Raw genomic sequence first — 57,671 nt, forward strand, 5'->3', positions numbered from 1 at the left:
ATCAGCTTCACGGGGATCCTTGGCGAACGCCAGGATGAAATTCTCGACCTGTTGGTGCGCCAGCAGAAAGCCGTGCTGATCGACCCTGTCGAACGCCAGACCGAATTGCGGGACTGAGGATGACCTTTATGAACCCACAGATGATCAAACTTTTGGGCCTCTCCGCCCTGGCTGCCGGCATTCTCGCCGCTGCAAGCGGCGCGCGCGCCGATGAAATCAAGGCGCCGAGCTTCACCGCCGAACCGTGCTGCAACCTGTGCCCGGCGGCCCATGATGCGAAGAACTACACCACGCGCTACCAGCAGAACTTCACCACGCTGGTGCAGGCCCAGGGCGACTGGCTGTTCCGGACCCAGGAAGACCTGCGCACCGAGTTCAACACCACCCCCGCCGGCTACAAGCGCATGCAACAGTTGCACGATGCGTTCAAGGCAAAAGGCGTCGAGCTGGTGATCGTCTACCAGCCGACCCGGGGCCTGGTGAACCGCAACAAGCTCAACCCACAGGAAAAGGCCGCCTTCGACTACGAGAAAGCCCTGACCAACTACAAATCCATGCTCGGCCGCTTCGCCCAGATGGGTTATGTGGTGCCGGACCTGTCGCCGCTGACCAACGAAAACCTGCCCGAGACGCTGCCGGCCCACGATTTCTATTTCCGTGGCGACCAGCACTGGACGCCGTATGGCGCCCAGCGCACCGCCAAGATCGTCGCCGAGAAGGTCAAGCAGATCCCGGCCTTCGCCGACATTCCCAAGCGTGAGTTCGAGACCAAGAAGTCCGGCCGCATGGGCAAGACCGGCACCCTGCACAACATGGCAGGGCAGCTGTGCGGCACCAGCTATGCGATCCAGTACATGGACCAGTTCACCACCGAACCCAAGGGCGAGGCTGGCGACGGCGACCTGTTCAGCGATTCCGGCAACCCGCAGATCACCCTCGTGGGCACCAGTCACAGCGGCAAGAACTACAACTTTGCCGGTTTCCTGGAAGAAGCCATCGGCGCCGACATCCTCAACGTCGCCTTCCCTGGCGGCGGTCTGGAAGGCGCGATGATCCAGTACCTGGGCAGCGAAGAGTTCCAGAAGAGCCCGCCGAAAATCCTCATCTGGGAATTCTCGCCGCTGTATCGCCTGGACCAGGAAACCATCTACCGCCAGATGATGGCGCTGCTGGACAACAACGGTTGCGAAGGCAAGCCGGCCCTCATGAGCAGCAAGACCGCGCTCAAGCCAGGCAAGAACGAATTGATGGTCAATACCAAGAACATGGATCTGCGTAACAGCAGCCACCAGGTCGACATCCGCTTCGCCGACACCTCGGTGAAAACCTTGCAAGCCACCCTCTGGTACATGAATGGGCGCCACGAGGATATCAAGATCGAAAAACCGGATACCTCCGACACCGACGGACGTTTCGCCTTCCAATTGCGCACCGACGAGGACTGGGCTTCGCAGAACCTGCTAGCCGTTGAAGTCCAGGGCCCTGAAGCCGGTAAAGAGCCACTGCAAATCGAAGCGAAAATCTGCAAACGCAACGCATCTCCGCAAGCCGGGCAACAAACGGCTCAAATCGGACAATGAGGTCTCGTCTCATGACCAGTACCACGCGCACCCGAACGTTGAAAACGCTGCTGGCGCCCTCCCTGCTGACCCTGGCGCTGTTCGCCGGGGCCACGCAGGCCGCGGCCCCGCTGCGCCCGCCACAGGGTTACTTCGCACCGATCGAAAAGGTCAAGGCCGGCGAAGCGGCCAAAGGTTGCGACGCCACGCCGACGCCCTATACCGGTTCCCTGCAATTTCGCAGCAAGTACGAGGGCTCCGACAAGGCCCGCGCGACGTTGAACGTGCAATCGGAAAAAGCCTTCCGCGACAGCACCGCCGACATCACCAAGATCGAGCGGGGCGTCAGCAAGCAAGTCATGCAGTTCATGCGTGACGGCCGCCCCGAGCAGTTGGAATGCACGCTGAACTGGCTGACCGCCTGGGCCCAGGCCGATGCGCTGATGTCCAAGGACTTCAACCACACCGGCAAGTCCATGCGCAAATGGGCGCTGGGCAGCATGGCTTCGGCCTATGTGCGCCTGAAGTTCTCCGAGTCGCGCCCACTGGCCAACCACCAGGAGCAGGCGCAACTGATCGAAGGCTGGTTCAGCCGGATGGCCGATCAGGTGGTCAGCGACTGGGACAACCTGCCGTTGGACAAGACCAACAACCATTCCTACTGGGCCGCCTGGTCGGTGATGGCCACCTCCGTGGCAACCAACCGTCGCGACCTGTTCGACTGGGCTGTCAAGGAATACAAGGTCGGCGTCAACCAGGTCGATGCCGACGGTTTCCTGCCCAACGAACTCAAGCGCAAGCAACGGGCCCTGTCCTACCACAACTATGCCCTGCCGCCGTTGGCAATGATCGCCAGCTTCGCCCAGGTCAACGGTGTGGACCTGCGCCAGGAAAACAACGGCGCCCTCAAGCGACTGGGTGACCGGGTGCTGGCCGGGGTGAAAGACCCGGACATCTTCGAAGAGAAGAACGGCGACGAGCAGGACATGAAAGACCTGAAGGTCGATTCGAAATTCGCCTGGCTCGAACCGTTCTGCAGCCTCTACACCTGCTCCGAGGATGTGTTGGAGCGCAAGCATGAAATGCAACCGTTCAAGACCTTCCGCCTCGGCGGGGACTTGACCCGGGTGTACGACCCGGCCAACGAGAAAGGCAAAGGTTCGTAGGCCAACACGATCCCCTTGTGGGAGCGGGCTTGCTCGCGAATGCGGTCTGACATCCAACAGTGATGCCGACTGATCTACCGCTTTCGCGAGCAAGCTCGCTCCCACAGGGAATGTGGTCTGTTTCGAATGTAATCAACCTCCCGGTTTCATGGGGGGTTTGGGGGGGCTCTGGCCCTTGACTGTTGATTCAACATGGAGAGATCGGGATGGTATTTTCATCCAACGTGTTCCTGTTCCTGTTCTTGCCGATCTTTCTCGGCTTGTACTACTTGAGCGGGCAACGCTATCGCAACCTGCTGCTGCTGATCGCCAGCTACGTGTTCTATGCCTGGTGGCGGGTGGACTTCCTCGCCCTGTTCGCCGGCGTGACCCTGTGGAACTACTGGATCGGCCTGAAGGTCGGCGCCGCCGGTGTGCGCACCAAACCGGCCCAGCGCTGGCTGTTGCTCGGCGTGGGCGTGGACTTGGCCATCCTGGGCTATTTCAAGTACGCCAACTTCGGCGTGGACAGCCTCAACGCCATCATCACCGGCTTCGGTCTCAACCCGTTCATCCTGACCCACGTGTTGTTGCCGATCGGGATCTCGTTCTACATCTTCGAGTCCATCAGCTACATCATCGACGTCTATCGCGGTGACACGCCGGCGACCCGCAACCTGATCGACTTCGCAGCGTTCGTGGCGATTTTCCCGCACCTGATCGCCGGCCCCGTGTTGCGTTTCCGCGACCTGGCCGACCAGTTCAACAACCGCACCCACACGCTGGACAAGTTCTCCGAAGGCTGCACCCGCTTCATGCAGGGCTTCATCAAGAAAGTGTTCATCGCCGACACCCTGGCGGTGGTGGCCGACCATTGCTTCGCCTTGCAGAACCCGACCACGGGCGATGCCTGGCTCGGCGCCCTGGCCTACACCGCGCAGCTGTACTTCGACTTCTCCGGCTACAGCGACATGGCCATCGGCCTGGGCCTGATGATGGGTTTCCGTTTCATGGAAAACTTCAAGCAGCCCTACATCAGCCAGTCGATCACCGAGTTCTGGCGCCGCTGGCACATCAGCCTGTCGACCTGGCTGCGTGACTACCTCTACATCACCCTGGGCGGTAACCGCAAAGGCACGCTGATGACCTATCGCAACCTGTTCCTGACCATGCTCCTCGGTGGTCTGTGGCACGGCGCGAACATCACCTACGTGATCTGGGGTGCCTGGCACGGCATGTGGCTGGCCATCGAAAAAGCGGTGGGCATCAACACCACGCCACGCAGCATCAACCCGATCCGCTGGGCGCTGACTTTCCTGCTGGTGGTGATGGGCTGGGTGATCTTCCGGGCCGAGAACCTGCACGTGGCCGGTCGCATGTACGGCGCCATGTTCAGCTTCGGCGACTGGTCGCTGTCGGAACTGACTCGCGCCAACCTCACCGGCCTGCAGATCGCCACGCTGGTGGTGGCCTACGTGACCCTCGCCTTCTTCGGCCTGCGGGACTTCTACACCAACCGTCCGCCGGTCAAGGCCAAGCCTGAGGTCAACACCGAGGCCAACGGCCCGGCCACCGCGCAGCCGGGGATGATCAAGGCGGTACCGGGTGACAACCCGGCGGCGATCCATGAACCGGGCTACACCGTGGGTGTCGAAGCCCAGGTGCAACCGGCCTACTGGACCGTGGACTGGTCGCGCTACGTGATGCGCGCCCTCGTGCTGCTGCTGTTCATCGCTTCGATTCTCAAACTCTCGGCGCAAAGCTTCTCGCCGTTCCTTTACTTCCAGTTCTGAGGGATCTGAATATGACCCGCTCATTACGCATCTTCTACGTCGTGCTGTTCATGCTGATCCTGACAGCCCTGGGTATTTGGTCGATGCGCAGCTTCTTCGGCTTCAGCACCAACCCCGACGCGACTGTGCTCAACGGGCGCTGGGCCAAGGCCGTGGAAACGCACTACGACGACGAGTTCCCGATCAAGCGCCTGGGCACCAACATCTGGGCCGCGCTGGACTACAAGCTGTTCAACGAAGGCCGCAAAGGCGTGGTCCTGGGCCGCGACCAGTGGCTGTACAGCGACGAAGAGTTCAACCCGATCGTCAACGAAGAGCTGAACCTGCAAGGCAACTACGCGCTAGTCGAAGGCGTGCGCCAGAAGCTCAAGGAACAAGGCATCACCCTGGTCATGGCGATCGTGCCGGCCAAGGCGCGGCTGTACCCCGAGCACCTGGGCGAAGTGAAGCCATCGAGCATCCACGCCAACCTCTACCAGGATTTCCATGCTCGCGTCGCGGCGGACAATATCCTTGCGCCTGACCTGCTCGGCCCGCTGCAACAGGCCAAGCAAAACGGCCAGCAAGTGTTCCTGCGCACCGACACCCACTGGACCCCGGAAGGCGCCCAGGTCGCTGCCGAGAACCTGGCCAAGGCCATTGCCGAGCGCACGCCGCTCAACGGCGAGCCGCAGCGCTTCGTCACCGAGCCTGCAGAAAAAATCACCCACAAGGGCGACCTGCGCCAGTTCCTGCCGCTGGACCCGCTGTTCGAAAACCTGATGCCAGCCCAGGAGCCGCTGGTCAAGCGCAACACCCGCGAAGCCGACGACCAGCCGGCCGGCGACGACGCGCTGTTCGCCGATGCCCAGGTGCCCGTGGCCCTGATCGGCACCAGCTACAGCGCCAACCCTAACTGGAACTTCGTCGGTGCACTCAAGCAAGCCCTGCACAGCGATGTCGTGAACTACGCCGAAGACGGCCACGGCCCGATTCTGCCAATGCTCAGTTATCTCAAGAGCGATGCCTTCAAGAACAGCCCGCCACAGGTGCTGATCTGGGAGTTCCCTGAACGTTACCTGCCTGTAAACAACGAAATCGGCGACGCCGACCCACAGTGGGTCGCAGAGCTCAAGCAAGCCGGCGCTCGCCAACAGAACGTAGCCGCCAACACCCCATCCGAGACGCCCGACCGGGCGCAAAACTGAAAGAGAGGTCCACCATGACTTTCAACACTACTCCTCGCCGTCTCGCTGCTCGCTCCTTCAAGGCCGTTGCCCTCGTCGCCAGCATGAGCGCCCTCTCGTTGTCCGCCTTTGCCGGTGACTCGGCCCTGTACGGCCCGGTCGCGCCAAAAGGCTCGAGCTTCGTGCGGGTCTATAACGCCGCCAACGCCGAAGTCAGCGCCACCGTCGGCAGCACCAACATCAGCGACGTAGCCCCCCTGGCCAGCAGCGACTTCAGCTTCATGCCCGGTGGCGACTACAGCGCCAAGGTCGGCAGCCAGACCGTGCCGGTGAAACTGGCCTCCGATCACTATTACACCCTGGTCAACAACGCCACTGGCCAGCCGCAACTGATCGAAGAACCGCCATTCAAGAACAAGCAGAAGTCCCTGGTCCGCGTACAGAACCTCAGCGACAAGGCACTGACCCTCAAGACCGCCGACGGCAAGACCGAAGTGGTGCCGAACGTGGCTGCCAAGGGCCGTGGCGAACGCGAGATCAACCCGGTGAAAGTGTCCCTGGCCCTGTTCGAAGGCGACAAGAAAGTCGGCGACCTCAAGCCTGTGGCCCTGGAGCGCGGCGAAGCCGCCGTGCTGTACGTCACCGGTTCGGGCAGCAGCCTGTCGCCAGTGTGGGTGAAACGCCCGGTGTCGACCCGCTGATGAGATTTCCTGACTGACGCTGTGCCCTGTGGGAGCGAGCTTGCTCGCGATAGCTATCTGACATTCAACATGGATGTCGATTGATACACCGCCATCGCGAGCAAGCTCGCTCCCACACTGGACACAGCTGTCATTCGGGTACGGAACAACAACAAGAGAGTGAAACGACAGAACGCAGTAGCTCTAACAACCATTTCGCTTCAAGGAGTAACAAACATGATTCCGGTGATCTTGTCAGGTGGTAGTGGCTCACGTCTTTGGCCGCTTTCGCGCAAGCAATTCCCTAAACAGTTCCTGGCCCTGACCGGTGAACACACCCTGTTCCAGCAGACCCTCGAGCGCCTGGTGTTCGAAGGCATGGACACGCCGATCGTGGTCTGCAACAAAGACCACCGTTTCATCGTCAACGAACAGTTGGCCAACCGTAAGCTCGAAGCCCAGCGCATCCTGATGGAACCGTTCGGGCGCAACACCGCACCGGCCGTGGCGCTGACGGCCATGATGCTGGTCAACGAAGGCCGCGACGAGTTGATGCTGGTGCTGCCGGCCGACCACGTGCTGGAAGACCAGAAAGCCCTGCAACGCGCCCTGGCCCTGGCCACCGTGGCCGCCGAGCGTGGCGAGATGGTGCTGTTCGGCGTACCGGCCACCAAACCGGAAACCGGCTATGGCTACATCAAGTCGACCAACGATGCGCTGCTGCCCGAAGGCGTGAGCCGCGTCTCGCACTTCGTCGAAAAACCCGACGTCAAGCGTGCCACCGAGTTCGTCGAGGCCGGCGGTTACTTCTGGAACAGCGGCATGTTCCTGTTCCGCGCCAGCCGCTTCCTCGAAGAGCTGAAAAAGCACGATCCGGACATCTACGACACCTGCCTGCTGACCCTGGAGCGCAGTGAGCAGACGGCCGACACCATTACCCTCGACGAAGCCACCTTCGCCTGCTGCCCGGACAACTCCATCGACTACGCGGTGATGGAAAAGACCCAGCGCGCCTGTGTGGTCCCACTGTCGGCCGGTTGGAGCGATGTCGGCTGCTGGTCGTCGCTGTGGGAAGTCAATGCCAAGGACGCCAACGGCAACGTCACCAAGGGCGACGTGGTCGTCCAGGACAGTCGCAACTGCATGATCCACGGCAACGGCAAGCTGGTGTCGGTGATCGGCCTGGACAACATCGTGGTGGTCGAAACCAAGGACGCCATGATGATCGCCCACAAGGACAAGGTCCAAGGCGTCAAGCAGATGGTCAACACCCTCAACGCACAGGGCCGCACCGAGACCCAGAACCACTGCGAGGTCTATCGTCCGTGGGGTTCCTATGACTCGGTGGACATGGGCGGTCGTTTCCAGGTCAAGCACATCTCGGTCAAGCCGGGCGCGTGCCTGTCGCTGCAGATGCACCACCACCGCGCCGAACACTGGATCGTGGTCAGCGGCACCGCCGAAGTGACCTGCGACGAGAACGTGTTCCTGCTCTGCGAAAACCAGTCGACCTACATCCCGATCGCGTCGGTCCACCGTCTGCGCAACCCGGGCAAGATCCCGCTGGAAATCATCGAAGTGCAGTCCGGCAGCTACCTGGGCGAAGATGACATCGAACGTTTCGAAGACATCTACGGTCGCTCCACCCCGATCGAACGCGGCGTCTCGGTGAAAACCATCGCCCAGTAATGATCGACAACGATCAGTAAAGATCAGCGTTACGAGAAGCCCCCGTCCAGCCCACTGCGTCCCCTATCCGCAGTGGGTTGGGTGGGGGCTTTTTTTTTGTCGGGTGATCGCCTGGCATCATTGCTTCAACATTGCCCGCGCCCTTCGGTAGGATGTGCCTACGGTAACGGAGGCTTCCACCATGCTTATCGGCGTTTTGCTGGTCATCACCTGGCTCATCCTGCTGTTGCGCTACCCGGCCAAGGCCTTGCCGGTCTCCCTGGCGGCCTTCATCGGGCTGGGACTGGTCGCCGCGTGGGTGCTCTGGCAGGAAAACCGCGAGACCCGGCAACTGGAGCGCCTGGAACTGCGCATCCGCTATGCCCCCGAACAATGCCCTGTCGACCGGCCGCTGTCGCTGACCCTGAAAAACAACAACGACGTGCCGCTGATCGAGCTGCGCTGGCGGGTCGCGGCCTATGCGCCCGGGGACACCATCAACCTGGCCGACAGCCCCTACAACGCTCCGCGCTACCGTGGCCCCGGCGAACTGCAAGCCGGCGCCGACTGGCAAGACTGCCTGCCGCTGCCGCCTTTGCGCCCGGGTTATCGTCCGCAGACCCTGGAGTTTCGCGCCGAGCGATTGCACGGTAGCTTTTCCAACTGATTGCCCTCCCCCAACTTTTTGCACAAGGACCGCGCCATGCCTGTTGCGTTGATTACCGGATGTTCCAGCGGCATTGGCCGCGCCCTCGCCGACGCCTTCAAGGCCGCGGGTTATCAGGTCTGGGCCACGGCGCGCAAGGCTGAAGACGTGGCGACACTCGCCACCGCCGGGTTCACCGCCGTGCAACTGGACGTCAACGATGGCCAGGCCCTGGAACAACTGGGTGAGCGGATCAACCAGCAATGTGGCGGCCTGGATGTGCTGGTCAACAATGCCGGCTACGGCGCCATGGGCCCGCTGCTGGACGGCGGCGTGCCGGCCATGCAGCGTCAGTTCGAAACCAACGTGTTCGCCATCGTCGGGGTCACCCGGGCGCTGTTCCCGGTGCTGCGCCGGGCCAGGGGGCTGGTGGTGAACATCGGCAGCGTTTCCGGGGTGCTGGTCACGCCGTTCGCTGGCGCTTATTGCGCTTCGAAGGCGGCGGTGCATGCCTTGAGCGATGCCTTGCGCATGGAGCTGGCACCCTTCGACATCCGCGTGATGGAGGTCCAGCCCGGCGCGATTGCCTCCAGCTTCGCCAAGAATGCCGGTCATGAAGCCGAACAATTGATCAGCGAACAATCGCCCTGGTGGCCCCTGCGCGATGGCATCCGCGCCCGGGCCAAGGCCTCCCAGGACAACCCGACCCCCACCCACGAATTCGCCGCGGCGCTGCTCAAGGCGGTTCAACAACCCAAGCCACCCCGCTTGCTGCGTCTGGGCAACGGCAGCCGGGCGCTGCCGTTGATGGCGGGTTTGTTGCCCAAAGGGTTGCTGGAGAAGGGGTTGATGAAGCGGTTCGGGTTGGGAAAAACGCTGTAATCAACGCAGGCTTTTTTGCTGTTGTGGTCAATTCCTGTGGGAGCGAGCTTGCTCGCGATGACGGCGTATCTGCCACCCTCTATGCGGCTGAACCACCGCTATCGCGAGCAAGCTCGCTCCCACAGGAGACTTGTGGTGTACACCAAATCTCGCCATCACCCCGGAAAAAATGTGGGAGCGAGCTTGCTCGCGATGACGGCGTGTCTGCCACCCTCGATGCGGCTGAACCACCGCTATCGCGAGCAAGCTCGCTCCCACAGGAGACTTGTGGTGTACACCAAATCTCGCCATCACCCCGGAAAAAATGTGGGAGCGAGCTTGCTCGCGATGACGGCGTGTCTGCCACCCTCGATGCGGCTGAACCACCGCTATCGCGAGCAAGCTCGCTCCCACAGGAGACTTGTGGTGTACACCAAATCTCGCCATCACCCCGGAAAAAATGTGGGAGCGAGCTTGCTCGCGATGACGGCGTGTCTGCCACCCTCGATGCGGCTGAACCACCGCTATCGCGAGCAAGCTCGCTCCCACAGGGATTTGTGGTGTAGATCAAATCTCACCATCCCCCACAAATGATGCGATGCCTCAGCGCTTGGCGTGGGGCTCCACCACCACCGTGCAGGTCATCCCCGCCGCCAGCAGCACGCCGTCCGGCACTTCATCCAGATGAATGCGCACCGGCACTCGCTGGGCCAGGCGAACCCAGTTGAACGTGGGGTTCACATCGGCGATCAGTTCGCGGCTTTCGGGGTTGTCGCGGTCGTAGATGCCTCGGGAAATACTTTCCACATGGCCCTTGAGCGTCTCACCGCTCATCAACTGCAACTGCGCCGAATCGCCGACCCGCACCTTGGGCAACTTGGTCTCTTCGAAGAAGCCGTAGACCCAGAACGAATGCATGTCCACCACGGCCATTTTCGCCTCGCCGATGCGCGCATAGTCGCCGCGGTGCACGTTGAGGTTGGTGACGTAGCCATCCACCGCCGCGCGAACGTCGGTGCGCGACAGGTTCAGCTCCGCGGCTTCCAACTGGGCCTGGGCCTGCTGGTAGTCGGCCAGGGCCGAGTCGGCGATGTTGCTGGCGTCGTCGCGGTTTTCCCGGGAGATCACCAGGCTGTCCAAGTCGGCACGTCGATGGGCGTTGACCTTGCGCATCTCCCAGGTGGCCTTGCGCGACGCCACCAGGGAGCGCGCCTGCTTCACGGCGATGCGGTAATGCTCGGGGTCGATGCGCATCAACAAGTCGCCCTTTTTCACCAACTGGTTGTCGCGCACCGACACCTCGACCACCTCGCCGCTGACATCGGCGGCCACATTGATGATGTCGGCCCGCACCCGGCCATCGCGGGTCCAGGGCGTGTTCATGTAATGGACCCACAGCGTACGGCCGATCCACAACGCCAGGGCCAGTACCAACAGCGTCGCCAGCAGGCTGAAAAACTTTTTCATCGCATCGATCTCAACGGTAGACCGTCAGCGCCAGCGCGCCGAACAGACAGGTAAACAGACTCAGGCGCAACAACGCCGGGTGCCAGAAGAAACGGTACAGGTCCAACCCCGACAGGAAGCGGTCCAAGGCCCAGGCCAGGCCGGCGGCGATGAAGAACATCAGGGTCATGGTGGGCATGTACACGCCATGGAAGGCGATCTCACGGGGCATGTTCAGGTTCCTGGGGAAGCGATGTGGCATGCGCCATGGCATAGCCGGCCAATGGCGATTGCGGGTCCAGCAGCGAAGTGCGGATGAAATGCAGGTAGCTCTTCACCCGGCGCAGGGCCGAGGTGTCGAAATGCGGGGCGAAAGGTTCGTCGGTGGCCTGCACGCGGCCGATGGCATGATCCACCGCCACCAACGCACGCTCCAGATTGCTCTGGCCCGGCTGGCGGAACAGTCGCACCAGCGCCCGCCCCATCACCCGAATCGCCTGGCGCCATGGCTGGCTTTCGGCATACGCCGGGTGAACCGGCAAGATGGCCTGCTCCTTGCGCAACTCAATGATCGCGTGGCCGACTTCCAGCACCACGAACATCCAGCGCAGCAAGTCCCGTTGCACTTGGGGTTGCCCCGCCGCCAGACCGTAGGCCTGGTGCAGCAGGTCGCGGGTGCGGCTTTCAAAACTCGAAGCCAGCCCCTTCAGACGACCGCTAATGGCGAACACCACTTGCTCGCGCAGGTCCTGCTCCAATCGACGCCACAACCAGCGGCTGTTGGGCGGCAGGATGATCGCCCCGGCAGCGGCGCACACCAACATGCCGAGGATCATCGCGATGTAGTCGTTGATGAAGGCGTAAGGGTTGTAGACCGTCAGGTTGTCCGGCACTGAGCCGGTGCAAAAGAAAATCAGCAGCCCCAGCCCGACCCCGGCGTATTGCGGCCTGGAACTGAGGAACGAACCGAACATGATGACGGGAGCGAGCATCACGCAGAGCAACGGAAAACCATCGATCAGCGGGAAAATGAAAAACATCTCGACGAAGCCGACCAGCGCCCCGAACAACGTACCGCAGGCCATCTGGAAAGCCATGCGCTTGGGGTTCGGGGTGGCGGCCGAGAGACCCACGGTGGCCGCGGCGATCATGGTCATGGTCGCGCCGCTCGGCCAGGCCGTGGCGACCCAATAGCTGCCCAGGACCAGCAGGATGAAAGCGGCGCGAAACCCCGATGCCGTGGCGGCCAGCCAGTTGGTCTGGGGCACGAACGGTTCGTCCCAGCGCTCGCGCTCGTGGCGATGCTCGGCCAGGGAGGCATGGGTCAGGGCGTAGCCGTGCAAGTCGTCGACAAAGCGATAAAGCAGCTCATAAGCGGTATGAAAGTCCAACTGCTCGCCATCGCTTGGCGCGGTGTCCTGGAACGCTGCCCGCAAGCGCCGTACCTGGGCCGGCAGGTCAGTCTTGTAGTCTGCCAGCGCCGCCGCCAACCGCGCTGCGTCGGCGTCGGTCAAGGCCCGTGCGCTGAAGCCGTCCAGCAGCTCGGCCAAGTTTTGCAAACCAGGCTTGATGGCGTTCACCACATGATCCGCCGCCCCGCCGCGCAAGCGTTCGAGCAATTGGTGCAAGGCATTGAAACGGGTGGTGACACCCATGAATTCGCTGTTCAAGCGACTGAGCCGGCCATTGCGCCGACGCATGTGCGGGTCTTCGAACACCGTCACGCTGCGCAGGCTCTCCAGCCCGACGGCTTCGGCGATGAAGCGCACGTTACCGGCCTCGAAGGCCTCCCGCTTGCTGCGTCCGCGCAAGCCGTCGGTGACAAACAGGGCGAACACGCCAAAGCGCTGGTACAAGGCGTTGCGCATGGCGGCGCTGGCGGTTTGCGGCAGGATCGCGGCACTGACCAGGGTCGAGCAGAGAATTCCCAGGGAAATCTCCAGCACCCGCCAGACCGCCGCCATGAACGCCCCTTCGGGGTGGGCCAACGCTGGCAAGCCGATCATCGCCGCGGTGTAGCCAGCCAGCACGAAACCATAGGCACGGAAGTTACGATACCGCGCCGCCCCTGCCGAACAGATGCCGACCCAAATCGCCAGGCAACCAAGGAACAGCTCGGTGTTCTGGGCGAACAGGGCGATCAGCGCCACCATCACCGCAGAACCCGCCAGGGTGCCGAGGAAACGGTAGAAGCTCTTGGCGAACACCTGCCCGCTCTGGGGCTGCATGACGATGAACACAGTAATCATGGCCGTGCGCGGTTGTGGCAATTCCAGGCGCATCGCCAGCCACAAGGTCAGGAACGCGGCAAACAGGACCTTGAAGATATAGACCCAGGTCACCCCGTCGCAGCGGGCCCAGTCGAAGAAACCACGGCGCCATTCGAGGCGATACAGCCGGCGTGCGGGGGCAAGTAAGGACATCACGACAGGCCTACTCAGCATTGTGGTTCAGGTCGGGGCTGTCGCTGCCGGCCTCCAGCCCACCGCCCAACGCCGTCACCAGATCGGCATGGGCCGTCAGGCGAGCCGCCTCCACCTGTTGTTGCACCTGTTGCTGCTTGAACAACAGGCTTTGGGCGTTGAGCACATTGAGGTAGTCCGTCAGGCCGCGCCGGAACGCCACCTTTGCGATGTCGTAGGTACGCTGGGCCGCGGCCACCGATTCGGCGGCGAAGGCCTGCTGCTTGTCCATGGATTCGCGACGGATCAACTGATCGGAAATGCTCTTGAGCGCGTTCACCAGTGTCTGGTTGTAGTGCGCCAGGGCGATGTCATACCCGGCGGCCGCCTCGCCCAACTGCGAACGCAGGCGCCCGCCGTCGAAGATCGGCAACGTGATCGCCGGCCCGACGTTGTAGGTGAGTTTCTTGCCGGTCAAAAACTCCAGCGCCCCGCCACCGGTGGCCATGTAGCCGAGGCTCCCCACCAGGTCGACGTTGGGATAGAAGCCGGCCCGCGCCACATCGATGCCCCGGGCCTGGGCCGCCACTTGCCAACGCCCGGCCACCACATCCGGACGCTGGCCAAGCAGTTCGGCGGGCAAGGCCGACGGCAGCTTCAAGGGCGCGCCGAGGACCAGGGTCGGACGTTGCAACTGCGCACCCGCTCCCGGTCCCTTGCCCGCCAAGGCCGCCAATTGATTGCGGCTCAAGGCGATGGCCTCGTCCAGGGCATCGAGTTGGCGATGGGTCTCGGGCAGTGGCGCCTGGGCCTGGCTGACTTCGAAATGGGTGCCGATGCCACCGTCCAGGCGCTTCTGCGCCAGGTCGAGAATCTGCTCTTGTTGGCGCAGGGTCGCAGCGACGATATCGCGCTGGGCGTAGTGCAACGAAAACTGGATGTAGGCGCGCACGATGTTGTTCTGCAATTCCAGTTGCGCCTGCCGTGCCTCGGCGACGCTGACGTGGGCCAGGTCAACCGCCCGTTCGCTGGCATTGCGCTCACGGCCCCACAGGTCCAGGGCATAACTCAAGCCCAGGGCAGCATTGTTGTCCCAGGTCGTGGTGTCGGCCAACTCGCCCGGGCCGTAGAACTGATCGGTGGGCCAGTTATGGCGCTTGAGGGTCGACTCGCCATTGATCTGCAACGACTCGGCGGCCTCGGCAATACCGGCCATGGCCTTGGCCTGGCGTACTCGCGCCGCGGCCATGGCCAGGCTCGGGCTGCCTTGCACGGCCAGGTCGATCCAGCGATCCAGTTGCCGATCGCCATAGGCTTGCCACCACTGGCGGGTGGGCCAGCGGGCGTCGCGGGCGGCCTCGCGGATGGCGGCATCGGTCGCCAGTTGATTGGCCGGCAACACCTGGCCTTGCGGTGCAATACCACCTGTGCCAATGCAACCGCTGATGGTTAATGTCAGAACCCAAACACTGAGAGTCTTCAGCTCTCTGCTGATGCGACGCGGCACTTGCGCAAAATTCCTGAGGGAGGGGCATGACGACGAGGATGGCTGCCTGTTGACGCAAACTTGTGGGAGCGAGCTTGCTCGCGATGGCGTCCGGACATTCACCTCAAATGTTGAATGCAATGACCTCATCGCGAGCAAGCTCGCTCCCACAGGTGCCCACCAAGGCCCGCTCCTGCTTTGGCGGCAATTCTAGGCACCCCGCCGAACGGCGATAAGCCGACCTTTCTGCGAATCTTTGTTACCGTTAACGCGATAATCCATTAGTCGGGTCCCGCATCTCTGTAACTTCATGTCACAATTTGCCACCTCCCAAGAGAGCCCTCCATGGACACCTTGCAAAACATGCGCGCGTTCAGCTGTGTGGCCGAAGCCGGCAGTTTCACCGCCGCCGCCGTGCAACTGGATACCACCACAGCCAACGTCTCGCGTGCGGTTTCCAACCTGGAAGCCCATCTGCAAACCCGCCTGCTCAACCGCACCACGCGGCGCATTGCACTCACCGAGGCGGGTAAACGCTACTTGCTGCGTTGCGAGCAGATCCTGGCTTACGTCGAAGAAGCGGAAGCCGAGGCCAGCGACGCCCACGCGCGACCGGCCGGGCAGTTGAAGGTCCACACCATGACCGGCATCGGCCAGCATTTCGTGATCGACGCCATCGCCCGCTACCGCAAGACGCATCCGGACGTGACCTTCGACCTGACCCTGGCCAACCGGGTGCCGGACATCCTCGATGAGGGCTACGACGTCTCCATCGTGCTCGCCAGCGAACTGCCGGATTCGGGCTTCGTCTCCCAGCGCCTGGGGATCACCTACAGCATTGTCTGCGCCTCGCCCGCCTACGTGAAAGCCAGCGGCTGCCCGCAAAAACCCAGCGACCTGCTCAACCACGCCTGCCTGCGCCTGGTCAGCCCGGTCATCCCGCTGGAAAAATGGGTGTTCGACGGCCCGGAAGGCCAAGAGATGGTCACCATCAACAGTTCACCGTTCCTGGTGAACTCCGCCGATGCGATGAAAACCGCGATCACCAGCGGCATGGGCGTGGGGGTATTGCCGGTGTACGCGGCCATCGAAGGCTTGCGCAACGGCACGCTGGTGCGGGTCATGCCCAACTACCGCTCCCAGGAACTGAACCTCTACGCCATCTACCCGTCGCGCCAATACCTGGATGCGAAGATCAAGACCTGGGTCGAGTACCTGCGCGGCTCGTTGCCGGAAATCCTCGCGGCGCACCAGGCTGAGCTGACGGCTTACGAATTGAGTGGCAGCCTGGCAGGCGCACGGGTCACGAGCTGAAGTCGCCCCCGTGCTCGAAGGAGCAATTCAGCGCTTGCCCATGGAACGCCGCGTGCCGGGAGGCGCAGCGCCCGGGGTCTTGGTATGGCCATTCTTCGCGCCGTTCTTGTACCACGGCTGTTGCCCGGCGCCCTTGGCCGCCGCCAGTTCACCAGGTTTGAACGGGAATTTGAAAGCCGGGATCGCCGCTTTGATGTCCTCGCTGCTGGAAACATCGCTGACGGGCAAATCGGCCTGTTCGCCGCCGGGGAGATCGTCCGCGGGCGAAGGTGTCGGGGAAGTCATGTAAGGCTCCGGGTCATGCATGCAAGTCGGGCCCGAAGGGCGAGCCGCGAAAGGCGGCAGTATACCTGCCCGATATCACTGCGCGCTGGCAGTTTCATCCGGCATATGCATTCATCCGACAACAAGCCGGGACAAAACTGACAAGCCTGTCAGTTAGGCGTCACCTTCCTGACCGGCTCGCAACGCTATATAAGAAAGCTCCAACTCTTGCGTCTCGAACCGGCCCTTCATATCCATGCGCATCCAGAAGAAAACTGTCCTGATTGTCGTGCTGCTGATCGCCCTGGCGGCCCTCGCCCTCTGGTTTGTGCTCAAGCCCGTGACCGCCAGGCCCGGCGCTCCCGCCGCCGTTCCGGTACGGGCCGTCAGCGTGATGCAAAAGGATGTACCGCGCTTCGCCAGCGGCATCGGCACGGTGCTGTCGCTGCACAGCGTGGTGATCCGCCCGCAGATCGACGGCATCCTCACCCAACTGCTGGTCAAGGAGGGGCAACTGGTCAAGAAGGGTGACCTGCTGGCGACCATCGACGACCGCTCGATCCGCGCCAGCCTCGACCAGGCCCGGGCCCAGCTCGGCGAAAGCCAGGCACAACTGGCGGTGGCCCAGGTCAATCTCAAGCGCTACAAATTGCTGAGCGTCGATGACGGCGTCTCGAAGCAGACCTACGACCAGCAACAGGCGCTGGTCAACCAGCTCAAGGCGACCGCCCAGGGCAACCAGGCGGCCATTGACTCGGCACAGGTGCAACTGTCCTATACCCAGATCCGCTCCCCGGTGAGCGGTCGCGTCGGCATTCGCAACGTGGACGAAGGCAACTTCCTGCGCACCAGCGACGCCGAAGGCCTGTTCACGGTGACCCAGATCGACCCCATCGCCGTGGAGTTCTCCCTGCCCCAGCAAATGCTGCCCACCTTGCAACGGTTGATCGCCGCCCCCGAGCAAGCCTTGGTCAAGGCCTATATCGGCGCCGATGGCGCCACCGGGGAGCTGCTCGGCGAGGGGCGCCTGAGCCTCATCGACAACCAGATCAACGCCAACACCGGAACCCTGCGGGCCAAGGCTGAATTCAACAACGCCGCGCAACGGCTGTGGCCGGGGCAACTGGTGACACTGAAAATCCAGACCGCCATCGACAAGGACGCCCTGGTGGTACCGCCTACTGTGGTCCAGCGCGGCCTGGAGCAACACTTCGTGTACCGCATAAAGGGCGACAAGGTCGAGAGCGTGCCGGTGGTGATGGTTTACCAGGACAGCGACCTGCACATCATCAAGGGGGTGAATGCCGGCGACCAACTGGTGAGCGACGGCCAGTCGCGGCTCAAGCCGGGCAGCCACATCCAGGTGCTCAGCGATCCACCCGCCCTGGCCAAGACCGCGGAGCCGCAGCCATGAAGGGGCGCGGTTCGGTTTCGGCGTGGTGCATCGACCACCCTATCGCCACGGTACTGCTGACCTTTGCCCTGGTGCTGCTGGGGGTGATCGCGTTTCCTCGCCTGCCCGTCGCGCCGTTGCCGGAGGCGGAATTCCCGACCATCCAGGTCAACGCCCAGTTGCCCGGGGCCAGCCCCGAAACCATGGCGTCGTCGGTGGCGACGCCGCTGGAAGTGCAATTCAGTGCCATTCCCGGCATTACCCAGATGACCTCCAGCAGCGCCCTGGGCTCGACCAACCTGATCCTGCAATTCAGCCTCGATAAAAGCATCGACACCGCCGCCCAGGAAGTGCAGGCGGCGATCAACACCGCCGCCGGCAAACTGCCCAACGACATGCCGAACCTGCCGACCTGGCGCAAGGTCAACCCCGCCGACAGTCCGGTGCTGATCCTCAGCATCAGTTCCACGCTGATGCCCGGCACCGAACTGAGCGACTACGTCGAAACCCTGCTCTCCCGTCAGATCAGCCAGATCGATGGCGTAGGACAAATCTACATCACCGGCCAGCAGCGTCCGGCGATCCGCGTTCAGGCCTCGGCCGACCGGCTCGCCGCCATCGGCCTGACCCTGGCGGACATTCGCCTGGCGCTCCAACAGGCCAGCCTCAACCTGGCCAAGGGCGCCTTGTACGGTGAATCGAGCATTTCCACCCTGTCCACCAACGACCAGTTGTTCAAGCCTGCGGAGTACGGAGAGCTGATCGTGTCCTACCGGGACGGGGCACCGGTTCACCTCAAGGACATCGCCAAGGTGGTCAACGGCTCGGAAAACGCCTACGTCCAGGCCTGGTCCGACAACGAGCCCGGGGTCAACCTGGTGATTTTCCGGCAACCGGGGGCCAATATCGTCGAGACCGTCGACCGCATCCAGGCGGCCCTGCCCACCCTGCAAGCCATGTTGCCCGCGGCGGTGCAGGTCAAGGTGCTGATCGACCGCACCCAGACCATCCGCGCCTCGCTGCACGAAGTGGAAATCACCTTGCTGATCGCGGTGCTGCTGGTGGTGGCGGTGATGGCGTTGTTCCTGCGCCAGCTCTCGGCGACCCTGATCGTCTCGGCGGTGCTGGGGGTGTCGCTGACCGCCAGTTTCGCCCTGATGTACGTGATGGGTTTCAGCCTGAACAACCTGACCCTGGTGGCGATCGTCATCTCGGTAGGGTTCGTGGTGGACGATGCGATTGTGGTGGTGGAGAACATCCACCGGCACCTGGAGGCCGGCGATGGCATGCGCGAGACGGCGATCAAGGGGGCCGGCGAAATCGGCTTTACCGTGGTCTCCATCAGTTTCTCGCTGATCGCCGCGTTCATTCCGCTGCTGTTCATGGGCGGCGTGGTCGGGCGCCTGTTCAAGGAGTTTGCCCTGACCGCCACCTCGACCATCCTGATCTCGGTGGTGGTGTCCCTCACGTTGGCGCCGACCCTGGCCGCGCTGTTCATGCGCGCCCCGGTGCATCACGCCCATGGCAAGGCGGGGTTCGGCGAACGCCTGCTGGGCGGGTATGAGCGGGGCCTGCGCAAGGCCCTGGCCCATCAGAAGCTGATGATCGGCGTGTTCGGCCTCACCCTGGCGATGGCGGTGGTGGGCTATGTGTTCATTCCCAAGGGTTTCTTCCCGGTGCAGGACACCGGCCTGGTGCTGGGCACCAGCGAAGCCGCCGCCGATGTGTCGTTCCCGGACATGGTGGCCAAGCACAAGGCTCTGGCCGACATCGTCGCCGCCGACCCCGCGGTGCAGACCTTCTCCCACTCCGTCGGCGTCTCGGGCAACAACCAGACCATCGCCAACGGCCGTTTCTGGATCGCCCTCAAGCCCCGGGGCGAACGTGACGTATCGGCCAGCGGCTTCATCGACCGGATCCGCCCGCAACTGCTGAAAATCCCCGGCGTGGTGCTGTACCTCAGGGCCGGGCAGGACATCAACCTCAGCTCCGGCCCCAGCCGCGCCCAGTATCAATACGTGCTCAAGAGCAACGACGGGCCGAGCCTCAACGCCTGGACGCAAAAACTCACCGACAAGCTGCGCGGCAACCCGGCGTTCCGTGACATTTCCAACGACCTGCAACTGGGCGGCAGCATCACCCACATCAACATCGACCGCAGCGCGGCGGCGCGCTTCGGCCTCACCGCCACCGATGTCGACCAGGCCCTGTACGACGCCTTCGGCCAGCGGCAGATCAATGAATTCCAGACCGAGACCAACCAGTACAACGTGATCCTGGAGCTCGATACCGCGCAGCGGGGCAAGGCCGAAAGCCTGGCGTATTTCTACCTGCGTTCGCCCCTGAGTGGGGAAATGGTGCCGCTCTCGGCCCTGGCCCGCTTCGATGCGCCGAGCAACGGCCCGCTGTCGATTGCCCACGACGGCATGTTCCCGGCCGCCAACCTGTCGTTCAACCTGGCGCCCGGCGTGGCCCTGGGAGACGCGGTGCGCCTGCTCGACCAGGCGAAGAACGAAATCGGCATGCCGGCCGCCATCACCGGCAATTTCCAGGGCGCGGCCCAGGCCTTCCAAAGCTCGCTGGCGAGCCAGCCGTGGCTGATCCTCGCCGCGCTGGTGGCCGTGTACATCATTCTCGGCGTGCTCTACGAGAGCTTCGTGCACCCGCTGACGATCATCTCCACCCTGCCCTCGGCCGGCCTCGGCGCGCTGATCATGCTCTGGCTGCTGGGCCAGGACTTTTCGATCATGGCGCTGATCGGGCTGGTGCTGCTGATCGGGATCGTCAAGAAGAACGGCATCCTGATGATCGACTTCGCCCTCGACGCCCAGCGCAACAAAGGGCTGGCCCCCCAGGAGGCGATTTTCCAGGCGTGCCTGACACGCTTCCGCCCGATCATGATGACCACCCTGGCGGCCCTGCTCGGTGCACTGCCGCTGATGCTCGGCTATGGCCCCGGCGCGGAACTGCGCCAGCCCCTGGGCATCGCGGTGGTGGGCGGCCTGTTGGTGAGCCAGGCGCTGACGCTGTTCACGACACCGGTCATATACTTGTGGCTCGAGCGAGTGTTCCATCGGCCCGCACATCAGCCAGGGTCGGCGCCGACGGCGGCGCTGGCGAGCACAGACCACTGAGGCGGGGCCATGCGCGTTCTGATCATTGAAGACGAAGAAAAAACCGCGGACTACCTGCACCGCGGCCTGACCGAACAGGGCTACACCGTGGACGTGGCGCCAGACGGTATCGAAGGGCTGCACCTGGCCCTGGAAACCGACTATGCGGTGATCGTGCTCGACGTGATGCTGCCGGGCCTGGACGGCTTCGGCGTACTGCGGGCCCTGCGCGCCCGCAAGCAGACACCGGTGATCATGCTCACCGCCCGGGAACGGGTCGAAGACCGCATCAAGGGCTTGCGCGACGGGGCCGATGACTACCTGGGCAAGCCCTTCTCCTTCCTCGAACTGGTGGCGCGCCTGCAAGCCCTGACCCGCCGCAGCGGCGGCCATGAACCGGTGCAGGTGAGCATCGCCGACCTGTGGATCGACCTGATCAGCCGCAAGGCCACCCGCGCCGGCCAGCGCCTGGACCTGACCGCCAAGGAGTTCTCCCTGCTCAGCGTCCTGGCTCGCCGCCAGGGCGAAATCCTCTCGAAAACCGCCATTGCCGAAATGGTCTGGGACATCAACTTCGACAGTGACGCCAACGTGGTGGAAGTGGCGATCAAACGCTTGCGGGCCAAGCTCGACGGGCCGTTCGAACAGAAGTTGCTGCACACCATTCGCGGCATGGGTTATGTGCTGGAGAGTCGCAGCGATGAGCGTCCCTGAGAGCATCGCCCTGCGCTTGAGCGCCATGTTCACGCTGGTGGCGGCTCTGGTGTTCCTGTTGATCGGGGGCGCTTTGTACCAACAGGTCGGCAGGGGCCTGGGCCTGTTGCCCGAAGCCGAGCTCGATGCCCGCTACAGCGTCCTGGAGTCCACCGTCGGCCGCTACGGCACGCCTGAACACTGGGTGAAGATCAACAACAAGCTGCGATTGCTCGGTGAAGAAGACAAGCGCATCCATTTCTGGATCGTCAGCGACGATCCGCGCTTTGAATACGGCGATCCCGATGCGCAGATCCGCACCTTTGCCCAAGGCCCGCTGGGTAAGCGCGACCTGACGTTGCCCCATCGGCACTACCCGATGAAAGTGCTGGTGAGCCAATTCCCGGCCAAGGACCAACGCCCGCCGCTGCGCTTCATGATCGGCATCGACACCGAGACCTTCTACCAGACCCAGCATCGCCTGTTGGTGGCGCTGGTGAGCCTGGCGATTGTCGGCGTAGTCCTGGCCTCGTTGCTGGGCTACTGGGTCGCACGCATCGGTCTCAAACCGCTGATCAAGCTGTCCGAGGAAGCCCGGCGCCTGGCCCCCCCCGCCTGTCCGGGCGCTTGCAACTGTCGCCCTTGCCGCCGGAGCTGAGCCAGTTCGTCAGTTCCTTCAACGCCACCCTGGACCGGGTCGAACAGGCTTACTCGCGGCTGGAGTCGTTCAATGCCGACGTCGCCCATGAATTACGCTCGCCCCTGACCAACCTGATCGGCCAGACCCAGGTGGCACTGACCCGTGGCCGCTCGGCTGAACATTACTTCGAAGTGTTGCAATCGAATCTCGAGGAGCTGGAGCGGCTGCGCTCGATCATCAACGACATGCTATTCCTGGCCAGCGCCGACCAGGGCAGCAAGGCCACCAAGTTGACCAGCGCCTCCCTGGCCGGCGAAGTGGCGACCACCCTCGATTACCTGGATTTCATTCTGGAAGATGCCCAGGTCCAGGTCCGGGTCAGCGGCGACGCCCAGGCCAACATCGAGATCGCTCACCTGCGGCGGGCGCTGATCAACCTGCTGAGCAACGCCGTACAGCACACCGCGCCCGGGCAAGTGATCGACGTGCGCATCGAAGCCCTTGGTGACGAGATCACCCTCGCCGTCACCAACCCCGGCGAACCGATTGCCGGCGAGCATCTGCCACGCCTGTTCGAACGCTTCTATCGCGTCGATGCCTCGCGCAGCAACAGTGGTGCCAACCATGGGTTGGGGCTGGCCATCGTCAAGGCCATTGCACTGATGCATGGTGGCGATGTGTTTGTGCACAGCGACCAGGGTGCCAACACGTTCGGGATCCGCTTGCCAGCCTGACGCCCCTCCTCCCATAAGTTTGTACGCCTCTTCAGGTCTTTCCAGGCCAATGAATGCTGGGCGAAAGCCAACTGTAGCAAAATCGGAATACCGTCCGAACGCGCCCCCAGCTTTCATTAATTACCGGGTAATCGCGCAAACACTGATTGCCCGCTCTCATTGATCCAAGCACAATCAGCAAAAGGCCAGCATCTGGTTCATTGCCGGTTTGCAATCCTTTGGGACGGATCCCAGCCACATGACAATGCAGACATCGGAACCATGAGCGCGCGCAGTGCGACACCCGGCAACACCCCGCTTTCGAGACGTTCGGAACGGGTATTCGTACTGGCCAGCTCGCTGGTTGTCATTGCCATCCTGAGCATCGTGACGTTTCTGTTGATCCGCGAACATGCCGCCGCACAGCAGGCGGCAACACGTGCGGCGACCAATATCGTGCAATTGATTGACGCCGATGTGCTGCGTAACGTGGAGCTCTACGATCTGTCGCTGCAAGGTCTGGTCGCCGCCGCCAAACGCGACGACCTGAAAGACGTTTCGCCGGCGATTCGCCATCTGGCGCTGTTCGACCGCGCCACCGCCGCCCCCTACAAAGGCGACATCCTGCTGCTCGACAAGCGTGGCGATGTAATCGCCGACTCCGCCTCGGTCGAACCGCGCAAAGGCAATTACGCCGACCGGGAATATTTCCAGTCCCATGTCCAGGACCCGAGCCTGGGCATGATGATCAGTCGCCCGTTCCGTTCCAGGAGTGCCACCCACGATTGGCGCATCAGTTTCAGCTATCGACTGAGCGACGAGCGGGGTGAGTTCATGGGCGTGGCCGAGGCCGCGATGCGCCTGAACTACTTCAGCCAGCTGTTCAAAAGCCTGAACGTCGGCCACGGGACGGTCAACCTGGTCAGCCGCGATGGGATTCTGCTGGCCCAGGAACCGCCCCTGGCCGACGACATGATCGGCAAGGACTTCAGCAACCGACCGAACTTCGTACGCATCCTGCGTGAAGGTAACGGCAGTTTTACCGGCATCTCCAGTGTTGATCAGACACAGCGGCTGTACACCTTTTCCCAGGTGGGCAACCTGCCGTTGATCGTCGTGGTAGCGCTCTCCTACCAAGAGGTCTTCGCCTCATGGCAACGCACGGCGTTGTTGGTCAGCGGCGCCACCGGCGCGCTGTGCATCGGTTTGCTCTGGCTCACCTGGCTGCTGCGCCGCGAATTGCGCCGCCGTTACAGAGCTGAACGGGAATTGGCCCAACTGGCGTCCGTCGACGCCCTCACAGGCCTGGCCAACCGACGAACACTGGACGAGACATTGCAACAGGAATGGCTGCGCGCCCAACGTTCGGGCCAACCGTTGTCTGTGCTGATGATCGATGCCGATCATTTCAAGGCGTTCAACGATCGCCATGGTCATCAGCAGGGTGACGAGGCCCTGCGCACCTTGGCGCAATTGATCGGCCAGCATGTCCGACGCCCCGCCGACCTGGTGGCGCGCTATGGCGGTGAGGAGTTCTCGGTGGTGCTGCCGGAGACCACCACCGCTGGCGCCTTCACCATGGCCCAGAATATTCGTGACGCGGTGGAACAACTGCCACCGGTGTCCGAGGGGGAAGCGCCCATGACGGTCAGTATCGGCATCGCCACTTGGACTCAGGGACCGTACAGCAAACTCGAACAACTCTTGTTCGCCGCGGACAAGGCGCTGTACCAGGCCAAGGCCAGCGGGCGCAACCGTGTGGTCTGCGCGATGTAACACCGCAACATCCAAAGGCTATGGACACGGCTCTCCGTGGCGAGGGAGCTTGCTCCCGCTGGGCTGCGCAGCAGCCCCAAACGGCCCTGACTAATGAGTTTGAAACACCGCGGCGCCAGATTTCAGGGCCGCTGCGCGCCCCAGCGGGAGCAAGCTCCCTCGCCACAAGTTTCCCCTTCGCCCCCGACGAAAACCCGCCCATAAAAAAAGGCCACCCGAAGGCAGCCCTTAAAAACTAGAGAGGTTTTTTGCTTACACCGCCGCGACAGGGCGCATGTAAGAGATTGGTGCGGTACTGGCGTCTTCGAACGTCACGACTTCCCAAGCATCTTTCTGCTCAATCAACTTGCGCAGCAACTGGTTGTTCAGTGCGTGGCCGGACTTGAAGCCCTTGAACTCACCAATCAGGCTATTGCCCAGCAGGTAGAGGTCGCCGATTGCATCGAGGATTTTGTGCTTGACGAATTCGTCTTCATAACGAAGACCGTCTTCGTTCAATACACCATCGGAATCGACCACGATCGCGTTTTCAACACTGCCGCCGAGTGCGAGGTTGTGCTTGCGCAGGTACTCGATATCACTCATGAAACCAAAGGTACGGGCGCGGCTGACTTCTTTTACGAACGAAGTACTGGAAAAATCCACGCTTGCACTCTGGGTGCGGTCACGGAAAACCGGATGATCGAAATCGATCTCGAAGCTCACCTTGAAACCTTCGAAAGGGACGAAAGTGGCGCGCTTGTCGCCGTCTTCCACTGTCACTTCCCGCAGGATGCGGATGAACTTCTTGGCTGCGTCCTGCTCTTCCAGGCCAGCCGATTGAATCAGGAATACGAAGGGTCCGGCACTGCCATCCATGATCGGGACTTCGGACGCGGAGAGCTCGACGTAGGCGTTATCGATGCCCAGGCCAGCCATGGCCGAGAGCAAATGCTCCACCGTATCCACTTTGGTGTCACCGTTGACCAGTGTGGTCGACATAGTGGTTTCACCAACGTTTTCCGCGCGAGCAGGAATCTGCACCACAGGGTCGAGGTCGGCACGACAAAACACAATGCCGGTATCGATAGGCGCGGGCTTGAGGGTCAGGTAGACCTTCTCGCCGGAGTGCAAGCCGACACCTGTGGCACGGATAATATTCTTCAGGGTGCGTTGTTTAATCATGGCATGGGCCGCTTCAGCGCAAATTGCGAACTGGTATCAACAAAGGCTGGCGATGATAGCAGACCAGACCTTTGCTGAACACCAATCACCCGTATCCCCCTGATACATTTCATCAATCGGCCTGACGACGCAGGAAAGCCGGGATGTCCAGGTAATCCAGATCGTCTTGCGGATTCATCTTCGCGGCAGTCGCAGTACCGGCCTGGGCCTGGTTGCGCATGACGGTCGGACGGTCCAGGTCACGGTAGTTCACCGCAGGCGCTTCCTGGCGCGAAGCCACTTGTTGTTGCGGTTGCGAAGCCATGGAGGTGTGAACGGTGTTGTCGATGACCTTCACAGGCTTCTCGATTTTCGCGCCCAGACCGGTGGCAACCACGGTAACGTGCAACTCGTCGCGCATGTCCGGATCGATAACGGTACCGACCTTGACCATCGCGTGCTCGGAAGCGAAGGCTTCGATGATGCTACCCACGTCGGAGTACTCACCCAGGGACAGGTCAGGACCGGCGGTGATGTTCACCAGGATGCCGCGTGCACCTTGCAGGTTCACGTCTTCGAGCAACGGGTTGCGGATGGCCGCTTCGGTGGCCTCGCGTGCACGGTTCGGACCGCTGGCGCAGCCAGTGCCCATCATTGCCATGCCCATTTCGCTCATGACAGTCCGTACGTCGGCAAAGTCGACGTTGATCATGCCTGGACGCTTGATGATGTCGGAGATACCGCGAACGGCACCGGCCAGTACGTCGTCAGCCTTGGCGAAAGCCGACAGCAGGCTTGCGTCTTTACCCAGGATGGTCAGCAGCTTCTCGTTGGGAATGGTGATCAACGAGTCGACGCTTTCAGACAGCAGACGGATACCTTCGTCGGCGATCTGCATACGCTTGCGGCCTTCGAAAGGGAACGGACGGGTCACCACCGCAACGGTGAGGATCCCCATTTCCTTGGCCACTTCGGCGATGATTGGCGCCGCACCCGTACCGGTGCCGCCGCCCATGCCGGTGGTGATGAACACCATGTTGGTGCCTTGCAGGACTTCAGCGATGCGCTCACGGTCTTCGAGAGCGGCCTGACGACCGACCTCAGGGTTGGCGCCGGCACCCAGGCCTTTGGTCACGCCAGTGCCCAGTTGCAGGATGGTCCGCGCGCCGATGGATTTCAGCGCCTGGGCATCAGTGTTGGCGCAGATGAATTCAACGCCTTCAATGTTGCTCTTGACCATGTGGTTGACAGCGTTGCCGCCGCCACCGCCGACACCGATTACTTTGATAACCGGGCTAGCGGGGATGTTGTCTACGAGTTCGAACATTTTCCCTCTCCTTTCATTCTCTAGTTTTTTCGCCTACTGCGTTTGCTGCGTCTTCCAGCGCCAAGCCTGAAACCTGCCGCGTGAAGCTTTGAAACTGTTTAGAAGTTGCCTTTGACCCAAGCCTGGAGCCGCTCGAACAGCGGTGCCTTCGGCTCGTCGCTGCTGTAGCTGTCGCGGCTGCCGATCCCTGAAAACGAGATCCCGTCGGACTGTTTCTGCAGGCCGTACATCAACAGGCCCACGCCGGTGGAATAGATCGGGTTGCGGACCACGTCATCCAGGCCCTTGACGCCATGGGGCACGCCCAGGCGCACCGGCATGTGGAAAATCTCTTCGGCCAGCTCCACCGCACCTTCCATCTTCGACGTACCGCCGGTCAGCACGATGCCGGCCGGGATCAGGTCTTCGTAGCCGCTGCGACGCAGTTCGGCCTGGATCAGCGTGAACAGCTCGTCGTAGCGCGGCTCGACCACTTCGGCCAGGGCCTGGCGCGACAATTCGCGCGGTGGACGGTCGCCGACGCTCGGCACCTTGATGGTTTCACCGGCACCGGCCAGCTTCGCCAGGGCGCAGGCGTAACGGATCTTGATTTCCTCGGCGTACTGGGTCGGGGTGCGCAACGCCATGGCGATGTCGTTGGTCACCTGGTCGCCGGCAATCGGGATCACGGCCGTGTGGCGGATCGCGCCTTCGGTGAAGATCGCGATGTCGGTGGTGCCGCCGCCGATGTCCACCAGGCACACGCCCAGCTCTTTCTCGTCGTCGGTCAGCACCGAGTAGGCCGAGGCCAGTTGCTCGAGGATGATGTCGTCGATTTCCAGGCCGCAGCGACGCACGCATTTCTCGATGTTCTGCGCGGCGTTCACCGCACAGGTCACCACGTGGACCTTGGCTTCCAGGCGCACGCCGGACATGCCCAGGGGCTCACGCACGCCTTCCTGGTTATCGATCACGTAATCCTGCGGCAGGGTGTGCAGCACACGCTGGTCGGCCGGGATCGCCACGGCCTGGGCCGCGTCGAGTACGCGCTCAAGGTCCGCGGAGCTGACTTCGCGATCACGAATCGCCACGATGCCGTGGGAGTTCAGGCTGCGGATGTGATTGCCCGCCACGCCGACGAACGCCGAGTGGATCCGGCAACCGGCCATCAGCTGCGCCTCTTCGATGGCGCGCTGGATCGATTGCACGGTGGACTCGATATTCACCACCACGCCTTTTTTCAAGCCGCGGGACGGGTGTGTACCGATCCCGACGATGACCAGCGTGCCGTCGTCCGCGACTTCGCCTACCAGCGCCACCACCTTGGAAGTGCCGATATCGAGACCGACGATCATTTTCCCGCTTTGCACGTTTGCCATGGGTCCTGCCTCTTCTTAATTCTTCGCGACGGCGGGTTCGGCCGTCGTCGGCGCTACAGGTTCCCGCCAGCCAACGGCCAGGCCGTTGGCGTAGCGCAGATCGATGCGCGCAATGTTCGTAATCTGTTCTTTGAGCGTCTTGTCATAGATGGCGATGAAGCGGCGCATCTTTTCCACCAGGTTGCCGCGCCCGAGCAACAGCTCGATGCCCGGCCCCGAGCTGCCCGCGCCAGTGGTCAGGAACCAACTGCCGCGCTCACGCAATTCCAGGCGCGCGATGGAGAAGCCCAACGGCCGCAACATCTGGCTCAACACCTGGTATTGCTGCATCACTTGCTGCTGGGCCCGCTGTGGACCGAACAGTTGTGGCAAATGTTCATAGTTGGCCAGTTCTCGCGGCGTAAACGCCTGGCCCTGGTTGTTCAGCAACGACTCGTCGCCCCAGCGGGCCACCGGCAGTTGCTCTTCCAGGCGAATCGACACCTGGTCGGGCCACACCCGCCGGACTTCGGCGTGAGCGATCCAGGGCATCTGCTCCAGCTCCGTGCGCATGCCCGCCAGGTCGATGGTGAAGAAACTCGACGCGACGAACGGGGCGATCCGCTGCTGCACTGCCTGCTGGCTGATGTAGCTCAGGTCGCCCTGGACGTTGATCCGGGCGATCGGCCGGTCGGCATAAGGCAGCAACCGTTGCGCGCCTTCATAGGTACCGAACCCCAACGCCACCAGCAGCACCGGCCAGAACAGGCTCTTGAGAAAACCAAAGTTGGCTTTCGGCAAGCGCGCCGACATCGGCTCTTTGGCCACCATTCGGCTGGCACCCCGCGGCACCGGCTTGCGACCGGGTGCGGATGGCTGATGACGAAGCGATGCGCCTTGCATGGCTTAACCTCTTGGCTCTTGAGGGCCGACACTGGCCGCCAGGATCGACAACACCAGTTGCTGGAAATCCAGACCGGCGGCACGGGCCGCCATCGGTACCAGGCTGTGATCGGTCATGCCGGGCGCGGTGTTGACTTCCAGGAACCAGAACTGCCCATCGGCGTCCTGCATCACGTCTGCCCGGCCCCAACCGGCGATACCCAGCGCCTCACAGGCCTTGGCCGTGAGGTCCATCAGTTCTTTTTCCTTGGCAGCGTCCAGCCCGCAGGGAATGCGGTACTGGGTATCGTTGGCGATGTACTTGGCGTCGTAGTCGTAGAACGTGTGGGGCGTGCCCAGCGCAATCGGAGGCAACACCTGGTCACGCAGGGTGGCGATGGTGAACTCGGGACCGGTGATCCATTGTTCGACCAACACTTGCGAATCGTAGGAACTGGCGTCCTTCCATGCCGCGGTCAACTCAGGCAGCGAATTCACTTTCGCCATGCCGATACTTGAACCTTCATGGGCCGGTTTGACGATCAAAGGGAAGCCCAGTTCCGTGGCCGCCGAAATACAATCGGCCTCGGACGCCAGCACGGCGTGACGCGGCGTCGGAATGCCAAGGCTGTGCCAGACCTGCTTGGTGCGCAGTTTATCCATCGCCAGGGCGGATGCCAGGATGCCGCTGCCGGTGTAGGGGATCCCCAGGCATTCGAGCAGGCCTTGCATGCTGCCGTCTTCGCCGCCGCGACCATGGAGGATGATGAACGCGCGATCGATCTTTTCGCTCAGCAGGCGCTGCAGGAAATCGTCGCCCACATCGATGCCGAAGGCGTCGACGCCGGCACTTTGCAAGGCTTGCAACACGGCGTTGCCGGACTTGAGGGACACCTCGCGCTCGGCGCTCTTGCCACCGAACAGCACGGCCACGCGGCCGAAGGCTTGCGGATCGAGGGTCGAGACCAGGTTGGCGTAGGCAGCAGTCATTTCAGTTTCCCCTCGCTGGAGGCCACGATTGCTCCGGCGAATAACGGACTTTTCAACAGTTTCGGGGCCAGGCCACCGATGTCACCGGCCCCCTGGCACAGCAGGATGTCGCCGGCGCGCAGCAACGGCTTGACCAGCGGCGCGAGGTCTACGCCACGTTCGATGTAGATCGGGTCCAACTGGCCGCGTTGACGAATGCTGTGGCACAGCTGGCGGCTGTCGGCCCCGGGGATCGGCTCTTCACCGGCCGGGTAGACTTCCATCAACAGCAGCACGTTGGCGTCGGCCAGCACCTGGACGAAATCGTCATACAGGTCGCGGGTGCGGCTATAGCGGTGCGGCTGGTAGACCATCACCAGGCGCCGCTCCGGCCAGCCACCGCGCACGGCCTTGATCACCGCCGCGACTTCGGTCGGGTGGTGGCCATAGTCGTCCACCAGCATCACGTTGCCGCCGTCCACCGGCAGTTCGCCGTAGACCTGGAAACGTCGGCCCACGCCCTGGAACCCGGACAGGCCCTGGACGATGGCTTCATCGCTGACGCCTTCGTCGGTGGCGATGCAGATGGTGGCCAAGGAATTGAGCACGTTGTGGTTGCCGGGCATGTTCACCGACACGTCCAACGGCTCGCGATCAGGGCGCAAGACGGTGAAGAACGTCTGCATGCCTTGCTGGCGCACATTGATGGCGCGCACGTCGGCGTCTTCGCCAAAGCCGTAGGTCACGGTCGGACGCTTGATCAGCGGCAGGATTTCACGCACCACCGGGTCGTCCAGGCACACCACGGCCAGACCGTAGAACGGCAGGTTGTGGAGGAACTCGACGAAGGTTTTCTTCAGTTTGTTGAAGTCACCGTCGTAGGTCGCCATGTGGTCGGCGTCGATGTTGGTCACCACGGCCACCAGCGGTTGCAGGTGCAGGAAGCTCGCATCGCTCTCGTCGGCTTCGGCGATCAGGTAGCGGCTGGTGCCCAGCTGGGCATTGGTGCCCGCGGCATTCAGACGACCACCGATCACGAACGTCGGGTCCAGGCCACCGGCCGCGAACACCGAGGCGATCAGGCTGGTGGTGGTGGTTTTGCCGTGGGTACCGGCGACGGCGATGCCATGGCGATAGCGCATCAGCTCGGCGAGCATCTCAGCCCGTGGCACCACCGGAATGCGGCGTTCCAGGGCGGTGGCGACTTCCGGGTTGGAGGTGTTCACGGCGCTGGAAACCACCAGCACGTCAGCATCGGCGGCGTTCTCGGCACGGTGACCGATAAAGATCTGCGCACCGAAGGACTCCAGGCGCTCGGTGACCGGGGAAGCTTTCAGGTCGGAACCCGAGACCTGGTAACCCAGGTTCAGCAATACCTCGGCGATCCCGCACATGCCCACGCCGCCGATACCGACGAAGTGGATACGGCGGATACGGCGCATTTCCGGTTGCGGCATGGCTTTGCGATTCTCAACCATGGGCCACCTCCAGGCAGGTATCGACCACTTGGGCCGTGGCATCGGGTTTGGCCAGGCGGCGGGCGGCGCGGGCCATGTCTTCAAGTCGTTGCGGCTGCATCAAAACCTCTGTCAGGCGGGCGGCGAGATCCGCGGCGCCAGTCGTTCTTTGCGGCATCAGGAAGGCAGCGCCTTCACGGGCCAAATAATCGGCGTTACGGGTCTGGTGATCGTCGATGGCGTGGGGCAAAGGCACCAGCATCGAGGGCAGACCGGCGGCAGCCAGTTCACTGATGGTCAGCGCGCCTGCGCGGCAGACCACCAGGTCGGCCCAGCCATAGGCTTGGGCCATGTCTTTGATGAAAGGCTGCACTTGCGCCTCGACGCCGGCGGCGCGGTAGCGCTCGGCGGTCACTTCATCGTGATGTTTGCCAGCCTGATGGAACACTTCCGGCCGCAGGTCGGGAGCGACCAGCGACAAGGCTTCGGGCAGCAATTTGTTCAACGGTTCTGCCCCCAGGCTTCCACCCAGGATCAGCAAACGCGCCTTGCGTCCAGCCAGGGCCGGGCGCGGTGTCTCCAGGAACAGCTCGGTACGCACCGGATTACCGGTGGTGCGGCGGCTGCCCGACAGGGTAAAGGTGTCGGGAAAGGCTTCACAGACCCGGGCGGCCAACGGCACCAGTAACCGATTGGCGGTACCGGCCACGGCGTTCTGCTCGTGGACGATCACCGGCACGCCGGCCAGTTTTGCCGCAACGCCGCCAGGGCCGGTCACATAACCACCGAACCCGACCACGCACACCGGGCGCAACCGACGAATGATCGCTCGCGCCTGCCAGATCGACTTGAGCAGCATCAGCGGCGCCTTGAGCAACGACAACTTGCCCTTGCCCCGCAGGCCGCTGGCGTCGATCCGGTGCAGTTCGAGGCCGGCGCCAGGCACCAGTTCGTTCTCGATCCCCCGCGGCGTACCCAGCCAGTGCACGGTGTAGCCCCGCGCCTGGAACTCCCGGGCACAGGCCAGCGCCGGGAACACGTGCCCGCCGGTACCGCCCGCCATGATCAGCACGTTAGCGCCCATGAGTCGGCTCCTCGGCGAAGTCGCTCTCCTGGAATTCCATCTCTTCGCTGCCCAGGTGGGTTCGGCTCTCCCATTCGATACGCAGCAACAGACCGAGACAGGCACAGCAGATCACCAGGGAACTGCCGCCATAACTGAGGAACGGCAGCGTCAGACCTTTGGTCGGCAAGAGGCCGACGTTCACGCCGATGTTGATCAGGAACTGGCCGATCCACAGGAACGACAAGCCATACGCCACGTAAGCGGCGAAAAACTGCTTGGCCTTTTCGGCCCACAAGCCGATGTACATGCCGCGCACACAGACGAACACGAACAGGGCGACGGTGCACAGGGAGCCGACGACGCCCAGCTCTTCGGCCAGTACCGAGAATACGAAGTCGGTGTGGGCTTCCGGCAGGTAGAACTGCTTCTGCACGCTGTTGCCCAAGCCCACGCCCAACCATTCGCCGCGACCGAAGGCAATCAGGGCCTGGGTCAATTGATAGCCGGAACCGAACTGGTCGGCCCACGGGTCGGTAAAGGTGATCAGGCGCGCCATCCGGTACGGTTGCGCCTGAACCAGCACGGTCACGGCCGCCACCGCCAACGCCACCATCAGGATGAAGCGAAACAGCCCGACCCCACCGAGGAACAGCATCGCCGCGGCGGCGCCCATCATCACCACCGTGGCGCCGAAGTCCGGCTCCATCAGCAGCAGGCCCGCCATGGGCAGCAAGACGATGAACGGCTTGAAGAAGCCCATCCAGCTCTCGCGCACTTCTTTCTGGCGACGCACCAGATAACCGGCCAGGAAAATCACCACGAAGACCTTGGCGATCTCCGAGGGCTGCACGTTGAAGAAGCTGAAGCCGATCCAGCGCATCGAACCGTTGACCTCGCGGCCGATCCCCGGCACCAGCACCATCACCAACAGGCCGAAGGCACCGAGCAGCATCAACCAGCCCAGGCGTTGCCAGGTGGCGATTGGCACCATCATGGTGACGATGCACGCGCCCAGGCCGATCACCAGGTAAACCAGGTGGCGGATCATGTGGTAAAGGGTGTTGCCCGACTGCACGGCGGCCACTTCCGACGACGCGGAGGTGATCATCACCAGGCCCAGGCCCAGCAAGGCCAGGCAACCGGCGAGCATCGGGAAATCCAGGTCGATGCCACGTCCGGTGATCAACGGCGACGGGTACGGCTTGATGATGTTCATCAGGCTCATGCCAAGTCCTCCGCGGCCCGGGCGAACAACTGCCCGCGCTCTTCATAGTTCTTGAACATGTCGAAACTGGCGCAGGCCGGTGACAACAGCACCGCATCGCCCGGCTGCGCGAGAGCGCGGCATTGCTGCACCGCCTCGTCCAGCGAACCGACGCGAACCAGCGGCACGGCATCGCCGAGGGCCTGGGCAATCAATTCGCGGTCGCGGCCCATCAGCACCACGGCACGGCAGTTGGCTGCCACGGGGTCGCGCAGGTCCTTGAAGTCGGCGCCCTTGCCGTCGCCGCCGGCGATCAGCACGAGCTTGCCTGCGATGTCCGCCCCCAGCCCTTCGATGGCCGCCAGCGCGGCACCGACGTTGGTGGCCTTGGAGTCGTTGTACCAGGCCACGCCATCGAGGTCGCGCACCCACTGGCAGCGGTGTTCGAGACCGGCAAACGTGCGCAGGGCCGATAGCATGGCGTCGAACGGCAGGCCGACCGCATGCCCCAGGGCCAACGCGGCCAGGGCATTGGCCTGGTTGTGGGCGCCACGAATCTTCAGTTCGCGCACCGGCATCAGGTTCTGGAATTCGAAGGCCAGGTATTTCTCGCCATTCTCTTCGCGCAAGCCGAAGCCTTTGAAATCCGGAACCCCCAGGCCGAAGGACCAGCACGGCATGCCCTCGCCCAGCAACGGACGGGTCAAGGCGTCCTGGCGGTTGAACACCACCTGCCGGGCCCCGCGGAAGATCCGGTGCTTGGCCAGGTGATAGGCCGGCAGGCCGCTGTAGCGGTCCATGTGGTCTTCGCTGACGTTGAGCACGGTGGCCACTTCGGCGCCCAGGTGGTCGGTGGTTTCCAGCTGGAAGCTCGACAGCTCCATCACGTACAGCTCGACGTCGTCGCTGAGCAGGTCCAGGGCCGGGGTACCGAGGTTGCCGCCCACGGCGACGCGCTTGCCGGCCGCCGCGGCCATCTCGCCCACCAGGGTGGTGACGGTGCTCTTGGCGTTCGAACCGCTGATGGCAACGATCGGCGCCTTGGCGTTACGCGCGAACAGCTCGATGTCGCCGGACAGTTTCACGCCACGGGCAGCGGCCGCCTGCAGGGCCGGAGTCGCCAGGGCCAGGCCGGGGCTCACGTAGAGCTCATCGGCGCGGCACAGGAACTCGACGTCCAGCTCGCCACAACGCACGTCCACCTGGGGATAGTCACGGCGCAGCGTGGCCAGCTCAGGCGGATTTTCCCGCGTGTCGGCCACGGCAAACGACACGCCCCGGTTCGCCAGGAAGCGAACCAGGGACATGCCGCTCTTGCCGAGGCCGACAACGATGCGGAAGTGGTCAGAAGCGATCAGGGACACTCGTTCTACCTCAGCTTCAGGGTGGCAAGGCCGATCAGCACCAGAATCACGGTGATGATCCAGAAACGGACGATCACACGCGGCTCGGGCCAGCCCTTGAGTTCAAAGTGGTGGTGAATCGGCGCCATGCGGAATACGCGGCGGCCGGTCAATTTAAAGGAAGCAACCTGAATGACGACTGACAGGGTCTCCATCACGAACACGCCGCCCATGATGAACAGGACGATTTCCTGGCGAACGATCACCGCGATGGTGCCCAGGGCCGCGCCCAGCGCCAGCGCGCCGACATCGCCCATGAAGACTTGCGCCGGGTAGGTGTTGAACCACAAAAAGCCCAGGCCGGCACCGATCAGTGCACCGCAGAACACGATCAGCTCGCCTGCCCCCGGCACATAAGGGATCAGCAGGTATTCGGCGAATTTCACGTTACCCGACAGGTAGCAGAAGATCCCCAGCGCGCCGCCGACCATGACCGTCGGCATGATCGCCAGGCCGTCAAGGCCGTCGGTGAGGTTGACCGCGTTACTCGACCCGACGATGACCAGGTAGGTCAGCACGATGAAACCGGCGCCCAGCGGAATGCTGTAGTCCTTGAGCATCGGCAGGATCAGGGTGGTTTCCACCGGCGAGGCGGCGGTCATGTAAAGGAAGATCGCCGCGCCGAGGCCGAACACCGACTGCCAGAAATATTTCCAGCGGCTCGGCAGCCCCCGGGAGTTCTTCTCGATCACCTTGCGGTAATCGTCGACCCAGCCGATGGCACCGAAAAGCAAAGTCACCAACAGCACGACCCAGACGTAACGGTTCGCCAGGTCGGCCCAGAGCAAGGTGCTGATGCCGATGGACGACAGGATCAACGCGCCACCCATGGTCGGGGTGCCGGATTTGGACAGGTGCGATTGCGGACCGTCGTTACGGACCGACTGGCCGATCTGCAGGTTCTGCAGGGTGCGGATCATCCACGGGCCCAGGAACAGCGACAACGACAACGCGGTCAGCACACCCAGGATCCCGCGCAGGGTCAGGTACTGGAAGACCGCGAAGCCTTTGTGGAACTGTTGCAGGTACTCCGCTAGCAGCAGCAGCATTAATGTTTCTCCGTGGAGGCGCCGCACAGTGCCGCGACGATGTTTTCCATCGCTGCGCTGCGTGAGCCCTTGATCAATAAGGTGGTGTTCGGGTCCTGCTCGGCGCCCAGGGCCTGGATCAGTTCGGCTTGAGTGGTGAAATGCCGCGCGTGTTCGCCAAACGCGGCGACCGCATGGGCCATCATCGGACCGACCGCATACAGCGCATCGACCTTGCCGCGCGCATAGGCACCAACGTCGTGATGGCCCTGTTGCGCCCACTCGCCCAGTTCACCGATATCACCCAACACCAGCACGGTGCGGCCGGAGAAACCGGCGAGGATGTCCACGGCCGCGCACATGGACGACGGGTTGGCGTTGTAGGTGTCGTCGATGACGCGCATGCCATTGCTGGCCAGTTGCGCGACGGAGCGCCCCTTGACCGGCTGCACGGCGTTCAGCCCGGCGACGATGCCCGGCAGCGACACACCCAGGGCATGGGCGGCAGCCGCCGCGGCCAGGGCGTTGGCAACGTTATGGGTACCCAGCAGGTTCAACTGGACCCGCTCGGCGCCGTCGGGGCTGTGCAGGTTGAAGGCCGGGCAACCACGGGCATCACGGTCCAGGTCGCTGGCGTAGAAATTCGCGGCGAGGTTGCTCAGGGCAAAGGTCAGCACCTTGCGCTCGCCCGCCCGGGTCTTCCAGATTTCGAAAGCCTTGTCGTCGAGATTCAGCACGGCGACGCCATCGGCATCCAGCCCTTCGATGATCTCGCCCTTGGCCTCGACGATTTTTTCCGGGCCGCCGAACTCGCCGACGTGGGCGGTACCGGCGTTGTTGAGCACCGCCACGTGAGGTTTGGTCATCGCCACGGTGTAGGCAATCTCGCCGAGCCGCGAAGCCCCCAGCTCGATGACGGCGGCGCTGTGTTCCGGCGCCAGCTCCAGCAAGGTCAGCGGCACGCCGAGGTCGTTGTTCAGGTTGCCACGGGTCGCCAGCACCGGACCGCGGGTGCGCAGGATGCTGGCAAGCATTTCCTTGACCGTGGTCTTGCCGCTGGAGCCGGTGATGGCGGCGACCGGGTTGCCATACGCCGCACGGTTCAGTGCACCGAGCTGGCCCAGGGCCTGGCGAGTGTCGTTGACGAGCAATTGCGGCAACGTGCTGTTGCTCACTTCCCGCTCGACCAGGGCTGCGACCGCACCTTTGCCCGCGACCTCGTTCAAGTAATCGTGGCCATCGAAACGCGGCCCGGCCAGGGCGACGAACAATTGCCCCGGTGCGATCGCCCGGCTGTCGATGCTGACGCCGTCGAAGCTGGCGTCCGCGGCGATGAGGCGCGCATTCAGGGCGTTGGTCAGTTCGCTGAGTTTCAGGGCCTTAAGCATGAGCCACCTCCCACGCGGTCAGGGCGTGATCGGCTTCCACCAGATCGGAGAACGCATGGCGTTCGCCGTTGATTTCCTGATAGTCCTCGTGGCCCTTGCCTGCCAGGACGATGACATCGTCCGCCGAGGCGCTGGCGATCAACTGGGCGATGGCCTGGCCGCGACCAGCGACGAAGTTGACCTTATCCACAGCGGTAAAACCGGCGCGGATGTCGTCGAAAATTCGCAGTGGGTCTTCGCTGCGCGGGTTGTCGTCGGTGACCAGCACACCGTCTGCCAGCCGCTCCACGACTTCGGCCATCAATGGCCGCTTGCCGCGATCACGATCGCCACCGCAGCCGAACAGGCACAGCAACTTGCCCTTGGCGTGAGGACGCAGGGCCGTGAGGACTTTTTCCAACGCGTCAGGGGTATGGGCGTAATCGACCACCACCAACGGTTGGGCCCCACCGCCAAGGCGCTGCATGCGCCCGGCTGGCCCTTCGAGCTTTGGCAGCACCTTGAGAATTTCGTCCAGCGCATAGTCCAGGCCGAGCAAGGCGCCAATGGCCGCCAATACGTTGCTCAGATTGAAGCGGCCGAGCAAGGTGCTGCGCAAATGGTGCTCGCCCTGGGGCGTGACCAGCGTGGCGCGCACGCCTTCATCATTGAACTGCGCCTGACGTATATAAAGGTAGGCGCTGGTATCTTCCAGGCTATAGGTGATCAACCGGGACTCGCGCTTGTCGGCGGCCAGTTGCCGACCGAACTCGTCGTCGAGGTTGATGACCCGGCATTTCAAGTCATTCCAGGCAAACAGCTTGGCCTTGGCTTCGCCGTAGGCCTGCATGGTACCGTGGTAATCTAGGTGGTCCCGGGACAGGTTGGTCAACACCGCCACATCGAATGCCAGCGCCGTCACTCGGCCCTGGTCCAGGCCATGGGACGAGACTTCCATCGCAACGGCCTTGGCACCGGCCTTCTTCAGGTCCGCCAGGGTCGCTTGCACGGCAATCGGGTTCGGCGTGGTGTGCAGGCCGCTTTCCAGCGCACCATGAAAACCGTTGCCCAAGGTGCCGACAATCCCGCAATGCTGGCCGAGCAGGTCCAACGCCTGGGCCACCAGTTGGGTCACGCTGGTCTTGCCGTTGGTACCCGTCACGCCCACCAGGTTCAGGTGACGGCTCGGGTCGCCATAAAAACGCCCGGCGATGTCCGACAGCTGCGCCGCCAGGCCCTTGACCGGAATCAATGGCACGTCAGTGATGGGCAGCACGGTGGCGCCTTGCACTTCATAAGCCACGGCAGCCGCGCCACGCTTCAAGGCGTCGGCGATATGGTCACGGCCATCGACACGGGCGCCCGGCACCGCCAGGAACAAGTCCCCGGCACGTACATTGCGGCTGTCCAGGGCCAATTCACGAATCAGCAGATCGTGACCGGCGTGGGCAAAAATCTTGTTCAGGCTCAGGGACATCAGCCACGCCCTCCTTCGGCTTTCAAGGGAACGACCGGTGCGGTATTGGCCTGCTGGGTCGGCGGCAGGTTATCCGGGGTAATGTTCATCAGGCGCAGGGTGCCGGACATCACTTTGCTGAACACCGGCGCCGAGACCAGGCCACCGAAATAACCCGCCTTGCTCGGTTCGTCGATGACCACGACGATGGCGTAGCGCGGGTCGCTCATCGGGCCGAATCCGGCAAACAGCGAACGGTAGGAATTCTCGGCGTAGCCTTTGGTGCCCACGGAAGTTTTACGGGCCGTACCCGATTTACCTGCCACGTGGTACGCCGGCACCTGGGCGCGATAGACACCACGCGGCGCCTCGATCACCTGCTGCAGCATGCCCTGCATGGTCTTGGCGACGTTTTCCGGGATCACCTGGGTGGTCTGCGGCGCCTTGTCGGTCTTGATCAGGGTCAGCGTTGCCATGCGCCCGTTGTTCGCCAGGGCGGAAAACGCATGGACCAACTGGATCGCAGTCACGGAAACACCGTAGCCGTAGGACAACGTGGCGGTTTCAGCCTTGCGCCAGTCACGGTAGTTCGGCAGGTTGCCGACACGCTCGCCCGGGAAGCCCAGGCCGGTGTCCTGGCCGAGGCCGATTTTCTGGGCCAGGCGATAGATCGTTTCGCCGCCGATATCGAAGGCGATCTTGCTCATGCCGACGTTACTGGAGTTGATCAGGATGCCGGTCAGGTCGAGCACCGGACCTTCGGTCTTGGACACGTCGCGGATGGTGTACTTGCCGATCTGCAGGGTGCCCGGGTACACCTCGACGGTATCGCTCGGCTTCCAGCGCCCGGTTTCCAGGGCGGCGGCCATGGACACGGCCTTCATGGTCGAACCCGGCTCGAACACGTCGATCATCGCGCGGTTGCGCATCATCGCCGGCTGCAGGTTGCGACGGTTGTTCGGGTTGTAGGTCGGCTGGTTGACCATCGCCAGGATCTCGCCGGTCTTCACGTCCATGATCACCAGGCTGCCAGCCTTGGCACCGTTCTCGACGATGGCATTGCGCAGCTCGCGGTTGGCAAGATATTGCAGGCGCAGGTCAATGGACAACGCCAAGGGCTTGCCGGCCTTGGCGTTTTTGGTGACTTGGACATCCTTGATCAGCCGGCCGCGCCGGTCCTTGATGACCTGTCGCTTGCCGGCGACCCCGGCGAGCCATTCGTCATAGGCCAGTTCGACACCTTCCCGGCCCCGGTCATCGATGTCGGTAAACCCGACCATGTGGGCCGTGACTTCACCGGCCGGGTAGAAACGCCGGAACTCTTCGATGCCGTAGACACCGGGTACTTTCAAGTCGAGCACGCTCTGGCCCTGCTCGGGCGTCAAGCCGCGCACCAGGTAAATGAATTCCTTGTTGGCCTGGGCTTCGAGGCGCTCGGCCAGGGCCTTGGGGTCCTGCCCGAGGGCGGCGGCCAAGGCCGGCCATTTTTCCTTGGCCAACTGCATTTCCTTGGCGCTGGCCCACAAGGTGGTCACCGGGGTACTCACGGCCAGGGGTTCGCCATTGCGGTCGGTGATCAGGCCACGGTGAGCCGGGATCGGAATATGCCGCACACTGCGGGCATCGCCCTGCCCCTTGAGGAAGTCACGGTCGACGACCTGCAGGTCGATGATGCGCCACGAAATCGCCGCCACCATGATCCCGAGCAAGCCCAGGACCAGACGAAACCGCCACGGGAACAGCGCCCCTTCGAGTTTCATCATGGCGCCACCATCTGCACTTCGGCGGCGCCGGGAATGCGCATTTTCAACTGTTCGGTGGCCAGGACTTCGATACGGCTGTGGGCGGTCCAGGTGCTCTGCTCCAGGATCAACCGCCCCCACTCGGCCTGCGCCTTGTCGCGCACGCTGAGTTCGTTATAAAGGGTATTGAGCAACTGCCGGTTCCAGTGCGCGCTATAGGACACGGCGATGGCCGACACGAGCACGCCGATAAACAGCAGCAGCATGAAAAAGCTGCCGCCGGGCAGGGGCTTGGCGAAGAGCTTGCTCACCGCAACTTCTCCGCGACGCGCATGACGGCGCTACGGGCACGTGGGTTGGCCTTGAGTTCGGCTTCGGAAGCGAACTGCGCTTTGCCATGGATCTTGATTTTCGGCACGAAGGCTTCGAAACGTACCGGCAGATTGCGCGGCAGGTTATCGGCTTCACCCTTGGTGAGCTTGCGCATGAACAGCTTGACGATGCGGTCTTCCAGGGAATGGAAGCTGATCACCACCAGACGACCGCCGATTTCCAGTGCCTCGAGTGCCGCTTCGAGACCCACCTGCAGATCGCCCAGTTCGTTATTGACGTGGATGCGCAGGCCCTGGAAAGCCCGGGTCGCCGGGTTCTTGCCCTTTTCCCAGGCCGGGTTGGCCACTTTCAACACCTCGGCCAGGTCGCCGGTGCGCTCGAAAGGCTTGATGTCGCGGCGCTCGACCACGGCGCGGGCCATGCGGCCGGAGAAACGCTCTTCACCGTATTCCTTGAAGACACGGGCGATTTCTTCCACCGGGGCGGTGTTGACGAATTCGGCGGCGCTGATCCCGCGGGACGGGTCCATGCGCATGTCCAGCGGGCCGTCATTGAGGAAACTGAAGCCGCGCTCCGGGTCGTCCAGTTGTGGCGACGACACGCCCAGGTCGAGCAGCACGCCACTGACCTTGCCGGCCAGGCCACGCTCGGCGACTTCCGCGCCCAGCTCGGCAAAGCTGCGCTGCACAACGACAAAGCGGCCGTCTTCGGCCGCCAGCGCTTGCCCGGTGGCAATCGCTTGAGGATCCTTGTCGAACCCCAGCAACCGGCCGTCCGGCCCGAGCTGGCTGAGAATCAACCGGCTGTGCCCGCCACGCCCGAACGTGCCGTCCAGATAGCAACCATCAGGACGTACGGCGAGAGCCTCGACGGCTTCGTCAAGCAGTACGGTGATGTGGTTAAAGCCGCTATCAATAGTCACAGGATCAAATCACGCAGTTCGTCAGGCATGGCGCCCGGTTGTTGAATAGCAGCGAGGTCAGCGGCAGAAACCGCATTCCAGGCATCTTCGTCCCACAGTTGGAACTTGTTCAGTTGGCCCACCAGCATCGCGCGCTTGTCCAGCTTGGCGTACTCGCGCAGGCGCGGCGGCACCAGGAAACGACCACTGCCATCGAGCTCGAGGTCGACGGCATTACCGATCAGCAAGCGTTGCAGACGGCGGTTTTCTTCACGCAGCGAAGGCAGTGCGCGCAGTTTGGTTTCGATGATTTCCCACTCATCCAGAGGGTAAACACACAAACATGGGTCAACGGCGTCGATCGTGACGATTAACTGCCCCGAACTTCGCGAAACGAGCTCGTCACGATACCGGCTGGGCATGGCAAGCCGGCCTTTTGCATCGAGACTGATAGCGTTAGCTCCGCGAAACACGTCAGCGTTTCTCCACTTTTTGGCGTTTTACCTTCAAAAAAACCCACTTCATGCCACTTTCCGCCACTTGCGCACACTATAGGAATGCGCCCACCGCACCGTCAAGGCGCGTAATGAAGGAAAAGCCTTATAGATCGGAGATTTAGGAGCGTTTCAGGAGGGGTAACAAGAATCTGACGTAGGAAAATTCGCCCCAACCTGAAGCAGCACAGGGGACTGCGCGCACAAGTTAAAGTGATTTGTTAAGAGTAAGATTTTTTTGGTCTTAGGAACTGCGTCTGCCAGTGATTCCGGCAGGAAGGGAAAAGGTGGAGAGTCGATCTGTAAGCCGGGTTCTGTCTTGAACAGTCATTCGTCTACGATGGCCATCACTGGACATCTTTAGCAACCTACCCGGTCCCAGCGCGGGCCACGCCTTGGGACCCTATTTGGTCTTGCTCCAAGTGGGGTTTACCTAGCCACGAACTGTTGCCAGCCGTGCGGTGCGCTCTTACCGCACCTTTTCACCCTTACCGGCGCCGAAACGCTTAGGCGGTTATTTTCTGTGGCACTTTCCGTAGGCTCACGCCTCCCAGGCATTACCTGGCACTTCGCCCTATGGAGCCCGGACTTTCCTCCCCCCCCTAATTCTCATAGAGGGCAGCGACTGTCCGATCGACTCTCCGCCGCGAAGGTTAACGGTAGAGCGCTTGAAGAACAAGCGCTAAAAGCCCCGGGCCAGCACCTTGTCCCGGTTTCACTGGTCTTTCTGTTTTTCCAGTGCGACCTGATACAGCACATTCTTGCGCTCGCCAGTGATCTGCGCCGCAAGGGCCGCGGCGCGCTTGAGGGGCATTTCCTCGAGCAGCAGGTTCAGGACGCGCATCGCCTCGCCGCTGACGGCATCCTCGCTTTGCGGCGGCGTCCAGCCTGCCACCAGCACGACGCACTCGCCGCGTTGCTGGTTGCTGTCGTTTTCCACAAAGGCGCGCAACTCGGTCAACGGCAGCCCCTTGAGGGTTTCAAAGGTCTTGGTCAACTCCCGGGCCAGCAGTGCCTGGCGTTCGGCACCGAACACCAGCTCCATGTCCTGCAGGCACTCCAGAATGCGGTGCGGCGCCTCATAGAAGATCAGCGTGCGCGGCTCTTCCTTTATAGCTTCCAGGCGCGCCCGCCGCCCCACCGCCTTGGCCGGCAGGAAACCTTCGAAGATGAAACGGTCCGACGGCAGGCCTGCCGCCGACAGCGCCGCGATCAACGCGCAAGCCCCCGGCACCGGCACCACACTGATGCCCGCTGCCCGGGCCTGGCGCACCAGATGATAGCCGGGGTCGGAAATCAACGGCGTACCCGCATCGGAAATCAGCGCGATATTATCGCCAGCCAGCAGCCGGGTAATGAAACGACTGCCTTCGTCCCGCTCATTGTGCTCATGACAGGCCGCCAACGGTGTGGAGATGCCGAAATGTTGCAGCAGGCGCTGGGAGTGACGCGTATCTTCAGCCGCGATCAGCGCGACCTCCTGCAGGATTTTCAGCGCCCGGGCACTGATATCGTCCAGGTTGCCGATGGGCGTCGCCACCACATAAAGCGAGCCGGCAGCGGAATTCAAAGCACCTGGAGCAGTCAAAACGCGCACCTCATGATCGTAAAAACCGCCATTGTAGCGTGTGACGGCCGTCTCAGCTGTTCACCACAGAGGCAATACCCTGTCTTTTGTGGCGCGCCGCACTCTTTGAAATACCTAAATTGATCGATTCACGCCAGTAACATCGCGCCCCGGCCAGTGCTTGGGTACAATTCGACGCTAATTTGATCTCGTATCAGGAACACTTACATGATCGCTTGCCTGCGGCTGCTCTCCGCCCTCTGCCTCGCTGCCCTCCTGGCGGCCTGCGCCAGCTCGCCCTCGTCCAGCCTTGGCGAACTTCCACGGACCCCGGATGCCAGTATCGAGCAGTTGCTCGAACAGGCCACCCAAAGCAAAACCCCGGAAAAAGCCGCCCTGCTACGCCTGAGTGCCGCAGACCTGGCCTACCGCCAGGGCAATGCCGGCCAGTCCGCACAGATCCTGCAACAAGTGCCGATGGAGCAACTCAAGCCCGGCCAGCAGATTTTCGCCAGCACGCTGTCGGCGGAACTGGCGATGACCCGCAACCAGCCCAAGGCCGCGCTGACCGCCCTGAGCCACCCAAGCCTGCAACACCTGAGCGAAATGCCAGTGGAGCAGCAGGTCCGCACCGGGACCGTCCGCGCCCGCGCCCTCGAAGCCGACGGCCAGACCCTGGCCGCCGCCAAGGAGCGCATCTTCATCGCGCCCTTGCTGAAGGACGACGCCGCGGCGAAAAACCACGAAGCCATCTGGTCGCTGATCGCCTCACTGCCCACCGACCAGTTGCAGCCCGCCTCCAACGACGACCTCGGCGGCTGGCTGAGCCTGGCCCAGGCCGTCAAGACCGCCGGCACCCTGGAACAGCAGCAGGCGGCCATCGACCACTGGCGCGAACAGAACCCGAAACATCCCGCGGCCCTGCAACTGCCGACGCCCCTGGTCAAGCTCAAGGAACTGGCCAGCCAGCCACTGAGCAAGATCGCCCTGCTGCTGCCACAAAGTGGCCAGCTGGCAGCGGTTGCCAAGGCCTTGCGCGAGGGTTTCATGGCCGCGCACTACCAGGCCCAGCAGGCCGGGCAAACGCCACCAAGCATCCAGTTCTATGACAGCGCCAGCCTGACCTCCATGGACGAATTCTATCGCAAGGCCCAGGCCGACGGCGTGCAACTGGTCATCGGCCCGCTGGAAAAACCCCTGGTCAAGCAGATCAGCACCCGCCCGCAATTGCCAATCACTACCCTGGCGCTGAACTACAGCGAAGGTGAACAAGGGCCACCACAACTGTTCCAGTTCGGCCTGGCACCCGAGGATGAAGCTCGCGAAGTGTCCCGTCGCGCCCGCGCCGATGGCCTGCACCGCGCCGCCGCCATGGTACCGAAGGGCGAATGGGGCGATCGTGTACTGAAAGCCTTCAGCCAGGACTGGCAGGCCAACGGCGGCACCATCGTCGCGATCGAACGGGTCGACCAGCCGGTCCAACTGGCCCAGCAGATCGCCGACATGTTCCAGTTGCGCCAGAGCGAAGGTCGCGCCAAGAGCCTGCAAAGCACCGTGGGCACCACGGTCGCGGCCCAGCCGTCCCGTCGCCAGGACATCGAATTCATCTTCCTGGCCTCGACACCGCAGCAGGCCCAGCAGATCAAGCCAACCCTGAACTTCCAATACGCCGGCGACGTGCCGGTCTACGCGACGTCTTCGGTGTTCAGCGCCAGCGGCGACCAGAACCAGTACAACGACATGAGCGGCATCCGCTTCTGCGAAACTCCGTGGCTGCTCGACGCCAATGACCCGCTGCGCAAGCAGGTCACGGCGCAGTGGCCCCAGGCGGGTGGCAGCCTGGGTCGGCTGTACGCGATGGGCGCAGATGCCTATCGCCTGGCACCACGCCTTGGCCAACTCAAGACGTTGCCGGACAGCCGCATCGAAGGCTTGTCGGGCAGCCTGGCCGTGTCGCCCACCCAGCGCGTACAGCGTCAACTGCCATGGGCCGAGTTCGTCAACGGCCAGGTGCAGCGCCTGCCGGACACCCAGCGCTGATGCCTGACCGATCACGCCAGCAAAGCGGACGGGATGCCGAGGACCAGGCCCTCGCGCATCTCCAGCAACACGGTCTGCGGCTGGTGGCGCAGAACTGGTTGTGCAAACGCGGCGAGCTTGATCTGGTCATGCTTGACGGCGATACAGTAGTATTCGTCGAAGTCCGCTACAGAAAAAATACCCAATGGGGTGGCGCGCTCGACAGCATTGACGAGCGCAAGCGCCAGAAGCTGGTGTTCGCCGCGCAGTATTTCCTGCAACGCGAGTCTCGCTGGGCCGATTACCCCTGCCGCTTCGACGTGGTTGCCATCGACAGCAACGCCGCCCAGCTGAACTGGCTGCAGAACGCCTTCGACAGTTGAGCGCCCATGCCGAGCCGGACACCTTCACCTAACTTTTTTGCTCTTTGCTTTGCGCGCCGCACATGTTTGTGCCCATAAGCCGCGCTACTTAAGGTCACACAGATGGACATGCAATCGCGAATTCGCCAGCTTTTTCAGGCCAGTATCGACACCAAGCAACAGGCGATGGACGTACTTGCACCGCACATCGAGCAAGCCAGCCAAGTGATGGTCAACGCCTTGCTCAACGAGGGCAAAATGCTTTCGTGCGGCAATGGCGGCTCGGCCGGCGACGCCCAGCATTTCTCGTCGGAGCTGCTCAACCGCTTCGAGCGCGAACGCCCGAGCCTGCCGGCGATCGCCCTGACCACCGACAGCTCGACGATCACCTCGATCGCCAACGACTACAGCTACAACGAAGTCTTCTCCAAACAGATCCGCGCCCTGGGCCAACCCGGCGATGTGCTGCTGGCGATTTCCACCAGCGGCAACTCGGCCAATATTATTCAAGCGATCCAGGCCGCACATGATCGCGAAATGATTGTCGTAGCATTGACCGGTCGTGACGGCGGCGGCATGGCATCACTGCTATTGCCCGAAGACGTCGAGATCCGCGTACCGGCCAATGTCACCGCACGTATCCAGGAAGTCCACCTGCTGGCGATCCACTGCCTTTGCGACTTGATCGACAGCCAACTGTTCGGGAGTGAAGAATGACCCCTAATCGCCTAGGCCTTCTGGCCCTGACCCTGTGCCTCGGCATCAGCGGCTGCACATCGGTGGTTAACGCCAGCCGGGAAAAGCCGATTGAAGACGACCGCGGCACCCGCACCTTCGGCAGCAAGATCGACGACTCCCTGATTGAAACCAAGGTCGGCGTGAACATTGCCAAGGCCGACCCGGACCTGGACAACAACTCGCACATCGTCGTCACCAGCTTCAACGGTGTCGTACTGCTGGCCGGCCAGACCCCACGTGCCGACCTCAAGGCCAAGGCCGAGCAGGAAGCCAGCGCCGTACAGCGGGTCAAGACCGTGCATAACGAACTGCAGGTCCTGCAACCCTCCTCGCTGCTGGCGCGCCAGAACGATGCGTGGCTGACCACCAAGATCAAGACCCAGATGCTCACCGACGCCAGCATTCCTGGCTCGCGCATCAAGGTTGTGACCGAGAACGGCATCGTCTATCTGTTGGGCCTGCTGACCAAGCAGGAAGCCGCCCAGGCGACCAACCTGGTGCAGGGTGTGTCCGGCGTGCAGAAAATCGTCAAGTTGTTTGAATACATCGACTGAGGCGACTCGCGGCTCTTGAGGCTGCATGTGGCTGGAAAAAACGGCGCTCACTCATACAGAGGAGCGCCGTTTTTTTATTTGATCGGGGCGCCCAGATCAAAAGCAAAAGCCAGGCAGCCTTATAGCCGACCCGTCTCTCTGGCTGCACCCCAATCAACTGTGGGAGCGAGCTTGCTCGCGATTGCGGTGTATCAGCCAACATCGATGCCGCTGACCTGACGCCATCGCGAGCAAGCTCGCTCCCACAATGGAATCATCGGGTACAGCCGGAGGAGACAGGTCGGCTATAAGGCCGCCTCGCTTTTGCCTCGCTTTTGCCTTGCTTTTGCTTTTGATCTGGGCGCCCCATTAACCACGCCGGCCGAACGCAGGCATTGCGCAGTGGGCATCCCGGCATGGATGCCGGGATAGCCGCGCTGGGCCATGGATGGCCCTTCGCGGCGGCCCACGGAGCAATGCCGGAGTGAGGGAACACCGAGCCTAGGCGAGGTGCCTAGTGGTGGGGCAAAAAGCGCTTTGGTTACTTTCGCGCTTTTCGAAAGTGACCCGCCGTAAGGGCGGAACCGCCAGTAGCCGTTACCGCAGAAACGGATATACACACCAATCCACCAGTGAATGCAGCCAAAAAAAAAATGCCCACATCTCACGACACGGGCATTTCCCTCAGCGAACAGCGAACAGATTACCTGCCCCGCTACTTCACCACCTTAAGACTAGGCCGACCACTAGGCCGCGGCGGCTCGTCATCCGGCGGTGGCAGGTCATCATCCGGCTCGAACTCTTCTTCACCGTCCAACGGCGCTTCCAGCTCAAACACCATGCCCTGGCCATTCTCCCGGGCATAAATCCCCAGAATCGCCGCAACAGGCACGTACAGGGTGTGTGGCACACCACCAAAGCGCCCTTCAAAACTGACGGCATCATTATCCATGTGCAGGTGACGCACAGCGGCTGGCGACACGTTCAGGACAATCTGCCCATCATTGGCAAAACCCTGCGGCACCTGCACCGATGGAAACTCGGCATTGACGAGCATGTGCGGGGTGCAATCATTGTCCACAATCCACTCGTAGAGCGCGCGGACCAGATAAGGTCGACTGGAGTTCATAGCGGCTCCCTAAGCCTTAGCGCATGTCGCGTTCGACACCAGACAGACTCGCCTGGAATGCCTCACGCGCAAATTGGCGCTCCATATAATCAAGCAGCGGCTTGGCAGGCCGCGGCAGTTCGATACCCAGAATCGGCAAACGCCAGAGTATGGGCAATAGGCAGCAATCCACCAGACTTTGTTCCTCACTGAGGAAAAACGGCTTGTCGACGAACAACGGCGATACGCCCGTCAGGCTTTCACGCAATTCCTTGCGCGCCACGACCCGCGCCGGCTCCTTGGTCCGGGAATCCAGGATCAGATCCACCAACCCGCACCAGTCACGCTGGATGCGATGGATCAGCAAACGGCTGTTGGCACGCGCGACAGGATAAACCGGCAGCAAGGGTGGATGCGGATAACGCTCATCCAGGTATTCCATCACCACGGTCGACTCCCACAACGCCAGGTCACGATCGACCAATGTGGGCAGGCTGCCGTAAGGGTTCACTTCGATCAGCTTCGGCGGCTGACGACCCGCTTCGACGTAAATGATCTCGGCGCTGACACCCTTCTCTGCCAGTACGATGCGTACCCGGTGGGAATAGTGGTCGGCGGGGTCGGAGTAACAGGCCAACCGATTGGTCACGCCCATGGCGATCCTCCTCGCTTGTTGAAATTATCGAAAAACGGAAAAACGAGCGCGCCCAGAGGGCGTCTCCCGTAACACCTGGCGGGCCAGGCTCGTTACATGTCTAGAGACGCCCTTGGGCGCGCACGATTCACAGCAATGGCTTACAGCTTTATCAATGCACGTCTTTCCAGTATTCACGCTTGAGCAGGTAAGCGAATACGAAGAAGAACGCCAGGTACAGCAATACATAGGTACCGATGCGCTGATGCTCCAGCTTCACCGGGTTGGCCGAGTAGGCCAGGAAGGTCACCAGGTTCTTGACCTTCTCATCGAACTGCTCCGGGGTCAGGCTGCCGGTGTTCGGCAATACGGTCAGCTGGTCGCAGGCTTCATGGGTCAAAGCGGAGCCAGTCAGCGGATCGAATTGCTTTTTGCCGTCTTCAACGATCTGAACCTGTTTGCAGCCTACCACCTGGCGCCCCTGGAGGCCGACCAGAACGTTAGGCATGCCGACGTTCGGGAAGACCTTGTTGTTCACGCCCCATGGACGTGCAGGGTCTTCGTAGAACGAACGCAGGTAACCGTAAAGCCAGTCGGTGCCACGCACGCGGGCAACCAGGGTCAGGTCCGGCGGCGCGGCGCCGAACCAGGTCTTGGCGTCCGCAGGCTGCATGCCGATGGTCATGTGATCGCCCAGTTTGGCACCGGTGAACACAAGCTTCTCGAGCATCAGCTCATGGGGGATACCCAGGTCATCGGCAACGCGCTCATAGCGCTGGAACTTGGCACTGTGGCAACCCATGCAGTAGTTGGCGAACGTACGTGCGCCGTCCTGCATGGCCGCTTTGTCGGAAACGTCGATGTCGACTTTTTCCAGCTCCGGACCACCGTGTTCAGCCGCGAAGGACAGTACAGGCATAGCAGCAAGAATCAGTACAGCAAATAGCTTTTTCATCAGCCAGTCACCCTTTCCGGAACCGGTTTGGTCTTCTCGAGCCTGGTGTAGAAAGGCATCAGAATGAAGTAGGCGAAGTACAGGAAGGTGCAAACCTGCGACAGCAGCGTGCGTCCAGGTGTCGGTGCCAGTACGCCCAGCACGCCCAGGATCACGAACGAAATGCAGAACACCACGAGCCAGATCTTGCTCAGCCAGCCTTTGTAGCGCATCGACTTGACGGGGCTGCGGTCCAGCCACGGCAGGACGAACAGCACGGCGATGGCCGCGCCCATGGCGATAACGCCCAGCAGCTTGTCCGGGATCGCCCGCAGGATCGCGTAGAACGGCGTGAAGTACCAGACCGGGGCAATGTGCTCAGGGGTCTTGAACGCGTTTGCCTGCTCGAAGTTCGGCTTCTCGAGGAAGTAACCACCCATTTCCGGGAAGAAGAACACGATGGAGCAGAAGATGAACAGGAAGACCACCACGCCGACGATGTCTTTCACGGTGTAGTACGGGTGGAAGGCAATGCCATCCAGCGGTACGCCGTTCTCGTCCTTGTGTTTCTTGATGTCCACGCCATCCGGGTTGTTCGAGCCGACTTCGTGCAGCGCGAGGATGTGCAGCACCACCAGGCCGAGGATCACGATCGGCAGGGCGACCACGTGCAGGGCGAAGAAGCGGTTCAGGGTGATGCCCGAGATCAGGTAGTCACCACGAATCCACTGGGTCAGGTCGTCACCGATGACCGGGATCGCACCGAACAGCGAGATGATCACCTGGGCACCCCAGTAGGACATCTGGCCCCACGGCAGCAGGTAGCCCATGAAGGCCTCGGCCATCAGCGCCAGGTAGATCAGCATGCCGAAGACCCACACCAGTTCACGCGGCTTCTGGTACGAACCGTAGAGCAAGCCACGGAACATGTGCAGGTAGACCACGATGAAGAACGCCGAAGCGCCGGTGGAGTGCAGCAGACGCAGGATCGAGCCGTACTCGACGTCGCGCATGATGTATTCGACGGAGGCAAACGCTTCTTCCGCCGACGGGGTGTAGCTCATGGTCAGCCAGACACCGGTGACGATCTGGTTGACCAGAACGAGCAGCGCCAGGGAGCCAAAGAAGTAGAAGAAGTTGAAGTTCTTCGGAGCGTAGTACTTGCTGAGATGGTCTTCCCACATTTTGGTCGCGGGAAAGCGCGCATCAACCCAATCCATTAGTTTGCTCATCACGCTTTCTCCGTATCGACGCCAACGACAATGATGTCATCGGTCTCATAGGAATGCGGGGGAACTGGCAGGTTCAGAGGTGCAGGCTGCGACTTGTAGACGCGACCGGCCAGGTCGTAGTGGGAGCCGTGGCAAGGGCAGAAATAACCACCGACCCAGTCCTTGCCCAGGTCGGCAGGCGCCACTTCAGGGCGGAACGTTGGCGAGCAACCCAGGTGCGTACAGATCCCGATCAGCAGCAGGACCTCTGGCTTGATCGAACGCGTCTGCGGGTCGACATAGGTCGGTTGCGTAGAGTTCTTCGAGGACGGGTCGGACAACTGACCCTCGATCTTTTTCAGATTCCCCAGGATTTCCTCTGTACGGCGGACGATGAACACCGGCTGGCCGCGCCACTCAGCAATCATCTGCTGGCCTGGCTCGATCTTGCTGACATTCACTTTCACCGGTGCACCTGCGGCTTTCGCCTTGGCGCTGGGAAACCATGACCCCACGAACGGGACCGCAGCCCCCACCGCTCCTGCAGCACCCACCACGGATGTGGCTGCTACCAGGAAGCGACGCCGGCCTGCATTCACGCCGTCATTGCTCATTCAGTCCTCTCCCATCAGCTTTGTGGCCTGTTAGATCAGGCGTCTACTAAGTAAAAATCTGAACTTATAAAAATTTTGCCGAATGGTAATGAAAAGCCCCAATTCTGACAAGGTAATTACCAAGCGGCCAAACCGCCAAGCCTTGTAGTATAGGGGCTCTACGAATGTGGCAAGTTGTCACAGAGCAATTCTTTTGCCCATAAAAAAACGCCCAGCTCCGTGAGGAACTGGGCGCCTTTTGAAAGCGGAAGCGAAATTAACGCTTCGAGTACTGCGGACGCTTACGCGCTTTACGCAGACCGACTTTCTTACGTTCAACTTCGCGAGCATCGCGAGTTACGAAGCCGGCTTTGCGCAGAGCACCACGCAGAGTTTCGTCGTAATCCATCAGGGCGCGAGTGATGCCGTGGCGGATTGCGCCAGCTTGACCACTTACACCACCACCGATAACAGTGACGTAGATGTCGAATTTTTCGACGGTCTCGGTCAGTTCCAGCGGCTGACGAACTACCATGCGGGCAGTTTCGCGGCCGAAGAAATTATCCAGGGAGCGGTTGTTGATGGAGATGTTACCAGTGCCCGGACGCAGGAAAACGCGTGCGGTTGCAGTCTTGCGACGGCCAGTGCCGTAATTTTGAGTCGCCGACATAATGAACTATTCCGTTAAAACTTCAGTTCTTGGGGCTGCTGAGCAGTATGAGGGTGAGCAGCGCCCGCATAAACCTTCAGCTTACGATACATGTCGCGACCCAGTGGGTTCTTAGGCAGCATGCCTTTAACCGCGGTCTCGATCACGCGCTCAGGGGCTTTGGCGATCAGCTTTTCAAAGTTGATCGACTTGATGCCGCCAGGAAAACCGGAGTGGGAGTAGTACATTTTGTCAGTGGTTTTAGCGCCAGTAACACGTACTTGCTCAGCGTTGATCACGACGATGTAGTCACCGGTGTCAACGTGAGGGGTGTACTCAGGCTTGTGCTTGCCACGCAGACGGCTCGCGATTTCGGTGGCCAGACGACCCAGGGTCTGACCAGCAGCGTCGACGACAAACCAGTCGCGCTTTACTGTTTCCGGTTTAGCAGTAAAAGTTTTCATTCTTTATAGCCTCAGGGGCCGCCCTGTAAATTAGACGGCGGATCTTACTGAATAGTGCGTACTTTGACAAGTCAAAGGCAGCCGGATACAGACGCTTTCGGGGGCTCGGGTCGGCGCGTCCGTTCAACGGCAAGATTCTTCGGCGGCGGCGCATCACTTCCACTGCAGAAAGAGGTGCGCAATTATGCAGATTGCGAAAAATATTTCAACCTGCTTTTATGATTGTTTTGCCCAAGGAGTTCCCGATGGACTATCGCCAGCTAGGCCGTACCGATCTGAACGTGAGTGCCCTGTGCCTCGGCACCATGACCTGGGGTGAGCAGAACAGCGAGGCCGAGGCCTTCGCCCAGATCGAACGCGCCAAGGGTGCCGGCATCAATTTCATGGACACCGCCGAGATGTACCCGGTGCCCCCAAGGCCGAGACCTACGCCACCACCGAGCGCTACATCGGCAATTATTTCAAAAGCCGCGGCGACCGTGCCGACTGGATCCTGGCGAGCAAGATCGCCGGTCCCGGCAACACCATCGACTACATCCGTGACAAGAACCTCAAGCACAACCGCCAGCACATCGTCGAAGCGCTGGACGCCAGCCTCAAGCGCCTGCAAACCGACTACATCGACCTCTATCAGTTGCACTGGCCGGAGCGCAGCACCAACTTCTTCGGTCAACTGGGCTACCAGCACAAGGCCGACGAAACGTTCACCCCACTGGAGGAAACCCTCGAAGCCCTGGACGAACAGGTCCGGGCCGGCAAGATCCGCCACATCGGCCTGTCCAACGAAACACCGTGGGGCACCATGAAGTTCCTGGCCCTGGCCGAGGCCCGTGGCTGGCCGCGGGCGGTGTCGATCCAGAACCCGTACAACCTGCTCAACCGCAGCTTCGAGGTCGGCCTGGCGGAAATCGCCATCCGTGAACAGTGCGGCCTGCTGGCTTACTCACCCTTGGCGTTCGGCTTCCTGTCGGGCAAATATGAGAACGGCGCACGACCGGCCAAGGGGCGTTTGACGCTCTACAGCCGCTTCACACGCTATTTCAACGCTCAATCGGAAGCCGCGTGCAGCCGGTACGTGGCGCTGGCCCGTGAGCACGGCCTGGACCCGGCGCAGATGGCCCTGGCGTTCGTCACCCAACAGCCGTTCGTGACCAGCAACATCATTGGCGCCACCACCCTGGAGCAACTGGACAGCAACATCGAAAGCGCCGACCTGAAGCTGTCGGACGAAGTGCTGGCGGGGATCGAGGCGATTCACAAGGATCAGCCGAACCCTGCGCCTTGATTGATTCATAGGCCCCATCACGAGCAAGCTCGCTCCCACAGGGTTTCTGCGCCAATGCAGGAGCCCCATGTGGGAGCGAGCTTGCTCGCGATAGCGGACCCAAGCCCACCACCGCATCAAAGCGACCGCGCAATGATCTCCTTCATGATTTCATTGGTCCCGGCATAGATCCGCTGCACCCGCGCATCCGCCCATGCCCGGGCAATCGGGTATTCCCACATGAAGCCGTAGCCGCCATGCAACTGCACGCACTCGTCGAGCACCTTGCATTGCAGGTCGGTGCCCCAGTACTTGGCCATCGCCGCCGTCGGCACGTCCAGCTTGCCTTGCAGGTGCAGTTCCAGGCAGCGGTCGACGAAGACCCGGCCAATCTGGATTTCGGTAGCCATTTCCGCGAGCTTGAAACGGGTGTTCTGGAAGTCGGCGATGGTTTTGCCGAACGCCTTGCGCTCGCGGGTGTAGTCCAGGGTCCATTGCAGCGCCGCTTCGGCCGAAGCCAGGCCGCCGATGGCGACGGTCAGGCGCTCCTGGGGGAGCTCTTGCATCAGGTAGGCAAAGCCCATTCCGGCCTGCCCGAGCAGGTTGTCCTTCGGCACGCGGACATCCTGGAAGAACAGTTCCGACGTGTCCTGGGCCTTCATTCCGACTTTTTCCAGGCGCTTGCCCTTTTCGAAGCCCGGCGTGCCCGCCTCCACCAGGAACAGGCTGGTGCCCTTGGCACCAGCCTTGGGGTCGGTCTTGGCGACCACAATCACCAGGTCCGCCAGGAAACCATTGGTGATGAACGTCTTGGAGCCGTTGATGACGTATTCGTCACCGTCCAGCACCGCCGTGGTCTTCACCCCTTGCAGGTCGGAACCGGCGCCCGGCTCGGTCATCGCGATGGCCGTGACCATTTCGCCAGACACCAGTTTCGGCAGGTACTTGTGTTTCAGCGCCTCACTGCCGTAATGCAGGATGTACGGCGCGACGATGTCGGAATGCAGCGAGAAACCGATCCCCGTCAGCCCCAGGCGGCCGATCTCCTCGATCACCACCGTGCTGTAGAGGAAGTCCGCGTCCAACCCGCCATAAGCCTCTGGAAGGTGCGAGCACAACATCCCCGCCTCCCCCGCCTTGTTCCAGAGCTGGCGATCGACATGCCCCTGTTTTTCCCACTGACTGTGGTACGGCACGGCTTCTTTTTCGAGGAAGGTTCGTACGCTGTCGCGAAACAATTCGTGCTCGGGACTGAACAGTGTTCTTGGGATCATGGCGCACCTTTGATTATTGTTGGACGTGGTTATCCGACAGAGCCTAAGCCTGCGGTGTACGACAGGACACTGGACACATCCGACAAAAAATAAGACGATCCAGCCGTCTAGTGACCACTTTCCCCTATAAAAATAAAGATGAATTATGTCTATGCACGCCTCCACGCCCTTGCGGCGCGTCAGCATCCTGGCAATCGACCGGGTCTTCGCCTTCACCCTCATGCAAGCCAAGGATTTTTTCCACCTGGCCAGCCTGCGCTATGGCAAACAGCTGGGCCACGGTCTGACACCGGCGTTTGAAACCCGGGTGGTCAGCCCCGATGGCAAACCGGTGAACAGCTTCAGCGATGTGATCATGCCGGTGGACGGAGGCCTGGAAAACACCGACGTCATCATCCTGCCGGCCTTCTGGGATGATTTCGCCAGCCTCTGCCAACGCTACCCCCAGGTACTGCCCTGGCTACGCGAACAACACGCTCGCGGCGCGGTCCTCTGCGGCGAAGCCACCGGGGTGTTCTGGCTGGCCGAAGCCGGTCTGCTCGACGGCAAGGAAGCGACCACCTACTGGCGCTTCTTCAACGCCTTCAAGGAGCGCTTCCCCCAGGTGCACCTGAACCAGGACAAGCACCTGACCGACGCCGACAACCTGTTTTGCGCCGGCGGCACGACCTCAGCCTGCGACCTCTACATTTACCTCATTGAACGCTTCTGCGGCGCCAATGTGGCCCAGGCCGTGGCGCGGGACATCCTGTATGAAGTGCAACGCAGCTATTCGCCGGGACGGATCGGCTTTGGCGGGCAGAAACTGCACCAGGACGTGATCATCCTGCAGATCCAGCAATGGCTCGAAGAGCACTTCGCCGATAAATTCCGCTTCGAGGATGTTGCCCGGGAGCATGGCATGAGCATCCGCAATTTCATGCGCCGCTTCCAGACCGCCACGGGCGACAAGCCGCTGCATTACCTGCAACGACTGCGGATCGAAACCGCCAAGGGCCTGCTCTCCGGCAGCCGCAAGAGCATCAAGACCATCAGCTACGAAGTCGGCTACGACGACGCGAGCTTTTTCGCACGCTTGTTCCGGCAACATACCGACCTGTCGCCGAACCAGTATCGGCAGCAGTTTCAGCAGGCGGCGTGAACCAGAGCTGAACGCAATCCCATGTGGGAGCGAGCTTGCTCGCGATGGCGGTGGTTCAGCAGGCCTGATGTTGACTGACAAGACGCCATCGCGAGCAAGCTCGCTCCCACAGGGTTTTGCAGTGACCGACTGATTTCGAGCGTACAAAAAAGGCCTGCGAACGCAGGCCTTCTTTGCTTTGCGAATCACCCTACGGCTTATGCGCTCGCGACAGGAATTCGTGGGATTGCATCTCCAATAAACGACTCAAGGTCCGCTGGAACTCGAAGGTCAGGCGACCGCCGGTGTAGAGGTCCTTGAGTTCGACTTCGGC

50 protein-coding genes, 1 other RNA gene and 2 pseudogenes (2 of these 53 cut by a window edge) are annotated in these 57,671 nt (G+C 62.1%); 21 read left to right on the forward strand and 32 right to left on the reverse strand.

What is annotated here, in order from left to right:
• The 9 genes from algG to ACZ5M5_RS24905 all read left to right on the forward strand — a co-directional run.
• Window positions 1-117: the end of a mannuronan 5-epimerase AlgG gene (gene algG, locus ACZ5M5_RS24865; protein WP_060740777.1), read on the forward strand. 1,473 nt of this gene lie to the left of the window's left edge; the window shows 117 of its 1,590 coding nt (coding positions 1,474-1,590); its start codon lies beyond the left edge, outside the window; the stop codon is at window positions 115-117.
• Window positions 118-128: 11 nt separating this feature from the next.
• Window positions 129-1,580 carry an alginate O-acetyltransferase gene (locus ACZ5M5_RS24870; protein ID WP_192262188.1) on the forward strand — a complete coding sequence of 484 codons (1,452 nt, stop codon included), beginning with the start codon at window positions 129-131 and terminating at the stop codon, window positions 1,578-1,580.
• Window positions 1,581-1,591: 11 nt separating this feature from the next.
• Window positions 1,592-2,725, forward strand: coding sequence for a mannuronate-specific alginate lyase (locus tag ACZ5M5_RS24875; protein ID WP_192262187.1), 1,134 nt, complete (start codon window positions 1,592-1,594; stop codon window positions 2,723-2,725).
• 206 nt (window positions 2,726-2,931) lie between these two features.
• Window positions 2,932-4,497 carry an MBOAT family O-acyltransferase gene (locus tag ACZ5M5_RS24880; protein ID WP_092166221.1) on the forward strand — a complete coding sequence of 522 codons (1,566 nt, stop codon included), beginning with the start codon at window positions 2,932-2,934 and terminating at the stop codon, window positions 4,495-4,497.
• A gap of 11 nt (window positions 4,498-4,508) precedes the next feature.
• Entirely contained in the window at window positions 4,509-5,684 is a 1,176-nt protein-coding gene (locus ACZ5M5_RS24885) for an alginate O-acetyltransferase (RefSeq protein WP_464738118.1), read from the forward strand.
• A 14-nt stretch (window positions 5,685-5,698) separates the two neighbouring features.
• The gene (locus ACZ5M5_RS24890; RefSeq protein ID WP_060740772.1) at window positions 5,699-6,364 is read left to right on the forward strand and encodes an alginate O-acetyltransferase AlgF; all 666 of its coding nucleotides are present in this window, start codon (window positions 5,699-5,701) and stop codon (window positions 6,362-6,364) included.
• Between the two features lie 216 nt (window positions 6,365-6,580).
• Complete coding sequence (locus tag ACZ5M5_RS24895; RefSeq protein WP_060740771.1) at window positions 6,581-8,032, forward strand: mannose-1-phosphate guanylyltransferase/mannose-6-phosphate isomerase; 1,452 nt, start codon at window positions 6,581-6,583, stop codon at window positions 8,030-8,032.
• A 181-nt stretch (window positions 8,033-8,213) separates the two neighbouring features.
• Window positions 8,214-8,678 (forward strand): multidrug transporter, encoded by a 465-nt coding sequence (locus ACZ5M5_RS24900; protein WP_192262184.1) that lies wholly within the window; start codon window positions 8,214-8,216, stop codon window positions 8,676-8,678.
• Between the two features lie 36 nt (window positions 8,679-8,714).
• The gene (locus ACZ5M5_RS24905; RefSeq protein WP_103311249.1) at window positions 8,715-9,539 is read left to right on the forward strand and encodes an SDR family oxidoreductase; all 825 of its coding nucleotides are present in this window, start codon (window positions 8,715-8,717) and stop codon (window positions 9,537-9,539) included.
• 582 nt (window positions 9,540-10,121) lie between these two features.
• Here ACZ5M5_RS24905 and ACZ5M5_RS24910 read toward each other — a convergent pair.
• The 4 genes from ACZ5M5_RS24910 to ACZ5M5_RS24925 are packed head-to-tail and all read right to left on the reverse strand — an operon-like array spanning window position 10,122 to window position 14,873.
• Window positions 10,122-10,985: an efflux RND transporter periplasmic adaptor subunit gene (locus ACZ5M5_RS24910; RefSeq protein ID WP_464738119.1), complete on the reverse strand. Its 864-nt coding sequence runs from the start codon at window positions 10,983-10,985 to the stop codon at window positions 10,122-10,124.
• A gap of 10 nt (window positions 10,986-10,995) precedes the next feature.
• Complete coding sequence (locus ACZ5M5_RS24915; protein ID WP_003205331.1) at window positions 10,996-11,196, reverse strand: DUF1656 domain-containing protein; 201 nt, start codon at window positions 11,194-11,196, stop codon at window positions 10,996-10,998.
• Entirely contained in the window at window positions 11,186-13,390 is a 2,205-nt protein-coding gene (locus ACZ5M5_RS24920) for an FUSC family protein (protein WP_464738120.1), read from the reverse strand. Before ACZ5M5_RS24920 ends, ACZ5M5_RS24915 begins: the two co-directional genes overlap by 11 nt.
• A gap of 7 nt (window positions 13,391-13,397) precedes the next feature.
• The gene (locus ACZ5M5_RS24925) at window positions 13,398-14,873 is read right to left on the reverse strand and encodes an efflux transporter outer membrane subunit (protein ID WP_464738121.1); all 1,476 of its coding nucleotides are present in this window, start codon (window positions 14,871-14,873) and stop codon (window positions 13,398-13,400) included.
• Between the two features lie 324 nt (window positions 14,874-15,197).
• On the opposite strand from ACZ5M5_RS24925, the gene ACZ5M5_RS24930 reads away from it, so the two are divergent.
• Window positions 15,198-16,166, forward strand: coding sequence for a LysR family transcriptional regulator (locus tag ACZ5M5_RS24930; RefSeq protein ID WP_060740766.1), 969 nt, complete (start codon window positions 15,198-15,200; stop codon window positions 16,164-16,166).
• 27 nt (window positions 16,167-16,193) lie between these two features.
• Here the strand turns inward: ACZ5M5_RS24930 and ACZ5M5_RS24935 are convergent, their stop codons facing one another.
• Window positions 16,194-16,451: a hypothetical protein gene (locus ACZ5M5_RS24935; protein ID WP_060740765.1), complete on the reverse strand. Its 258-nt coding sequence runs from the start codon at window positions 16,449-16,451 to the stop codon at window positions 16,194-16,196.
• Between the two features lie 235 nt (window positions 16,452-16,686).
• Here ACZ5M5_RS24935 and ACZ5M5_RS24940 point away from each other — a divergent pair, with 235 nt between their 5' ends.
• The 5 genes and pseudogenes from ACZ5M5_RS24940 (at window position 16,687) to ACZ5M5_RS24960 (ending at window position 24,758) form a co-directional block, all read left to right on the forward strand.
• Complete coding sequence (locus ACZ5M5_RS24940) at window positions 16,687-17,844, forward strand: efflux RND transporter periplasmic adaptor subunit (RefSeq protein ID WP_060740764.1); 1,158 nt, start codon at window positions 16,687-16,689, stop codon at window positions 17,842-17,844.
• Window positions 17,841-20,957, forward strand: a complete 3,117-nt coding sequence (locus ACZ5M5_RS24945) for a multidrug efflux RND transporter permease subunit (RefSeq protein ID WP_464738122.1) — start codon at window positions 17,841-17,843, stop codon at window positions 20,955-20,957. Before ACZ5M5_RS24940 ends, ACZ5M5_RS24945 begins: the two co-directional genes overlap by 4 nt.
• A 9-nt stretch (window positions 20,958-20,966) precedes the next feature.
• Complete coding sequence (locus tag ACZ5M5_RS24950; RefSeq protein WP_060740762.1) at window positions 20,967-21,650, forward strand: heavy metal response regulator transcription factor; 684 nt, start codon at window positions 20,967-20,969, stop codon at window positions 21,648-21,650.
• A pseudogene (locus ACZ5M5_RS24955) lies at window positions 21,637-23,003 on the forward strand (heavy metal sensor histidine kinase). Before ACZ5M5_RS24950 ends, ACZ5M5_RS24955 begins: the two are co-directional and overlap by 14 nt.
• Window positions 23,004-23,264: 261 nt before the next feature.
• A complete protein-coding gene (locus ACZ5M5_RS24960; RefSeq protein WP_464738123.1) occupies window positions 23,265-24,758 on the forward strand; it encodes a sensor domain-containing diguanylate cyclase in 1,494 nt (497 codons plus the stop codon).
• A 252-nt stretch (window positions 24,759-25,010) separates the two neighbouring features.
• Here the strand turns inward: ACZ5M5_RS24960 and lpxC are convergent, their stop codons facing one another.
• From lpxC to rsmI, 18 genes are all read right to left on the reverse strand, one after another.
• On the reverse strand, window positions 25,011-25,922 hold the full coding sequence (gene lpxC, locus ACZ5M5_RS24965; RefSeq protein ID WP_003178240.1) for a UDP-3-O-acyl-N-acetylglucosamine deacetylase: 912 nt from the start codon (window positions 25,920-25,922) through the stop codon (window positions 25,011-25,013).
• A gap of 112 nt (window positions 25,923-26,034) precedes the next feature.
• Window positions 26,035-27,228: a cell division protein FtsZ gene (gene ftsZ, locus ACZ5M5_RS24970; protein WP_003205341.1), complete on the reverse strand. Its 1,194-nt coding sequence runs from the start codon at window positions 27,226-27,228 to the stop codon at window positions 26,035-26,037.
• Between the two features lie 98 nt (window positions 27,229-27,326).
• On the reverse strand, window positions 27,327-28,586 hold the full coding sequence (ftsA, locus tag ACZ5M5_RS24975; protein WP_003205342.1) for a cell division protein FtsA: 1,260 nt from the start codon (window positions 28,584-28,586) through the stop codon (window positions 27,327-27,329).
• 15 nt (window positions 28,587-28,601) lie between these two features.
• Window positions 28,602-29,468: a cell division protein FtsQ/DivIB gene (locus tag ACZ5M5_RS24980; RefSeq protein ID WP_042729561.1), complete on the reverse strand. Its 867-nt coding sequence runs from the start codon at window positions 29,466-29,468 to the stop codon at window positions 28,602-28,604.
• 3 nt (window positions 29,469-29,471) lie between these two features.
• Window positions 29,472-30,437, reverse strand: coding sequence for a D-alanine--D-alanine ligase (locus tag ACZ5M5_RS24985; protein ID WP_060740759.1), 966 nt, complete (start codon window positions 30,435-30,437; stop codon window positions 29,472-29,474).
• On the reverse strand, window positions 30,434-31,894 hold the full coding sequence (gene murC, locus ACZ5M5_RS24990; RefSeq protein WP_060740758.1) for a UDP-N-acetylmuramate--L-alanine ligase: 1,461 nt from the start codon (window positions 31,892-31,894) through the stop codon (window positions 30,434-30,436). Before murC ends, ACZ5M5_RS24985 begins: the two co-directional genes overlap by 4 nt.
• Window positions 31,887-32,957 carry an undecaprenyldiphospho-muramoylpentapeptide beta-N-acetylglucosaminyltransferase gene (gene murG, locus ACZ5M5_RS24995; protein ID WP_464738124.1) on the reverse strand — a complete coding sequence of 357 codons (1,071 nt, stop codon included), beginning with the start codon at window positions 32,955-32,957 and terminating at the stop codon, window positions 31,887-31,889. The genes murC and murG overlap by 8 nt, the downstream gene beginning before the upstream one ends.
• Window positions 32,947-34,164, reverse strand: a complete 1,218-nt coding sequence (ftsW, locus tag ACZ5M5_RS25000; protein WP_092166204.1) for a putative lipid II flippase FtsW — start codon at window positions 34,162-34,164, stop codon at window positions 32,947-32,949. The genes murG and ftsW overlap by 11 nt, the downstream gene beginning before the upstream one ends.
• Window positions 34,161-35,507, reverse strand: coding sequence for a UDP-N-acetylmuramoyl-L-alanine--D-glutamate ligase (gene murD, locus ACZ5M5_RS25005; RefSeq protein ID WP_464738125.1), 1,347 nt, complete (start codon window positions 35,505-35,507; stop codon window positions 34,161-34,163). Before murD ends, ftsW begins: the two co-directional genes overlap by 4 nt.
• Before the next feature lie 5 nt (window positions 35,508-35,512).
• The gene (mraY, locus tag ACZ5M5_RS25010) at window positions 35,513-36,595 is read right to left on the reverse strand and encodes a phospho-N-acetylmuramoyl-pentapeptide-transferase (protein WP_003205349.1); all 1,083 of its coding nucleotides are present in this window, start codon (window positions 36,593-36,595) and stop codon (window positions 35,513-35,515) included.
• The gene (locus ACZ5M5_RS25015) at window positions 36,595-37,962 is read right to left on the reverse strand and encodes a UDP-N-acetylmuramoyl-tripeptide--D-alanyl-D-alanine ligase (RefSeq protein WP_060740754.1); all 1,368 of its coding nucleotides are present in this window, start codon (window positions 37,960-37,962) and stop codon (window positions 36,595-36,597) included. The genes mraY and ACZ5M5_RS25015 overlap by 1 nt, the downstream gene beginning before the upstream one ends.
• Window positions 37,955-39,418 carry a UDP-N-acetylmuramoyl-L-alanyl-D-glutamate--2,6-diaminopimelate ligase gene (locus tag ACZ5M5_RS25020; protein ID WP_060740753.1) on the reverse strand — a complete coding sequence of 488 codons (1,464 nt, stop codon included), beginning with the start codon at window positions 39,416-39,418 and terminating at the stop codon, window positions 37,955-37,957. The genes ACZ5M5_RS25015 and ACZ5M5_RS25020 overlap by 8 nt, the downstream gene beginning before the upstream one ends.
• Window positions 39,418-41,157, reverse strand: coding sequence for a peptidoglycan D,D-transpeptidase FtsI family protein (locus ACZ5M5_RS25025; protein WP_464739451.1), 1,740 nt, complete (start codon window positions 41,155-41,157; stop codon window positions 39,418-39,420). Before ACZ5M5_RS25025 ends, ACZ5M5_RS25020 begins: the two co-directional genes overlap by 1 nt.
• On the reverse strand, window positions 41,157-41,450 hold the full coding sequence (gene ftsL, locus ACZ5M5_RS25030) for a cell division protein FtsL (RefSeq protein ID WP_003178214.1): 294 nt from the start codon (window positions 41,448-41,450) through the stop codon (window positions 41,157-41,159). Before ftsL ends, ACZ5M5_RS25025 begins: the two co-directional genes overlap by 1 nt.
• A complete protein-coding gene (gene rsmH, locus ACZ5M5_RS25035) occupies window positions 41,447-42,394 on the reverse strand; it encodes a 16S rRNA (cytosine(1402)-N(4))-methyltransferase RsmH (RefSeq protein WP_060740751.1) in 948 nt (315 codons plus the stop codon). Before rsmH ends, ftsL begins: the two co-directional genes overlap by 4 nt.
• Complete coding sequence (mraZ, locus tag ACZ5M5_RS25040) at window positions 42,391-42,846, reverse strand: division/cell wall cluster transcriptional repressor MraZ (protein WP_003205355.1); 456 nt, start codon at window positions 42,844-42,846, stop codon at window positions 42,391-42,393. Before mraZ ends, rsmH begins: the two co-directional genes overlap by 4 nt.
• 308 nt (window positions 42,847-43,154) lie before the next feature.
• An RNA gene (gene rnpB / locus ACZ5M5_RS25045) (RNase P RNA component class A) lies at window positions 43,155-43,508 on the reverse strand.
• Between the two features lie 74 nt (window positions 43,509-43,582).
• Window positions 43,583-44,455, reverse strand: a complete 873-nt coding sequence (rsmI, locus tag ACZ5M5_RS25050) for a 16S rRNA (cytidine(1402)-2'-O)-methyltransferase (protein ID WP_103308299.1) — start codon at window positions 44,453-44,455, stop codon at window positions 43,583-43,585.
• A 207-nt stretch (window positions 44,456-44,662) separates the two neighbouring features.
• On the opposite strand from rsmI, the gene ACZ5M5_RS25055 reads away from it, so the two are divergent.
• The 4 genes from ACZ5M5_RS25055 (at window position 44,663) to ACZ5M5_RS25070 (ending at window position 48,107) form a co-directional block, all read left to right on the forward strand.
• Entirely contained in the window at window positions 44,663-46,474 is a 1,812-nt protein-coding gene (locus ACZ5M5_RS25055) for a penicillin-binding protein activator (RefSeq protein ID WP_060740749.1), read from the forward strand.
• Window positions 46,474-46,836 carry a YraN family protein gene (locus ACZ5M5_RS25060; RefSeq protein WP_464738126.1) on the forward strand — a complete coding sequence of 121 codons (363 nt, stop codon included), beginning with the start codon at window positions 46,474-46,476 and terminating at the stop codon, window positions 46,834-46,836. The genes ACZ5M5_RS25055 and ACZ5M5_RS25060 overlap by 1 nt, the downstream gene beginning before the upstream one ends.
• A gap of 102 nt (window positions 46,837-46,938) precedes the next feature.
• A complete protein-coding gene (locus tag ACZ5M5_RS25065; RefSeq protein WP_007928463.1) occupies window positions 46,939-47,532 on the forward strand; it encodes a phosphoheptose isomerase in 594 nt (197 codons plus the stop codon).
• A complete protein-coding gene (locus ACZ5M5_RS25070) occupies window positions 47,529-48,107 on the forward strand; it encodes a BON domain-containing protein (RefSeq protein WP_030139689.1) in 579 nt (192 codons plus the stop codon). Before ACZ5M5_RS25065 ends, ACZ5M5_RS25070 begins: the two co-directional genes overlap by 4 nt.
• Before the next feature lie 694 nt (window positions 48,108-48,801).
• On the opposite strand, the gene ACZ5M5_RS25075 is transcribed toward ACZ5M5_RS25070, so the two are convergent.
• The 7 genes from ACZ5M5_RS25075 to rplM form a co-directional block, all read right to left on the reverse strand.
• Complete coding sequence (locus ACZ5M5_RS25075) at window positions 48,802-49,215, reverse strand: ClpXP protease specificity-enhancing factor (RefSeq protein WP_053124982.1); 414 nt, start codon at window positions 49,213-49,215, stop codon at window positions 48,802-48,804.
• 16 nt (window positions 49,216-49,231) lie between these two features.
• Window positions 49,232-49,849 carry a glutathione S-transferase N-terminal domain-containing protein gene (locus tag ACZ5M5_RS25080; protein WP_003178195.1) on the reverse strand — a complete coding sequence of 206 codons (618 nt, stop codon included), beginning with the start codon at window positions 49,847-49,849 and terminating at the stop codon, window positions 49,232-49,234.
• 151 nt (window positions 49,850-50,000) lie between these two features.
• On the reverse strand, window positions 50,001-50,783 hold the full coding sequence (locus ACZ5M5_RS25085; protein ID WP_060740747.1) for a cytochrome c1: 783 nt from the start codon (window positions 50,781-50,783) through the stop codon (window positions 50,001-50,003).
• On the reverse strand, window positions 50,783-51,994 hold the full coding sequence (locus ACZ5M5_RS25090; protein ID WP_030138561.1) for a cytochrome b: 1,212 nt from the start codon (window positions 51,992-51,994) through the stop codon (window positions 50,783-50,785). Before ACZ5M5_RS25090 ends, ACZ5M5_RS25085 begins: the two co-directional genes overlap by 1 nt.
• The gene (gene petA / locus ACZ5M5_RS25095; RefSeq protein WP_060740746.1) at window positions 51,994-52,587 is read right to left on the reverse strand and encodes a ubiquinol-cytochrome c reductase iron-sulfur subunit; all 594 of its coding nucleotides are present in this window, start codon (window positions 52,585-52,587) and stop codon (window positions 51,994-51,996) included. Before petA ends, ACZ5M5_RS25090 begins: the two co-directional genes overlap by 1 nt.
• Before the next feature lie 256 nt (window positions 52,588-52,843).
• Window positions 52,844-53,236 carry a 30S ribosomal protein S9 gene (gene rpsI / locus ACZ5M5_RS25100; protein ID WP_003205364.1) on the reverse strand — a complete coding sequence of 131 codons (393 nt, stop codon included), beginning with the start codon at window positions 53,234-53,236 and terminating at the stop codon, window positions 52,844-52,846.
• Between the two features lie 14 nt (window positions 53,237-53,250).
• Entirely contained in the window at window positions 53,251-53,679 is a 429-nt protein-coding gene (gene rplM, locus ACZ5M5_RS25105; protein ID WP_003205365.1) for a 50S ribosomal protein L13, read from the reverse strand.
• 245 nt (window positions 53,680-53,924) lie between these two features.
• Between rplM and ACZ5M5_RS25110 the strand changes: the two are divergent.
• A pseudogene (locus ACZ5M5_RS25110) lies at window positions 53,925-54,964 on the forward strand (NADP(H)-dependent aldo-keto reductase).
• A gap of 116 nt (window positions 54,965-55,080) precedes the next feature.
• Here the strand turns inward: ACZ5M5_RS25110 and ACZ5M5_RS25115 are convergent.
• Complete coding sequence (locus ACZ5M5_RS25115; RefSeq protein WP_060740744.1) at window positions 55,081-56,217, reverse strand: acyl-CoA dehydrogenase family protein; 1,137 nt, start codon at window positions 56,215-56,217, stop codon at window positions 55,081-55,083.
• A 244-nt stretch (window positions 56,218-56,461) separates the two neighbouring features.
• Here ACZ5M5_RS25115 and ACZ5M5_RS25120 point away from each other — a divergent pair, with 244 nt between their 5' ends.
• Window positions 56,462-57,358, forward strand: a complete 897-nt coding sequence (locus tag ACZ5M5_RS25120; RefSeq protein WP_203225795.1) for a GlxA family transcriptional regulator — start codon at window positions 56,462-56,464, stop codon at window positions 57,356-57,358.
• Window positions 57,359-57,548: 190 nt separating this feature from the next.
• Here the strand turns inward: ACZ5M5_RS25120 and zapE are convergent, their stop codons facing one another.
• Window positions 57,549-57,671: the end of a cell division protein ZapE gene (gene zapE, locus ACZ5M5_RS25125; protein ID WP_060740742.1), read on the reverse strand. It continues 972 nt past the right edge of the window; 123 of the gene's 1,095 nt are visible here — the last part of the coding sequence; the start codon falls outside the window, past its right edge; the stop codon is at window positions 57,549-57,551.

The sequence above is a fragment of the Pseudomonas sp. Van50 genome, assembly GCF_055390755.1.

Coding starts and splice junctions, on each gene's coding strand:
- ACZ5M5_RS24870 (WP_192262188.1), top strand. CDS start 129: ATGAACCCACAGATGATCAAACTTTTGGGCCTCTCCGCCCTGGCTGCC.
- ACZ5M5_RS24875 (WP_192262187.1), top strand. CDS start 1,592: ATGACCAGTACCACGCGCACCCGAACGTTGAAAACGCTGCTGGCGCCC.
- ACZ5M5_RS24880 (WP_092166221.1), top strand. CDS start 2,932: ATGGTATTTTCATCCAACGTGTTCCTGTTCCTGTTCTTGCCGATCTTT.
- ACZ5M5_RS24885 (WP_464738118.1), top strand. CDS start 4,509: ATGACCCGCTCATTACGCATCTTCTACGTCGTGCTGTTCATGCTGATC.
- ACZ5M5_RS24890 (WP_060740772.1), top strand. CDS start 5,699: ATGACTTTCAACACTACTCCTCGCCGTCTCGCTGCTCGCTCCTTCAAG.
- ACZ5M5_RS24895 (WP_060740771.1), top strand. CDS start 6,581: ATGATTCCGGTGATCTTGTCAGGTGGTAGTGGCTCACGTCTTTGGCCG.
- ACZ5M5_RS24900 (WP_192262184.1), top strand. CDS start 8,214: ATGCTTATCGGCGTTTTGCTGGTCATCACCTGGCTCATCCTGCTGTTG.
- ACZ5M5_RS24905 (WP_103311249.1), top strand. CDS start 8,715: ATGCCTGTTGCGTTGATTACCGGATGTTCCAGCGGCATTGGCCGCGCC.
- ACZ5M5_RS24910 (WP_464738119.1), bottom strand. CDS start 10,985: ATGAAAAAGTTTTTCAGCCTGCTGGCGACGCTGTTGGTACTGGCCCTG.
- ACZ5M5_RS24915 (WP_003205331.1), bottom strand. CDS start 11,196: ATGCCCCGTGAGATCGCCTTCCATGGCGTGTACATGCCCACCATGACC.
- ACZ5M5_RS24930 (WP_060740766.1), top strand. CDS start 15,198: ATGGACACCTTGCAAAACATGCGCGCGTTCAGCTGTGTGGCCGAAGCC.
- ACZ5M5_RS24935 (WP_060740765.1), bottom strand. CDS start 16,451: ATGACTTCCCCGACACCTTCGCCCGCGGACGATCTCCCCGGCGGCGAA.
- ACZ5M5_RS24940 (WP_060740764.1), top strand. CDS start 16,687: ATGCGCATCCAGAAGAAAACTGTCCTGATTGTCGTGCTGCTGATCGCC.
- ACZ5M5_RS24945 (WP_464738122.1), top strand. CDS start 17,841: ATGAAGGGGCGCGGTTCGGTTTCGGCGTGGTGCATCGACCACCCTATC.
- ACZ5M5_RS24950 (WP_060740762.1), top strand. CDS start 20,967: ATGCGCGTTCTGATCATTGAAGACGAAGAAAAAACCGCGGACTACCTG.
- ACZ5M5_RS24960 (WP_464738123.1), top strand. CDS start 23,265: ATGAGCGCGCGCAGTGCGACACCCGGCAACACCCCGCTTTCGAGACGT.
- lpxC (WP_003178240.1), bottom strand. CDS start 25,922: ATGATTAAACAACGCACCCTGAAGAATATTATCCGTGCCACAGGTGTC.
- ftsZ (WP_003205341.1), bottom strand. CDS start 27,228: ATGTTCGAACTCGTAGACAACATCCCCGCTAGCCCGGTTATCAAAGTA.
- ftsA (WP_003205342.1), bottom strand. CDS start 28,586: ATGGCAAACGTGCAAAGCGGGAAAATGATCGTCGGTCTCGATATCGGC.
- ACZ5M5_RS24980 (WP_042729561.1), bottom strand. CDS start 29,468: ATGCAAGGCGCATCGCTTCGTCATCAGCCATCCGCACCCGGTCGCAAG.
- ACZ5M5_RS24985 (WP_060740759.1), bottom strand. CDS start 30,437: ATGACTGCTGCCTACGCCAACCTGGTCTCGACCCTCGATCCGCAAGCC.
- murC (WP_060740758.1), bottom strand. CDS start 31,894: ATGGTTGAGAATCGCAAAGCCATGCCGCAACCGGAAATGCGCCGTATC.
- murG (WP_464738124.1), bottom strand. CDS start 32,957: ATGGGCGCTAACGTGCTGATCATGGCGGGCGGTACCGGCGGGCACGTG.
- ftsW (WP_092166204.1), bottom strand. CDS start 34,164: ATGAGCCTGATGAACATCATCAAGCCGTACCCGTCGCCGTTGATCACC.
- mraY (WP_003205349.1), bottom strand. CDS start 36,595: ATGCTGCTGCTGCTAGCGGAGTACCTGCAACAGTTCCACAAAGGCTTC.
- ACZ5M5_RS25015 (WP_060740754.1), bottom strand. CDS start 37,962: ATGCTTAAGGCCCTGAAACTCAGCGAACTGACCAACGCCCTGAATGCG.
- ACZ5M5_RS25020 (WP_060740753.1), bottom strand. CDS start 39,418: ATGTCCCTGAGCCTGAACAAGATTTTTGCCCACGCCGGTCACGATCTG.
- ACZ5M5_RS25025 (WP_464739451.1), bottom strand. CDS start 41,157: ATGAAACTCGAAGGGGCGCTGTTCCCGTGGCGGTTTCGTCTGGTCCTG.
- ACZ5M5_RS25055 (WP_060740749.1), top strand. CDS start 44,663: ATGATCGCTTGCCTGCGGCTGCTCTCCGCCCTCTGCCTCGCTGCCCTC.
- ACZ5M5_RS25060 (WP_464738126.1), top strand. CDS start 46,474: ATGCCTGACCGATCACGCCAGCAAAGCGGACGGGATGCCGAGGACCAG.
- ACZ5M5_RS25065 (WP_007928463.1), top strand. CDS start 46,939: ATGGACATGCAATCGCGAATTCGCCAGCTTTTTCAGGCCAGTATCGAC.
- ACZ5M5_RS25070 (WP_030139689.1), top strand. CDS start 47,529: ATGACCCCTAATCGCCTAGGCCTTCTGGCCCTGACCCTGTGCCTCGGC.
- ACZ5M5_RS25075 (WP_053124982.1), bottom strand. CDS start 49,215: ATGAACTCCAGTCGACCTTATCTGGTCCGCGCGCTCTACGAGTGGATT.
- ACZ5M5_RS25080 (WP_003178195.1), bottom strand. CDS start 49,849: ATGGGCGTGACCAATCGGTTGGCCTGTTACTCCGACCCCGCCGACCAC.
- ACZ5M5_RS25085 (WP_060740747.1), bottom strand. CDS start 50,783: ATGAAAAAGCTATTTGCTGTACTGATTCTTGCTGCTATGCCTGTACTG.
- ACZ5M5_RS25090 (WP_030138561.1), bottom strand. CDS start 51,994: ATGAGCAAACTAATGGATTGGGTTGATGCGCGCTTTCCCGCGACCAAA.
- petA (WP_060740746.1), bottom strand. CDS start 52,587: ATGAGCAATGACGGCGTGAATGCAGGCCGGCGTCGCTTCCTGGTAGCA.
- rpsI (WP_003205364.1), bottom strand. CDS start 53,236: ATGTCGGCGACTCAAAATTACGGCACTGGCCGTCGCAAGACTGCAACC.
- rplM (WP_003205365.1), bottom strand. CDS start 53,679: ATGAAAACTTTTACTGCTAAACCGGAAACAGTAAAGCGCGACTGGTTT.
- ACZ5M5_RS25115 (WP_060740744.1), bottom strand. CDS start 56,217: ATGATCCCAAGAACACTGTTCAGTCCCGAGCACGAATTGTTTCGCGAC.